Genomic DNA, 57,671 nt, shown 5'->3' with positions numbered 1-57,671 from the left:
CTGGCTGCCGCCGGCCGGGGCGATCGGCGAGGCGACGACGTGTTCGATGCCGTACCCGGTGCAGACGCCGCAGTCGTAGCAGGGCGTCCAGCGACAGTCTTCGACGCCCGCCTCGGCGAGCGCGTCCTGCCAGTCGCCCCACAGGAAGTCCTTGTGCAGGCCGGCGGTGAGGTGTTCCCACGGCAGGATCTCGGACTCTTCGCGATGCCGGTACACGTACCAGTCGACGGTGAGACCCTCGGCCTCCATCGCGTCGGACCACAGGTCGAGGTCGAAGTGCTCGCCCCACTCCTGGAACAGACCGCCGTTGCGCCACACGCGCTCGATGACGGCGCCGATGCGACGGTCGCCGCGGCTCGTGATGCCCTCGGCGGTGCTCGCCGCGGCATCGTGCCACTTCACCTGGACGCCCTTGGCCTTCTTGGCGGCGTCCTTGGCGAGGCCGATCTTACGGCGCAGTTCTTCGTGGGTGTTCTGCCCGAACCATTGGAAGGGCGTGTGCGGCTTGGGCACGAAGCCGCCGAGGCTGACCGTGACCGACGCCCGGTTGGTGTACTGCTTGCCGATCTTGACGCAGTTGGCGGCGAGTTCGACGATGCCAAGGGTGTCCTCGTCGGTCTCGGTGGGAAGGCCGGTGAGGAAGTAGAGCTTCATCCGGGTCCAGCCCTGGCTGAACGCCGACTCGACGGCGCCGTACAGATCCTCTTCGGTGATCAGCTTGTTGATCACCTTGCGGAGCCGCCACGAGCCACCCTCGGGGGCGAACGTGAGGCCGCTGCGGCGCCCGGTCTGCACCTCGCCGGCGAGCCCGACGGTGAACGCGTCGACGCGCAGCGACGGCAGGCTGATCGTGAGCGTGTCGCAGCTGTTCGCTGCGTCGCCGTTGTCGGCGATGATCCCCTTGACGACCGGCTCGATGTCGGAGAAGTCGGCGGTGCTGAGCGAGGTCAGGCTGACCTCGTCGTACCCGGCGCGGCGGAGGCCGTCGTTGACCATCGTGCGGACCTGCTCGGCCGGCCGTTCACGGACCGGGCGGGTGATCATGCCGGCCTGGCAGAAGCGGCACCCGCGGGTGCAGCCTCGGAAGACCTCGACGCTGAGCCGGTCGTGGACGACCTCGGTGAGGGGGACGAGGGGCGATTTCGGGTACGGCCACTCCCCCAGGTCGGCAACGGTGCGCTTGTCGACCGTGTCGGGCACGTCGGGGTATCGCGGCGTGACGGCCTCGATCGTGCCGATCGGATCGTCGTCGGTGGGCTCGTGGTACGTCACGTCGTACATCGACGGGACGTACACGCCCGGCACCTGGGAGAGGCGACGGAGCATGCCCTCGCGGTCGGCGCGTCCGGAGCGCTTCCACTCCCCCAGCACCTCGGTGATCTCGCTGACGACTTCTTCGCCTTCGCCGAGCACGGCTGCGTCGATGAAATCGGCGAGCGGTTCGGGGTTGAAGGCGGCGTGTCCGCCCACGATGACGACCAGGTCGTCGGCGCCGCGCTCGGCGGCGTGGATCGGAGAGCCTGCGAGGTCGATCATCTCGAGCACGTTCGTGTAGACGAGCTCGGACGACAGGTTGAACGCCAGCACGTCGAACTCGGTCGCTGCACGGTGGGTGTCGACGCTGAACAGCGGCACCTCGGCGGCCCGCATCTCGGTGAGGAGATCGGTCCAGGGCGCGTAGGTGCGTTCGGCGACGGCGTCGTCGCGTTCGTTCAGGATTTCGTAGAGGATCTGGAGCCCCTGGTTCGGCAGGCCGATCTCGTACGTGTCGGGATAGGCGAGCAACCATGCCACCGCGTCCCCGTCGTCGGTGTGCCGGGGGGTGGTGGCACCGTCTTCGCAGCCGATGTATCGAGCTGGCTTCTGCACCTTGGCCAGGAGCGGTTCGATCCGCGGCCAGAGCGTAGACATGTCGTGTCAAGCCTACCTGCCAGGAGATTCACTCCCAGCGATGCCCCCAGATGGGGTCAGGCACCTTCTGGCGTGCAGCCGGAACAGGGCCAGACCTGAAGTGCCAGAAGGTGCCTGACCCCATCTGGTCACCTGGCGCGCAGCCGGAACAGGGCCAGACCTGAAGTGCCAGAAGGTGCCTGACCCCATCTGGTCACCTGGCGTGCAGCCGGAACAGGGCCAGACCTGGAGTGCCAGAAGGTGCCTGACCCCATCTGGTCACCTCATCCTTCGCATGTGGACGGATTGAACGATGCCCATCATGGCGAAGTAGCTGAGGAGGCTCGATCCGCCGTACGAGATGAACGGCATGGGTAATCCGGTCACCGGCATGATGCCGAGCGTCATGCCGACGTTCTGGAACACCTGCCACAGGAGCATCGTGAACACGCCGGCGCACAGGTACGTGCCGAGCAGGTCTTTCGACAGGGTCGCGATGCGCCAGATCCGGGCCAGCATCACCATGAACAGGAACAGCAGCACCGCGCAACCGGCCAGGCCGAACTGCTCGCCGACCGCGGCGAACGGGAAGTCGGCCCACATGACGGGCACGCTGCCGTCGTTGGTGAGCTGCCCCTCGAGCCAGCCCTTGCCGAACACACCACCGGTGCCGAGCGCCCGGATGGCATTCCGCACCTGGTAGATCGAGTTCTCGTCGGTGTTCTGACCGAAGAACACCCGGAAGCGTTCCTTCTGGTACTCGTTGACGAACCCACCGACGAACGCACCGGCCACCGTCATCACCGACAGGAACGAGATCAGGGCGATGTAGCGAGGCTTGGCGCCGGCGACGAGGAGCACGCCCATCGCGATCGAGATGATCACCGACGCCGAGCCGAGGTCGGGCTGGAGGATGATCAGCGTGGCGGGCGTGCCGACCAGGATCAGTCCACCGAGGAAGCGCGGGTAACTGACCTCGTCGCTCCGTTCGTCGGCCAGGTAGGCCGCCAGCGCGATCAGGGTCGTGAACTTGGCGAGTTCGGCCGGCTGGAAGTTGAGCGGTCCGAGGTCGAAGGAGATCTCGCTCTGTGACGGCATGACGAACGCCATCACGAGCAGCAGCATCAGCAGCGCGATCGTGATCGAGTACAGGAGCGCCGCACGCTCTTTGAAGAACTGGTAGTCGAGCGACATCACGATGACCATGCCGACGCCGGCGGCGATCGCGAACACGACCTGACGGGTGACGAACGCGTACGGGTCGTCGTCGATGCGTGTCCACGACGCCGAGTAGACGACGAAGCACCCGATGACGGTCAGCAGACCCTGGGTGAACATCAGGACCCAGTCGATGTTGCGGTACGGGTCGGCCGGGCTGGACCGGATGTTCCCGAGCCCGCTGTCGGGCTTGCGGACGAAGAACTCGAGCGCCATCGCCCTATTCGACACCCTGTGGGTCGGTGAGCACGCCGTTGTCGAAGCGCGACTGCCAGCACGCCGGTCCGCCGGGACGGTTGGCGTCGGGCATCTGCTGCGGCTCGGCGGCCAGGTTGGACGTGACGTCGAGCGGCTCGGCGAGTTCGACCTGGTCCATCGGGGTCAACCCCGCCAGGGCGAGGAAGTTGCACTTCACGACGGGAGCGGCGGCCTGCGACCCGTAGCCGGCCTTCTCCATGTACGCCGTGACGACCCAGGGCCGTTCCTCGTCGGTGCTGAACGCACTGAACGCAGAGGAGTCGTTCCAGGGGTAGTTCCCGAAGCCCTGGGCGGTGCCGGTCTTGCCGGCCAATGGGATCGCCTCGGAGCCGCGCGGGTAGTCGGCGAAGAGCCACTCACCCGTGGTCTTGTGGTAGAAGTCGCTGTCGACGCCCGGGCCGTAGATCACGCGCCGCAGACCCTGGACGATCGGCAGTCGGATCTCGTCGGGCATCGGGATCTGGCGGATGAGTTCGGGTTCGCTGCGATCTTCGAACACGGTGCCGCGGGAGAAGTCGACGAAGCCGACGGTCTCGCTGTCGGGCAACCCGGGGTTCCAGATCGCCTTGACGATCGTCGGTTGCATCACGAATCCGCCGTTGGCGATCGCCGCGTACCCCGTCGTGAGCTGGAGCGGTGTGGCCGACAGCAGCCCCTGGCCGATGGACAGCTGGACGTTGTCGCCGACGTAGTAGTCCTGTCCCTCGGCCTCGGAGATCACGCCACGTTCGGCGTAGAGCTGCTTGAGTTCGGCGTCGGGCACGGTGCCGTCGAACTCGAACGGCAGCTCGATCCCGTTGTCGGCCCCGAACCCGAACAGGCGCACCTGGTTCTGCAGCACCGGCTGGAACTCGTTCTGCAGCATGATTTCTTCCCCGATGCGGTAGAAGAACGTGTCGGACGAGACGGCGAGCGCACTCTCGACGTTGACGCTGCCGTACCGGCACGGCAGGCCGTTGCCGCACGTGGCGTTCTTGTACTCGCACTTGACGAGGCCGGAGGTGCACTTGTCGGACGAGACCGACTCGTCGCTCAGGGTGTATCGGCCCTGGTCGAGGTAGAAGTCGCCGGCCGACAGCAGGTTGGTGTTGAGCGCTGCATACGCGGTGAACGGTTTGAAGGTCGAACCGAGGTTGTAGCGCCCCTGCACCGCCCGGTTGACCAGGATCGACTTGTCGGGGTCGTCGGTGACCGGGAACACCTCTTGGAACTTGTCGCCGGAGATGCCGGCCTCGAACCAGCGGTTGTCGAAACCGGGATAGCTCGCGATGGCGAGCACGTCACCGGTCGTGTAGTCCATGATGACGCCAGATGCGGCCGGCGCCTTGTAGCTCACCCGGTCCGGCTGGGTGAGGTCCATCTTCTCGCGGGTGCCGTCCGGTTTGGTGACGACCGGGTTGTCGGCGGTCTGCGAGCGTCGAGCGATCAAGGTCGTCTCGAGGGACTGTTCGAGATACTGCTGGGCCTCGAGATCGATCGTGAGTTGGACGTCGAACCCGTTGATCGGCGGCACTTCTTCGATCACCCGGACCGGACGGTTGGCCGCGTCGACCTCGATGATGCGGTAGCCCCACGAACCGTGCAGCACCGACTCCATGCTGCGTTCGACGCCGAACTGGCCGACCCGCTCGTCGAGCAGATAGCCGGCCTCCTCGAAATCGTCGACCTGTTCGGCGGTGATCGCGCCCATGTAGCCGACGACGTGGGCCGCGTGCTGTCCGTACGGGTAGGTGCGCTTCCAACTCGTCTCGATCGAGACACCGGGGAAGTCTTCGGCTCGTTCGAGGATCGCGATGGCCGTCGGTTCGTCGATGTCTTCACGCACGATGTACGGGAGGAAGGGGTTGACGGTCCGACCCGAGGGGTCGAAGTTCTCCTCCATCGTCTCGACCGGGACATCGACCCACCCCGACAGGCGGGTGAAGATGTCTTCGCGCTCCGACTTCCGACGGAGCACGTCCCAGTCGACGCCGACCGAGAGCACGCGCTCGTTGTCGGCGAGGATGCGACCCTCCACGTCGACGATCCGGCCCCGTTCGGGCGCCAGCTGCACGGTGCGGGTACGCGAGACCGTGATCGTTTCCTGGAGTTCGTCGGCCTTGACCGTCTGCAGGAACCACAGACGGACGCCGAGCAGCGAGAACAACGCCAGCCCGACGAACGCGAGGACGCCCAGGCGCGCGGCACGTCGATCAATCGCCATCCGACCATCCTCGCACCGTCGGCCACGGACCGGTCGTCGCGACCCTCGTCGGATCGGTTGTGACACTCATCGCGATCTCAGGCATCGACGGGCACCTTCCACTCGGGCCTGGCGAGGCCGAGCGACCATCGCGCCAACGGCACGAACGCGATGCTCATGATCGCCGACGACACGGCCACCACGGGCACGATCGTCCACATCTCGGGGACGAAGGCGTCTTCCTCGCCGGTGAAACGCCGGATCACCGGCACCGAGGTCTCGCCGACCGCGGCGCCGACTCCGACGAAGATCGCCGAGATCCACCAGGTGGCGTCGATCCGGATCAGGTGCACCATGCCGGCGACCCAGGCGGCGAGCCCCATTGCGATCGACGACGAGCCGAGCGGCGTGCCGATTGCGAGATCGAACATGATGCCGAGCACGAACCCGGCCAGCGCGCCCCGCTCGGAGCCGCCCGCGGCGCCGGCCGATGCGGCGAAGGCGAGCACGAGCTGCAGGATCACGCCGAAGGGTTGCAGTTCGACGAACAGTGTCTTCTGCAAGGCGAGCAGGATCATCCCGATCGGGATCAGCCGCGGCAGCGGACTGTGGAGCAGCGCTGCCAACATGTCAGAGCGACGAGCCCTGGGGCGGCAGGTAGAGCACGACCGTCAGGAAGTTCAGGCGGTCGAGGTCGGCGTTGAGTTCGACTTCGAGTTCGAGGCCCTGCGTTCCGGCGTTGTTGATCACGTTGGCGACGCGGCCGACCGGGATGTTCGGCGGCGCGAGGCTCTCGCTGCCGCCCGACGTCAGGACGGCGTCGCCTTCCTTGATGCGACCGAACTGCGGCGAATCGGCGATGAATCGAACACGCGGCAGGCGATCGCCGCCGTATCCGTCGAGCACGCCGGTCTCGCGCGTGATGATCACCGGAGGCAGGGTCGTCGTCGTGGTCGTCGACGTGCTCGTCGTGGTCGTGGTGTCGGTCGGCACGGCGAGTTCGTCGGGGACGCTGTCGCCCGTCTCGCCCGTCTCGCCCTCGTCGCCCGGCAGCGTCGTGGTGGTCGTCGTGGTCGTGGTGGTCGATGTCGTGGTCGATGTGGTCGACGTCGTGCTCTCCCCCGTCAGCTCGTCGACCGGAACGCCGCTCGGCGTCGTGGTCACGGGTTCGGCGATCTCGGGGTCGTCGGCGGCGACCTCGGCGACGACCTTGACCGGCACGTGGTACTGCGGGTCGGTGGCGAGCATCACGACGGCGGTCGTCGGGTTGACCTGCGTGATCCGCCCGACGAGGCCGGCGTTGTTCACGACCGGCATGCCGATCCGGATGCCGTCGGTCGAGCCGGCGCTGATCTCGACCCGCTGGTCGAAGTTGCTCGGTGACGAGCCGATGATCGACGCCTGGACGAGGTCGAAGTTGGCGACGGACTCGATCTCGAGGAGGTCGCGCAGCTCGCGGTTCTCGATCAGGGCGTTGTTGCCGGCGATCTCGAGCTGACGCTGCCGGTCGACCGTCTCCTGCAGTCGTTCGACCTCGGCTTCGAGCTCGTCGACCTGGGTGATGCCCTTCCACACTCGCTCGACGGGTCGGGTCACGACCTCGCCGGCGATCTCGAAGGGACGGAACGCGTACTCGAACCCGGATCGAACGCCGTTGAACACGGCGTTGCCGCGCAGGTCGAGCGTGATGAGGAGGACCGAGGTCAGCAACAGGACGAGGATCGTGCGTCGCCGCCCCGCGGTGTAGATCGCCATGAGGCCGTCCGGGTCAGTCGTCGCCGCCGAGCGACATCAGCCCCCGCATGGCGTCGATGTTCTCCAGCGCCCGTCCGGAACCGATCACGACGCTGTACAGCGGCTCCTCGGCGGAGCGGATCGGCATGCCGGTCTCGTGGGACAGGCGTTCGTTCAGCCCGCCGAGCAGTGCGCCGCCTCCGGTGAGCATGATGCCGTCTTCCATGATGTCGGCTGCCAACTCGGGCGGGGTCTTGTCGAGCGTCGTCTTCACGGCGTCGATGATCGCGCCGACGGGCTCGGCAAGGGCTTCGCGCACGTGCTCGGTGGTGAGCTGGATCGTGCGCGGCAGGCCCGAGACGAGGTCGCGGCCGCGGATGTCGGCGGTGAGTTCTTCTTCCATGGGCCACGCAGAACCCATCTGGATCTTGATTTCCTCGGCGGTACGGTCGCCGATCGCGAGGGAGTATTCCTTCTTCACGTACTGCGTGATCGCGTCATCGAGTTCGTCGCCCGCCACGCGCACCGACTGTGCCGTGACGATGCCGCCGAGGGAGATGACGGCGACCTCGGTGGTGCCGCCGCCGATGTCGACGACCATGTTGCCGCTCGGCTCGTGCACCGGCAGATCGGCGCCGATCGCAGCGGCCATCGGCTCCTCGATGATGTGCACCGGCTTGCGCGCACCGGCGTACTCGGCGGCGTCCTGGACGGCGCGCTGCTCGACACCGGTGATGCCCGACGGCACGCAGATCACCATGCGCGGCTTCGACCACTTGCTGCCGTGGACCTTCTGGATGAAGTACCGCAGCATCTTCTCGCACACCTCGAAGTCGGCGATCACGCCGTCCTTCAGCGGCCGGATGGCCTTGATGTGGTTGGGCGTGCGGCCCATCATCCGCTTGGCCTCGAGGCCGACCGCGACGGGTCGACCGTCGTTGACGTTGATGGCGACGACGGAGGGCTCGTCGAGGACGATGCCCTGCCCGCGCGCGTAGATCAATGTGTTGGCGGTGCCGAGGTCGATCGCGAGGTCGCGACCCAACCCGAGCGGGTTCCCACGTGCCATTTCGACGACCTCCTCTCCTTCAACTCTGCGACGCCGACGTCCGAACGGCCTGGTTGTGACGGCGCGAGTTCAGTCTCGCGCGACCACACGAGGTTACAAGTTCGGGAAGAAGATGCCGATTTCGCGCTCGGCGCTGGCGAGGCTGTCGGAACCGTGGACGAGGTTCTCGGTGAACAGGATGCCGAGATCACCGCGGATCGTGCCGGGCTCGGCCGTGCGCGGGTTGGTGGCGCCCATCATCTTCCGGACGACCTCCCAGGTGTCCTCGGGGCCCTCGACGACCATGGCGACGACCGGGCCGCGTGACATGAAGGCGACCAGATCGTCGTAGAAGCCCTTGCCGACGTGCTCTTCGTAGTGACGAGCCAGGGTGTCGGCGTCGAGCTGACGGAGCTCCATCGCGACGATGTCGAGGTTCTTGGCCTCGAAACGCGAGACGACCTCGCCGACGAGCTTGCGCTCGACCGCGTCAGGCTTGAGCAGGACCAGGGTGCGATCTGACATATGGCCCGAGGTTATCCGGCTCGGACGCCGCGCCGGTCGGCCAACAACCCCGTTATCGTCGAGCCGTCGGCGTCCGGTTCCTCAGGTGCGATTCAGCCCCTTGGTACCGTCGTGGGATGGCGGAGGGTCCGGGCGAACGCGACGGCATGCGCGAACCGGTCCCCCGCGACCAACACGTCCCCGACCGGATGATCGCGCCGCCGCGGTGGCGCTACCGGGTGTCGGCCGAGCGGCGTCATCGTCGGGCCGCGATCACGTTCGGCATCATCGTCGTCGTCGGGCTGGCCGTCATGGCCGGACTCTGGTGGCTCGCCGCTGCGGTCGGCTTGTCGGGATTCGTGCAGATGCAGATCTGGCTCGTGCCGACGATCGCCGCCCTGGTCTGGACCATCGTCGGTCCGAGCGTGGCCGAGTCGACCGATCGCAACGACACCCAGACGTGGCCCGGCTTCGCGATCCGCTACGGGCTCGTCGGCGAGGACGAACCTCGCCCGCTCCCCGCTCGCATCGTGATCGCCGTCGTGTTCGGTGCGCCGGTCGCGTGGGCTCTCGTCGTGATCACGATCCTCGGCATCATCGGCCTGATGGAGTAGCCCGCCCCGACCGCGCCCGGTGTGACAACCTCGGCCGGATGGGCGACGTGATGTTCGTGAACGGTGTGATCGAGACGGTGACCGGCGGGGCCGTCGAAGCGGTCGCCGTCGAGAACGGGCGAATCACGGCGCTCGGAAGCACGGAGGACGTCACCCGCGGTGCTCGTCGCACCGTCGATGTCGTCGATCTCGCCGGTCGGGCGTTGCTCCCGGGGCTGATCGAACCACACACCCACCCCGACCTGGCGGCCCAGATGTACGCATGGGTCGACGTGTCGGGGTTCACCCACTCCCACATTTCCGGCGTCGAGGCGGCGCTGCGGAGCGCGGACGAGACGACCCCTGCCGACCGGTGGATCTTCGCCTTCGGGCTCGATCCGATCCTCACGAGCGATGTCGGAGCGTGGGATCGCCACCGCCTCGACGCGCTGGTGCCCGATCGTCCGGTCGCCGTCATGGTGCAGTCGATGCACACGCTCTACGTCAACAGCCGGGCGATCGAGGCAGCCGGCCTCACCGACGACACGCCCGACCCGGGCCAGGGCGGCCACTACGGACGCGACGCAGCGGGTCATCTCACGGGCCGGGTCGAGGAACAGGCGGCGATGCTGCCGTTCGTCATCCACGGTCTCCCGACGCCCGAGGCGGTCGACAGCATGATCGCCGAGCAACTCGACCGGTACGCCGCGGTCGGCATCACGACGCTCGGGATGGCGGGATCGTTCGGCGGCGACGAGCCACTCCGTCGGCTCGCGTCGTCCGGAGCTTCACCGGTCCGTGTGGTCTCGTACCTCCGCCACGAGGCGGCGCTGGCGACCGGCCCACTCCCCCGCCACGACGCCGACGACTCGAGCCGGTTCCGGATCGCCGGTGCCAAGCTCTGGTACGACGGTTCGCCCTACACCGGCACGATGTTGCTCGACGAGCCCTACCTCGAGACCGACCTGTGCTGTTGCACGCTCGGCATCGAACGAGGCACCCGCGGACGGGCCAACTTCGAGCCCGGCGAGGTCGCCGAGATGCTCTCGACACTGCACGCCGAGGGCTGGCAGGTGCTGACCCACGCCCAGGGCGACCGTGCGTGCCGCGAGATCGTCGACCTGTACGCGGGCGTCGTCGGCGACGACCGGTCACACCGGTGGAGAGTCGAACACTGCGCATTGTTCGGCCGCGACGACCTGCACCGGGCGGCGGCGATCGGGGCGTCGCCGAGCTTCCACGTCGACCACGTCCGGTTTTACGGCCCGGAGCTCGCCGCCGACCTGATCGGACCCGAGCGCGCCGCCGGTCTGATGCCGATCCGATCGGCGATCGATGCCGGGCATCGCGTCAGCTTGCACGCCGACTCGCCGATGTACCCGCCCGGCCCGCTCCGCCTGGCAGCGACCGCCGTCACCCGCCGGACCCGCCTCGGAACCACGATCGCGGACGACGAGGCCATCACGGCCGAGCAGGCGATGCGTGCCGTCACGATCGACGCCGCCTGGCAGCTCGGCCTCGACCGCGAGGTCGGCTCGATCGAAGTCGGGAAGCGAGCCGACTTCACGATCGTCGACCGCTCACCGCTGCGGGTCGACGCCTCCGACATCGACGGCATCCATGTCGAGTCGACGTGGGTCGACGGCGCACTGGTGTCGTCAGTCGACTGACACGCCTCGTTCACGTCGGCGAGCCGTCACGGAGAACAACACGAGGCCGAGCACGAGCAGGAGGGTCGCGAGATTCCTCAGCGGTGCGGCGTCGCCGCCGGTGCTCGGCAGCTCCGCCGACGGCCCGTCGGTCACCGAGACGACCTCGACCGACCCCGATGACACCTCGAACACCACGACCGAGGTGGTGACGTCGGAGGATGCGTCGATCAGGGTGAAGCTGTGCTGCCCGTCGGACCAGTCGGACGGCAGCGTCACATCGGTGAACGTGACGGTGCCGTCACTCGTCGCGAGCGCCGGCCCGACCTCGACGGGCGTCGACCGCAGGACACCCCGGTAGCGACGACCCTGATCGATCGACGGCGACGTCACGACGATGTCGACGACGGCATCCGGTACTGCGTTGCCGACGAACCGGAACGGCGCGGAGCCGGGCACCGAATCGGTCGGCGCACTCGTGGTGCTGCCGCCGATCATCGTCGTGCTGGTCGTGCTGGTTGCGATGCCGCCCGGTGTCGTGCTCGTGGTGGTCGTGGGGTCCGACGGCGTCGTCGATGTCGTCGATGTCGTCGACGTCGTGGTCGAGGTCGAGGTCGGCGACGGTTCGGGTTCCGTCGTCGTGGTCGGCGCAGGGTCCGTCGTCGTGGTGGTCGTCGTGGTGGTCGTCGAGGGCGGCACACCGTTGGTGACGCCGAACGAGAGCGCTCTGGTCGTGAAGTTGTTCCGGTCGTCGTGGACACGGATCTCGAACGAGTGACTGCCGTTGTCGAGTGACGACAGATCGAACACGTCGCCACCGGGCGTCGCACACTCGGCGTAGGGTGCGCCGTCGAGTTCGCACACGACATCGGTGAGGGCGATGCCGGCGTCGCTCGGCGATGCGGCGTAGGTCAGCTCCGACGCGGCGTCGTTCCACGCCAACACGTCGACCGTCGGCGGCTCGTTCGGAACCCGGAACAGCACGTCGTACGACAGCCCGGATGCGACTCGTGATCCGTCGTCGATCAGGCGGATCTCGGCTCGGTGGTTGCTGCCGGCGCGTACGCCGCCCGGCACCAGCTCCCACGCCGGGAAGACCAGACCGTCGCCGTCAGCGGTAAAGAAGTCCGTGGACGGTCCGCACCGTTCGGGTCCCGGTGGGAGTGCGGTCCGATACAGATTGACGCACACGTCGCCCGTGAACGTTGCGCCGGCCGCTCCCCCGATCAGGAACGGCGTGAGCGGCGGCACCGACTCCGTCTCGCCGCCTGTCGCAGGGAGGTCGTGCTCGACGAGACCTCGGAACTGGTCGTCGGGTGCAGCGACGACGTCGAGCTGCAGGAGCCGGACCGTTCGACCGAGACCCGACGGGTCGTTCTGCTGCACGACGATCGGGACGGTGACGGTGCCGATCTGATCGAACTCGGCGATCCCTCCGACGCTGAGCACCCACTCGTCGTCGACATCCTGGGTGAGCGAGACCCGGGGGCCCGGGAAACCGAGTGGATCGAACGACGTGACGCTGTTGCCGGCCTCGGTGTCGTAGAGGCCGAGAGCAACCGGTTGTCCGTCGATCAGGTCCCCGGGCTCGACGATCGCGATCTGCGTCGGTGTACCGACGCCAACGACGCGCTGCACGTGAATCTCGCCGCTCGTGAATTCGACCAGGTCGTCGACCGGGTCCGTGGCTCGCAGGGTCGGCCGTTCGGAACTCTCGAACGCGACCGCTCGGGTCACGGTGCCACCCGCCTGGTTGGTGATCGTGACCGTGACGTCCCGACTCAGATCGGTCAGCGGCGTGATCGCGAGCGACAGCGGTCCGCCGACCTCGCCGTCGGCGGCTCCGTTGCAGAGGTGAGGCCCGGGGATTCCCTGACACGGCACGCTCGCCTGGGTGACCGGCCCGGGCCCCCCATCGAAGCCCCCCGGCCATTCGACGTCGATGGTGAACTGATCGCTCGGCACGGCCTCACCCAGACGGACATCGAGGTAGGCCGTGTCGAACCCGTTGTCGACCAGCACGATCGAGTCGACCTCGATCGTCGGCGCAGCGATCGCGAATGCGACCTCGCCGGTGACCGCCGGCGCCGGCGATCCGACCGCCTCCTGCATGGTGACCGTCGCTCGGTATCGGCCGACGATCATCGGGACGAAGGCGGTCGAGTACGACGTGTCGCCGTGCACGCCGACCCACGCCCCGGCCGTCTCGTCGTAGCGCTCGACCGTCCATACGAAGTCATAGCCGGTCGTGAACGCCTCGGGATCGAACGCTCCGCCGTCGTCGACCGGATTGGGCCGGAGCCCGACGGATGTTCCCGTCACGAGCGAGCCGACCGCTGCCGGGTAGACGGCGCCCGGTTCGAGGGTGCCCGGCGGCGCCAGCGCCACCGTGATCTCGTCGGCGCCGTCGAAGAAGGTCAGCGTCTCGCTGAACGCGCCATCGGCGGTCATGCCGTCGTCGTCGATCGGCGACAGGACGAACCCACCGTTCGGGTAGTCATCGCTCGAGGGAGAGCGGATGACGCTCCATCGCTGACCCGACGGGTCGTCGTAGCGGAACGACAGCGAGGGCACCGTCGCCGACCCCTCCGGGCTGACGATCATCCAGCCCTGATCGAACCGGAGGTCGAAGTCGTCGTCGTCCTGCTCGATGTGGATCGAGTCGACGATCGACCCGGCGTCGGGCCCGGAGACGAGTCGGAAGCGATGGTCGTCGGTGCCCGTCGCGTTCGGCGCCCACAACCCGGACGGGATCTCGGTGAGCGAGCCGTCGTTGCGAAGCGTCGCTCCCTCGACGACGAACTCGAGGAGCAGCGCCGAGAACTGCTCGTCGTGGTGATACGGGATGTCGTCCCCGTAGTCGAGGAAGTCACGGTCGCCGTAGGTCGATCGAATGTCGGCGATCCCGAGCGGGTCGAGCCGATCTTTCGCCGCTTCCTTGTCGGCCGACAACGTCTTGCCGACCTGCGCACGCTCGATCGCCTGTGCGAGCAGCAGCCCGAGGACGACCAGGGCGAAGATGACGATACCGACCACGCTCGCCGCAGCAGCGATCCCGATCGGGCCGAGCAGGGCGCCGGCGGCAATGCCCGACGCACCCCACAGCGCCGTCTTGCTCCCGATCAGGAGCACGGCGGTCGTGGCAACCGTCGCCGATGAAGCAGCCACCAGCGCGGCCGCTCCGGCTGCGACACCGACTGCGGCAAGACCGGCGAAGACGAACCCTGCCGCCGCCGCGGCCTCCATCCGGGCGATCAGTTCGAGTTCCGAGTTGGCGGGCAGCGCCCGCTCCTCCGAGATCGCGTAGCTCCCCCACGCCCGGAACGCCTCGACCGGTGGGATCGGCGGAACCGGGGTGAACAGCTCCGCGAGCATCGACGCTGTGGCCCGGTTGCACTGGGTCCGGACCGACTCCGGCACGACGATCGGTTCGGTGACGTAGGCGGGGGCCGCCGGCGGTCGATAGGTGCACGGCGAGTTCTCGAAGCGGACGTACTCGTTCCACGCGGCTCGAGCCCGACGAGTCTCGTCGTCGATCAACGAATCCTGCAGGTACGCGAGCGCTCGTTGCTCGTCGACCGTCAACGGCTGCTCCCACGCCGCCTTGTCGATGATCTGTCGGAGCCGGGCGTGCACGTACGCGTGCACGTCGGCCTGGGCGTACGCCGCGATGCGACCGTCGTCGGGGACGTCGTACAAGGGCGCGAGGACGTCCTCGGCCTCGTCGACGAGCCAGCCGATCGCACCGTCCCACCCGGCGTTGGGTGAGCGGTCGATCCCGGACACCTGGATCGGCGGCCCCTGATTCTCGGTGCCGATGCAGAAGCGGATGTCGAGCTCCAGGCACTGCGACTGGATGATGCCGGCGTCGGTGCCGGCCACGATGTCGCCGGCATCGGAGATCACGATCTGCTCACCGCTGTAGAGCGGGAGAATGGTGGTCGTGTCGTCGGCCGCCGAGGCCGGATCGTCGGCCTCGATGACCATCGTCGCTGCCACCCCGACGGCGCACGCCACGAGACAGGCCGTGATGACGATGAGCGACCGCCGACGGGCCGGTTCGTTGTGGTTCGGCGCGTGGGCCATCGTGTTCGCTCCTCGGAGTGGGCAGACCCATCCATGCGAACACGCTGCACCAGGTCGGCGCATCGGTCATCTGACCGATACGACGGCAGGGAGCGTCAGTTGGCGAACCGGCGAAGGGGCTCGCGAGCGGCGCCTGCGACGTAGATGCTGCCGCAGGCCAGGATCGCGTCGTCGGAGTCGGCGTACTTCATCGCCGCTTTACACGCCGCCTCGACGTCGTCGTGGACGTAGACCTCGTCGCACCCCAGCGAACGTGCCGCCTTGGCGATGTCGGCGCCGGGCACACCGCGAGGCGACGGTGCGGTGCAGGCGTGCACCACGTCGAACTCGTCGGCACGGAGCGCCGCCAGCATCTCGCCGGGGTCGCGCAGCGTTCCGACGATCAGGATACGGCGCCCCTCGGGCTGGAAATCGTCGAAGAAGACGCTCGCGCAGACGTCGGCACCGGGCGGGTTGTGGGCACCATCGATGATCGTCAGCGGTTGCACGCCGAGCACCTCGAAACGGCCGGGCATCTCGACGTTGGCGAACCCTTCGTGCACCACGTCTTCGGCCAGCGGCGCCGCGAAGAACGTCTCGACGGCCGTCAGCGCCACCGCGGCGTTGTCGCCCTGGTGGGCGCCGTGGAGCGGCAGGAACACGTCGGAGTAGATCGTGGTCGGCGTCCGCAGGTCGAGCGCTCGCCCGCCGATCGCGAGCGAGTTGTCGACCGTCTCGAAGTCGTCGCCACGCACCATCGTCGTGGCGCCGCCTTCGTCGCGGAAGATCTGGACCAGGTCGGGCTCGGTCTCGCCGATGATCGCTGCGCTCCCCGGCTTGATGATGCCCGCCTTCTCACGAGCGATGTCGACGGTGGTCGGTCCGGCGAACTCGGTGTGGTCGAGCGCGATGTTCGTGACCACCGCCACCTGGGCGTCGACGATGTTCGTGGCGTCCCAGCGGCCGAGCATCCCGACCTCGATCACGGCGACGTCGACGGCGACGTCGGCGAACCAGCGGAATGCGGCGGCGGTGACGGCCTCGAAGTACGTCGGGCGCACCCCGGTGATCGCCTCCATGTCGGCGATGCCGGCGATCACTTCACCGAACTCCTCGTCGCTGATCGACTCGCCATTGCGCTTGATGCGCTCGTTGACCCGTTCGAGGTGGGGGCTGGTGTAGGTGCCGACCGTGAGGCCCTGGGCCATCAGCAGGCGGCTGATGATCTGCACCGTCGATCCCTTGCCGTTGGTGCCGGTGACGTGGATCACCGGCTGAGCGAGGTGGGGGTCGCCCATCGCCGAGGCGAGGCGCGAGATCGGTTCGACCGACGGGCTGTCGACCCGACCGGTCTTGTCGTACGACGCGTGTTCGTCGAGGTACGCGAGAGCGGACTCGTAGTCCATGGGTGGCGCTCCGAGGGTGGTGTCAGCTGGCGGCGCGGCGCGGGCGGCTCGACGAGCTCTTGCGCGGCACCAGCGTCGGGTTGGTCTTGTCGCGCACGGTCTCGGCGTCGATGACGACCTTGCTGACGTCGTCGCGGCCCGGCAACTCGTACATCGTGTTGAGCAGCACCTCTTCGAGGATCGCCCGGAGACCACGCGCACCCGTCCCCCGGAGGATCGCGAGATCGGCGACGGCCTCGAGACCGTCGGCGCTGAACTCGAGCTCGACGTCTTCGAACCCGAACACCTTCTGGTACTGCTTGACCAGGGCGTTCTTCGGTTCGGTGAGGATCTGCATGAGTGCCTCACGGTCGAGCGACCGGACGACGCCGACCATCGGCAGACGACCGATGAACTCGGGGATCATGCCGAACTTGACGAGGTCTTCGGGCAGGACCTGGGCGAACAGTTCGCCCGGATCGCTGTCGGTCTTCGACTTGACGGTGGCGTTGAAGCCGACGCCTTGTTTGCCGATGCGCTGCTCGATGATCTGCTCGAGACCGGCGAACGCACCACCGAGGATGAACAGCACGTTCGTGGTGTCGATCGTGATGAACTCTTGGTGCGGATGCTTGCGGCCACCCTGGGGCGGCACCGACGCCTGGGTGCCTTCGAGGATCTTCAGCAGCGCCTGCTGCACTCCCTCGCCCGACACGTCGCGGGTGATCGACGGGTTCTCGCTCTTGCGCGCCACCTTGTCGATCTCGTCGATGTAGACGATGCCGGTCTCGGCACGCTTGGTGTCGAAGTCGGCGGCCTGGATCAGCTTGAGCAGGATGTTCTCGACGTCTTCGCCGACGTACCCGGCTTCGGTGAGCGCCGTTGCGTCGGCGACGGCGAACGGGACGTTGAGCATGCGAGCCAGCGTCTGGGCCAGGTGCGTCTTGCCGCAGCCGGTCGGGCCGAGCATGAGGATGTTCGACTTCTGGAGTTCGACGTCGTCACGACGGCCGATGCCGCTCTGCTGCTGGTACTGGATGCGTCGGTAGTGGTTGTAGACCGACACGGCGAGGATCTTCTTGGCGTCGTCCTGACCGACCACGTAGTCGTCGAGGAACGCCCGGATCTCGCGGGGATTGGGCAGCTGATCGAACGAGAGCTCATCGGTGTCGGTGAGCTCCTCTTCGATGATCTCGTTGCAGAGATCGATGCATTCGTCACAGATGTAGACGCCGGGACCGGCGATCAGCTTCTTGACCTGCTTCTGCGACTTGCCACAGAACGAGCACTTGAGCAGCTCGCCGGTGTCACCGAATTTCGCCATCCGTGCCGCTCCTTTCCGACTGGTTTTCGTTCACGGAGCCGTCGGCGCCTCGCACCGACGTCTGAACCGTCGACCTTAGCGACCCGGACCGGCCGGTGTCGGCAATCAACGGATGGCCGAGTTCACGTCGACCGCTTCGCGCGACGTGATGACCGAGTCGATGATGCCATATTCGAGCGCCGCGTCGGCCTCGAGCACGAAGTCACGGTCGGTGTCGGTGTGGATCTTCTCGATCGGCTGTCCTGTGTGGTCGGCGAGGATCTGCTCGAGCAGCTCGCGCATCCGCAGGATCTCGTTGGCCGCCAACTCGAGGTCGGTGACCTGGCCGTAGCCGACCTGCCCGTACGGCTGGTGCAGCAGGACACGGCTGTGGGGCAGCGCCAGGCGCTTGCCCTTGGTGCCGGCCGCCAGCAGCACCGCAGCCGCCGAGGCGGCCTGGCCGAGGCAGATCGTCGCGATGTCGTTCCGGATGAACTGCATCGTGTCGTAGATCGCGAACAGCGCCGTGATGTCGCCACCCGGGCTGTTGATGTAGATGTTGATGTCCTTCTCGGGGTTCTCGGACTCGAGATGGACCAACTGGGCGCAGAGCAGCGAAGCGATCTGGTCGTCGATCGGGGTCTGCAGGAAGATGATGTTGTCCTTCAGCAGGCGGCTGTACAGGTCGTATGCCCGCTCGCCTCGGCTCGTCGTCTCGACGACGTTCGGCACCAGGTAGTTCTGGGCCGTGAGCGTGTCGCGGAGTTCCATGGTCACTCGCTTTCGGTGTCGTCGACCTGATCCGACTCGGCGTGATCGTGGTCGTGATCGTCGTGATCGTCTTCGTCCTCGTCATGAGTATGGCCGAGCACGAGATCACGATCGATCTCGTTGCCCTCGTGGTCGACCATCTCGACGTGGTGCAGCAGCCAGTCCATCGCCTTCGACTTGCGGATCTGGGCGACCAGCTCGGGGACGGCGTCGTTCTGCTCGTAGGCCCGGCGGATCTCCTTCGCCTTCTGACCGAACTGCATCGCCATCCGGGCGTATTCCATCTCGATGTCGGCGTCGGTGGCGTCGAGGTTCTCGGCCACGGCGACCGCACGGAGCGCGAGGTCGGATTTGACGGCCTGCTCGGCCTGGGGCCGGGTGCCTTCGAGCATCTGCTCGATGCCCTGGCCGGTGGCCGACAGCCACGCCTCGGGATCGATGCCGTTCATCTGGAGCTGGCGGAACATGTTCTGCAGCTGGCTCTGCATCTCGCTCTGCACCATCGACTCGGGTGCGTCGACGTCGACGAGCTTGACGAGCGCTTCGGTGAGCTGACCCATGACCTGGCCGCGCACCGCGCCGAGCTGGCTCTCGACGAGTCGCTCGCGGATCGAGTTCTCCCACTCCTCGACCGTGTCGAACTCGCCGGTGTTCTCCGACACCCACTCGTCGGTCGGCTCGGGGAGTTCGAGCGCCTGGATCGCCTTGACGGTGACGGTGAAGTCGGCCGACTCCTCGGTGCCCTTGGGCGTGGTCGTGAAGGTGAGCGTGTCGCCCACCGACGCGCCCTCGATATGGCTGTCGAAGTCGTCGGCGACCCAACCCTGACCGAGCTCGTACGACCAGTCTTCGGTGTTGAGGCCCATGACCTCTTCGCCGTCGCGGGTCGCCGCGAGGTCGAGGGTGAGGTAGTCACCCGACTGTGCGGGACGGTCGACGTCGGCGAGCGCGCCGTGCGCCTTCAGCTCGTCCTGCTTGGCCGACTCGATGTCGTCGTCGCTCGGCTGCGGCGAGTCGAGCTCGATGCGCAGTCCGGCGTATCCGGGCACTTCGATGACCGGGCGGATCTCGCACTCGGCCTCGAACTCGACGACGCCCTCTTCCTGGCCGCCGGTGATCGCGACGTCGGGGGTCGCCACCAGGTCGACATCGTGCTCGCGAACCGCCTTGCCGAGGTACTGCGGGATCGCGTCGCGCAGGGCCTGCTCACGGGCCGGACCGAGGCCGATGCGAGCCTCGAGCACTCGGCGCGGCACCTTGCCGTTCCGGAAGCCGGGCAGCTTCACCTCGTGGGCGATCGTCTTGAACGCCGCGTCGATGTCCTTGTCGAATTCGGCCTCATCGACCTCGACGTAGACCTTGACCTTGTTCCCCTCGAGGGTTTCAACCGAAGATTTCACAGGTCGAAAACCCTATCGGCGCCCACCCCACCCCGGCTCGCCCGGCCACGAGGTGTCGCCGGAACGGCCCGATCACGGCCCGAGAAGTGCATCGTGGGGCTCCGATCCGGCAGAATGGTGCCGTGCAGTTCTGGAAGCCACACTCCCTCGCCAAGCCTCACGACGGCCAGCTCGACCTGAAGCTGGGCGACAAGGTGCGTGCGACGTCCGACCTGCCGTCCGCCGAGCGACCGCTCGTCCCCGCCGGCACCACCGGCAAGGTGATCCTCGCCAACGGGTTCAACTGGATGCGGTACCGGGTGTTGTTCGACAACGGCGGCGAGCTCGGCGATCTCGATCATCGCCACCTCGAGCCGATCGGGCGCACCGCGAAGCGCCTCGAGAAGAACGCCAAGAAGGCCGCCCGCAGCGCCTGATCCCCGGCCGGCGGCGATCATGGACCTCGACGAGTTCCTCGCCGCCGAAGCCGCCGTCGCCGAGTGCGAACGAGCCCGGTCCCGGGCGACGGTGCTCCACGGCGAGCTGGCCGCCGAACAGGAAACCTGCCAGGACCTCCGTCGCCGCCTCGACGACGCCCGCCGCCGCAGCACACGCTCGACCGGTTCGTTCATCGGCCGGATCTTCGGACGTCGCCCCGATCCTGCGGCACCGCCGTCGCCGGAGGTGGCGGCACTCACCGCCGAACTGTCGGCGCACGAACGGGCGATGCAGCGGTTGTCGGGCGAGTTCGCCTCGGCACGCGACACCGCCGCCGTCCTCGACGAGTCGCGCGACCGGCTCGACGCGGCGACGACGGCCCGTGCTGCTGCGATCGCCGGGAGCGGCGACGACCGTGCTCGCCGGTTGGCCGCCCTCGACGACGAGTTGGCGGCCGCCCGGCGGGTTCGCGACGACCTGCGGGCGGTGATCTCGTCGGCGCTCCGAGCCGTCGGTGCGCTCGACACCGCCACCGATCGGCTCGGCACTGCCGCGGGATGGTCGATCGTCGATGTCGCGTCGGAGGGCAGCGGCGGCTTCCGTCACGGACCGGGGCGCTTCGGCGGCGACGTCGCCGGTCGGGCGAAGTACGACGCCCTCGACGGAGCGGTCGTGCCGATCGCCGAGGCACACGCCTCACTGCTGTCGTTGCGGTCGGAACTGGCCGACCTGGGCGGGCCCGGCGACCTGCACCACCCGAACGTGCGCATGCCGTCGAGCGCACTCGGCACCTGGGACGTGTGGTTCGACAACACCTTCAGCGACCTCATGGTGCACGACCGCATCACCTCGTCGTCGGCCGAGCTCCGCCGTGCCGCCTCGAGCGTCGACGAACTGATCGCCGAAGTCACCCCGAGCGCCGAGGCCGCCGGCGCCCACGTCGACAGCCTCGAACACCAACGCTCCGCCCTCCTCCGCCGCTGACACCCGACACCCCGGACTTCGCACCCCGCACCCCGGACACCGACACCCCGGACACCCAGGCGATTAAATCCACCAGGCGTCCACCGTCGGACACCCAGGCGATTAAATCCACCAGGCGTCCGGACCCGAGGTCCGGTGCCGGGGCCAGGTGCCGGGGTGCTGGTTCAGCGGATGAGGGCGAGGAGCTGGTCGCTCGACATGGTGTTGGCGCCGTTGGCGCGCACGTCGCGGATGATCTCCTGGTCGTTCGTGACCACCACCACCTGGCGCGTCGGCGGGAGCCGGCCCACTTCGTCACGGATCACGTCGTCGGCGATCACCTCGGCCGGCGAGTACACGACTCGTGCGACCCGGCGTTGATCGGCGACCGCACCCACGACGTCGGCACCGTCGAACACGACCGTGATGTCACTGCCGTACCGACGAGCCAGGTTCTCCACTGCGTCGAGCAGCACGACACGCTGCCCCTCGAGATCGAGCTTCGGCCACGCCAGCTTGGCGACGTTGTACCCGTCGATCAGCACCGAGGCCCCGGAGCGGAGGAGGTACTCGGCGGCGGCCTCGGAATCACCCATGACACCGCCCGGCATCGGCAGCGGTTTGCGAGCGACCGCTGTCGGCTTGCCGGCAGTCGGCGGCGCGGCGAGCGCAGCGAGCTGCGCCGCGAGCGACTCGGCGTGGGCAGCGAGGCGAGCGAGTTCCGACCGCTCGGCAGCGAGCGCCGCCCGGTCGGCCAACACCTCGTCACGGACGATCTCGGCCGACCCCTTCGCCTCGACCGCAGCGCTGCGCGCCGCCTCGGCGTCGGCGAGTTTCGCGACCGCCGCCGCCTCCCGGTCGCGGGCATGGCGCGCCTCGTTGCGGGTGTCGATCAGCTCGGCACGGATCTCGTCGATCTCGTCGCGCAGCTTGACGACGTCGGAGCGCAAGCCCTCGATCACCTCGTCGCGCTCCGCGACTGACCCCTCGAGGGCGACCAGTTCGGCCCGACTGCGAGCAGCGACCTGTTCGGCGGCTGCACGGCGCTTCTCGGCTCGCTTCAGCGCCTTGGCCGCGGTTGCCTCCTCGGTAGCGGCGTCGGCCTCGGCGGCGAGGCGGGTGACGTCGTCGACCCAACCGGACGGCCGTTTCAGCCAGGCACGACCGAGCTCGTCGACGAGTTCTGGAACGGCGCCCCGTGCGATCTTCTTGCGGAACGCCTCGTCGCCCTCGATGGCACGGGCGAGCGTCGCGAGAACGGACGAGGGGATGCGATCGGTGGTGAAGTAGCGCTTCAGCGGCGCCGGGTACGCGAGCGGGGGCTTGAACTTCTGCCCTTCCTGCGCCATCAGCACCGCGTACTCGATGGCGGAGCGCAGGTGGCGTGGTTCGACATCAGGGCGCTCCATCCGTTCACTGTACCGCTGCACGCCCGACCGGCCCGGGACGGGAAACGCCCGCTGGCGCCGGCATCGAACAAGCGTTCTTGACGCGAACACGCGTTCGTGCTTTGATCACCCGCCATGATCGTGTTGGGAGATCGATGATGCCGGCGCCCCGGGCCGTCGTCGGGCAGCGGAGCTTCGACGACCTCGGCACGCCGTTGCACGAGGTCACGTTCTGCGTGCTCGACCTCGAGACGACCGGCGGCAGCCGCACCGACGACATGATCACCGAGATCGGCGCCGTCAAGGTGCGCGGCGGCGAGTGCCTCGGCACGTTCCACACCCTCGTCAACCCGGGCCGGGCGATCCCGCCCCAGATCACCGTCCTGACCGGCCTCACCGACGCCGTCGTCCGGACCGCTCCGCGAATCGAGACGGTGCTCGGCACCTTGCGCGACTTCCTCGGCGACTCGGTGTTCGTCGCACACAACGCATCGTTCGATCTCGGTTTCGTACGCGCGGCGTTCGAGCGCGACGGTCGCAGCGAGTACAAGCCGACCGTCGTCGACACGGCGGCCCTGGCACGACGTATGCTGCGCGACGAGGTGCCGAACTGCAAGCTGTCGACGCTCGCGTCCCGGCTCCGACTCGACCACACCCCGACGCACCGCGCACTCGACGACGCCCTGGCGACCACCGACCTGCTCCACCTCCTGCTCGAACGAGCTGCCGGGCTCGGGGTCCTCGGGCTCGACGACCTCACGTCGATCGCGAAGCTGGCGGGGCACCCGCAGGCGCGCAAGCTGACGATGACGTCGTCGCTCCCCCGCACCCCCGGCGTGTACATGTTCTGCGGCAACCGCGACGAGGTGCTCTACGTCGGCAAGGCCACCAATCTCCGCCAGCGGGTCCGCAGCTACTTCGGACGCGACGACCGGCGTCGCATCGGGCCGATGTTGCGCGAGATGCAGACGATCCGCCATCTCGAACTGCCCGATCCGGTCACGGCGGAGGTCATCGAGTCGCGACTGATCGCCCGCATGCTCCCCCGCTACAACCGAGCCGGAACCCGGGTCGACAAGTACTGCTACGTCCGGCTCGACGTCGAGTCACCGTGGCCACGCCTGTCGGTGGTGAAGGACCCGAGCGCCAAGGGCGTCCATCTCGGGCCGCTCCCGTCGCGCAAGATGGCGGCGTTGGTCGTGGAGGCGATCCAGTCGGTGCTGCCGCTCCGTCGCTGCTCGACCCGACTGTCGGCTCGGCACACCCCGGCGCCCGACGCGGTCTCGTGCAGCTCCGCGCAGCTCGGGGTGGCGATGTGCCCCTGCGCCGGCGAGGCCGATCGGCTCAGGTACGACGCTGCCGTCGCCGCGGCCCGAAGCCTGTTCGAGGGCAATGCCGACCCGGTCGTCGAGCACCTGAGCGTGCGCATGACCGAGCTCGCGGCGGCGCAACGGTTCGAGGAGGCGGCGATGGTCCGCGACCGGGTGTCGGCGTTGCTCGGAGCCGTGCGCCGCCAGCGACTCACCGACGCGCTTCGTGCCGCCGACCGGTGCACGGTCCGCCACGGCGACCGGGCGTGGGTCGTCGAGCACGGACGTCTCGTCGACGTCGTCGTCACCGGTACCGCCGGACGCGCCCTGCCGGTCGACCCACCCGACCCGGTCGACGTCACGCTCCCGCTCCCCCGCCGCCACGTCGACGAGGTGCTGGTGTTGGCCAAGTACTTCGACAAGCACGCCGATCGGCTCGAGATCGTCTCGTGCACCGGCGAGTGGCGCTTCCCCCTCGAGGCCCCACCCGACCTCCGCCTCGCCGCCTGACCAGCCACCGCGACGAATGGGGTCCCATTGCGCGGTCCGGTCAGGGCTGGTGGGTGACGCCTCGGTGATCGATGGCGAGGTGTTTGGTGTGGCCGGTGTCGGGGAGGGCGGCGGCGATGCGGGCGGCGTCGGCGGGGTCGCACATCGCTGCCATGGTCGGGCCGCTGCCCGACAGCCAGGCCGCCCAGGCGCCGGCGTCGAGGGCCGCCTCGAGCGCGCCGGCCGTTTCGGGCACCTCGACGAGCCGGGTCGGCTGGTGGAGGCGGTCCTCGGTGGCGAGCCGCAGGGCATCGACGTCGCCGGCGGCGCAGGCCGCCACGAAGGTCGCCACCCGTCCCAGGTTGAACACGGCGTCGGCTCGGGTGACCTCGGCGGCGAGCGTCGAGCGGGACCGGTCGGTCGACGTGGTCGTGCCGTCGGGCACCCACACCACGATGGCCGGGTCGAGACCGAGCGGCACCGGCTGGACGTGGTCGTCGGCACAGACGACCACGCCGCCGTACACCGACGGCGCCACATTGTCGGCGTGCCCCTCCAGTTCGGCCGCCACACCACACACCTCGGCCAGCACGACCTGGTCGTCGAGTGCCTCGGCGCCGAGACGTTGCACGGCGGCTGCGGCGGCACCACCGACCCGGACCGCTCCGGAGAAGCCCATGCCGCGTCCGATCGGGATCGGTGAGCGGACCCACACGTCGCCGTCGCCGCCGGCCTGCCGGAATGCGATGGTGGCGGGATGTGTCGGTTCGGCGGTTCGGCCGCCGGCGGGCGGCTCTCCGATACCGACCTCGGCGTGGAGGGTCAGGGCCAGGCCGAGCACGTCGAACCCGGCGCCGATGTTCGCCGACGACGCGGGCACCCGCACCGACCACCCGGTCATGGCGTCACCCGGCAGCCTCCTGCGACGCCTCGACCAGGCGGTCGAGTGTCGCGGCGGCGGCGCCCGAGTCGATCGCCACCTGAGCCCGTTCGATGCCGTCGGCGAGATCGTCGGCCACCCCGCCGACCACGAGGCCGGCACCGGCGTTCAGGACGACGATGTCTCGGTGCGGTCCGGGTTGCCCGCCGAGGACGGCTCGGACGACGGCGGCGTTCTCGGCCGGGTCGCCGCCGACCAGGTCGCTCGCCCGCGCCGGGGACAGACCGAGCGTCTCGGAGTCGACCTGGAAGTGACGGAGTTCGCCGTCGATCAGTTCGGTCACCTGGCTCGGGCCGGTCGTGGTCAGCTCGTCGAGCCCGCCGCCGTGCACGACCCACGAGTGGATCGAGCCGTGCGACCGGAGCGTCTCGACCATCCGCTCGGCGAACGAACCGTTGGCGACACCGATCACCTGTCGTCGGACACGGCCCGGGTTGGCCATCGGGCCGAGCAGGTTGAACACGGTCGGGATGCCGATCTCACGTCGGGACGGGCCGGCGAACCGGAACGCCGGATGGAACGCCGGGGCGAAGCAGAAGCCCATCCCGGAGCGGTCGAGACAGTGTGCGACTCCTTCCGGTGGCAACTCGATGACGACCCCGAGCGCTTCGAGGACGTCGGCGGTGCCGCACTTCGACGAGGCGCTGCGGGCGCCGTGCTTGCACACCGGGACACCCGCTCCGGCCGTGACGATCGCCGCCATCGTCGACACGTTGATGGAGTGCGACTGGTCGCCACCAGTTCCGACGATGTCGACACAGCTCGCTCGTTGCTCGGGGGTGAGCGGGACGAGGGTGGCGTGGGCCAGGACGGCATCGAGCAGCCCCGACAGTTCGGCGGCGCTCTCCCCTTTGGCACGCAGCGCGACCACGAACGCGATCAGCTGGGCCGGCGTCGCGTCCCCGGCGAGGATCGTCGTCATGGCGGCGCGCGCTTGGTCTTCGGTCAAGTGGCTGCGGTCGAGCAGGGCGCTCAACAGCGCCGGCCACCCGCCGACCTCGTCGATCGTGGTCGTCATGACCCGGCAGGCTAATCCGCGACCGTCGGCCGCTCCCGATGCGTTCGGGTGTCAGGCGGTGCGACGACGTTGGCGCAGGATGCGGCGCCGATCGCGTTCGGTCGCGCCACCCCACACCCCCGCCTTCTCGCGCTGGGTCAGCGCATAGTCGAGGCAGGTCTGTTGCACCGAGCACTCGGCGCACACCTGCTTCGCGACGTCGGCTTCGTCGTCGCGGTCGGGATAGAAGATCGTCGGGTCGAGACCTCGGCACGCGCCGAGCATCCGCCATTCGAGTTCATGGGCTGACACGGTTCCCCCGGTTCGTCTCGTCCTGCTCGCCTTGTTGGGCTCGGGTGTCATCGATGGGGACACTAGAACGCGTCGGCGGCCATTTCCAGAGGTATCTGTGAACGCTCGGTTATCGCTGAGTGTCGTTCTGACCAGGTTCGATGTGCAGGCGGCCGCCAGGAGGCGATGTCATCACCCGAGCAGGTCGTGCAGGAGTTCGTCGTGGGTGGCCGATCCGAGCGCGACCGCCTCGAGATAGGCGGGATGATCGATCTCGAGCACCACGTCGCCGGCGGCGAACGCGTCGACCTGTTCAGCCGTGAGGTCCCACCGCAGGTAGTGCACGGCGGCGGTCACCGCCTCACGAGTGAGGCCCTGCTCGTGCTGTTCGTCGATCGTTCCCCTGATCCGTGACCCATCCGACAACACGAGGAGCACCGACCGCTCGACGTTCGCCAGTTTCGGGAGCCACTCGCGGACCTGGTCGTCGGTGGTGAGTTCGAGGAACATCGTGGCGCACACCTGACCGGCGTCGGGGATCATCGGGTTGTAGATGTCGAGTTCGATCTGGATCTCAGCGTCGGTGGTCAGCTTCTCGACCCGTGCCATCTCCTGGATCTGGAATCGGATGGTGTCGCGGTTCTCGAACAGGAACGTGATGATCGTGCCGACGTGGACGCGCCGGCGGCGCTTCAGGTCGATCACCTGCGACCGGAAGTCGGCGCGCTCGCGCTCGTAGGCACGCACGTCGGCGATGTCGTCGAGGGTCAGCTTGCGGGACATGAGGCTCCGTGGTCGCCGGGCTGCGGCTGGTGATCAGTCGGTGTCGATGCCGTAGGCGCGGGCGACGAGGCTGATCGGATGGGCGGGTCGGTTGCCGGTCTGCTCGGCGATCGCCGTGTTCGCGAGGCTGCAGTCGCCGGTGACGGCGACGTCGCCCTCGGCCTTGGCGTTGGCCTTGTCGATCTGGTCGGCCAGCTTCTTCGCGATCGGGACGGCGATCTCCTCGTTGCCGTCGCGGAAGCCCCACATCCCGTCGATGCCGGAGCACTGCTGCACCAGCTTGACCTTGGCGCCGGTCAGTTTCATCAGGTCACGGCTCTTGAAGCCGATGTTCTGGGCGCGCAGGTGGCAGGCGACGTGGTACGTGATGTCGTCGGGAACGTCGCCGTCGAAGTCGGTGTCGAGTTCGGTGTCGTCGGCCTTGTGCACCTTCACGAGGTACTCCGCGGCGTCGAACGTGTGCTCGGCGACGAGTCGGGCATCGTCGCGACGAGCCGGGTCGCAGTAGTCGACGTAGTCCTTCTTCAGGACGTAGCCACACGTCGGCTGTGGAACCACGACGTCGCGGCCGCCCGAGCGGATCTCGTCGGCGAGCGTCTGCACGTTCTTGTCGGCGATCTTGCCGAACTGCTTCACGTCACCGGAGTGGAGCCACGGTGCGCCACAGCAGCCGGCAGCCGTGGTCTCGCACTCGATGCCGTTGCGCTCGTAGACCTGGACCAGGTCCTTGCCGACCTGGACGTCCTGGTATTCGACGAGGCAGGTCGGGAACACGGTGACAGCGCCCTGGCGTGGGCGGCCGAGCTTCGCGACATGCTGCTTGAACCAGGTCGAGAAGCGCTGCTTCGCGTACGGCGGGAGCAGGCGCGTGGCGGACACGCCCGTGGTCTTGGCCATCACCTTGCGGACGAGCGATCCCTCGCGTGACTCGATCGCCTTGTTGGCGAGCGGCGCCGCCATCGAGCCGATGGCGCCGAGCGCGTCGGTGCGGGCCATGACCCGGGTGGCAGCCTGCTGCTTGGTCGGCTGGTGCCCGTTGGCGTGACGCATTGCATCCGCACGCAGCATCAACCGTGGGAAATCGAGCGCCCATTCGTGCAGCTCGGGGATGTACGGGCAGTTGACGTAGCACAGCTTGCACTGGAAGCACTCGGCCACGACCTGGTCTTGTTCGGCGGGCGTGAGGCGGCCGGCGTCCTGGTCGTCGAAGCGGTCGATGTAGTCGAACAGCGTCGGGAACGAGGTGCAGAACTTGAAGCAGAGCCGACACCCGTGACACAGGTCGTAGACGCGGGTCAACTCGTCTCGCACGTCGGCCTCGTCGAGATACAGCGGGTGGTGTGGGTCGTACGTCGTGGTCATGAGCAGAACCTCCGGTGGCGACGCTCGCCAGTCCCGTTCATGTCGCGCTGCGTCCTGGTGAGCGGGCGCAGCGCGACACGAAGGGAGGGTTGGATCAGAGGTCGTCGAGGCCCTGGGTGAAGCGGCCGGCGTGCGACTTCTCGGCGCGGGCCAGCGTCTCGAACCACTCGGCGATCTCGTCGAAGCCCTCGTCGCGGGCGGTCTTGGCGAAGCCCGGGTACATCTGGGTGTACTCGTAGGTCTCGCCGGCGATGGCGGCCTTCAGGTTCTCCTCGGTGTCACCGATCGGCTCGCCGGAAGCGGGGTCGCCGACCTCGGCGAGGTACTCGAGGTGGCCGTGTGCATGGCCGGTCTCGCCTTCGGCGACCGAACGGAACAGGGCGGCCGTGTCGGGGTATCCCTCGATGTCGGCCTTCTGCGCGAACCACAGGTAGCGGCGGTTCGCCTGGCTCTCGCCGGCGAAGGCCTCCTTGAGGTTCTCGTGTGTCTTGGTTCCGTCGAGGTCGGGCATGAGGGACTCCTTGGCTGGAGGGTGTGTTGGGTCCGGGCGACTGCGCAGCTCGCCCGGATGCCGTTGAACAGGCGGAACGATCGCGCATTGCGTGCTCGTTCGCAAACGGTGCGAACGAGCACGAGTTGTGCGCTCCCGGTCGCCGCCCGACCCGGGCCGCATAGGCTCGTGGACGTGAGGACGAGCCGATGACCACCGACGATCACAGCGCGGATCACGGCGCGACATCCGGACGATGGGACCCGATGGCGCTCAAGGCCGGCGCGTCGGTTGCGCTGGTGTTCGCCGTGCCGTTCTCGATCGCAGCGCGTTGGGCCGCAGACAGCCAGGACGACTCGGCGCTCGCGATCTGGTTGTCGCTGGGCGCCGTCGTCGGCTTCGTCCTCGGCGCCGGCTGTGCCGCCTGGGTGCAGCGCCTGAACCTCCCGTACTCGCACGCCCTGGCGACGGCGACCGGCACCTACCTGGCCGCACAGGCGGTGTTCATCCTGTTCCGCCTGCTCCGGGGTGCCGACGTGAGCTGGTTCGCCGCGTTCTTCAACCTGTCGGTCGTCGTCGGTGCGGGTGTGCTCGGCGGCGCCCTCGGTCAGCGTCTCCGGAGCAAGGGATTCCGCCCGACCGGTCTGGGCTGAGCGGTTTCGACGCCACAGAAGTCACCCGCACCGGAATCGCGACCGAACGACCTCGCCCGCTTAGAATGGCGTCGCCGCGTCCCGAACCTGCATGATGGGTGCGCGCCAGCAGCTGAACGCTTCGAAAGGACCTCACGTGACCAACCCCGCCCCTGCGGACTCCACCGCATCTGACCAGGGCCGCACCACGCGCCGGGCCATGCTCGGGCTGGGCGCGTTCGGCACCGTCCTGGCCACGGCTCGCACCGCATCGGCGGCTGCGGGGTCCGAGGCGTCGTCGATCGCCGGCTTCGCCATGCGGGCCGAGCTCACCGCTCAGGCGCTGTACGAGCTCGCCGACGGCGACTTGTGGTCGGTCATGGCACAGCACCACGCTGCGTACGCGCAGCGGATCGCCGGCATCGCCGGCCTGTCGGCCACTGGCCGACTCGACGCGGTGTACGACGAGTTGTCGGGCGCTTTCTCGTCCGGCGATCCGTCCGAGGCCGCACTCCAGCTCGAGAACACGCTGGCGGCGACGCACACCGAGCTGCTCGGCATGACCGACGACGGCCCGTCCATCTCGGCGATCGCGTCGATCGCCATCACCGAGTCGCGCCACGCCGCCACCATCGCGGCCCTGTCGGGCGCCGACCTCGAGACCCAGCTCGTCAACTCCGCCGCTGCGCTGGCCCCGGAGGCCTGATCCCATGACCTCGAAACAGCCCACCCCGCTCAACCGCCGCGAGCTGATCCGCAACGGCGGCATCGTTCTGTCGCTCGGCGCTGTCCTCGCTGCGTGCGGTTCCGAACGCTCCGGCCCCACCAACCCGGGCAAGATCGGCGTCGAACTGCTCCCCGAGGAGGAGTCGCTCGACACGACCGTCGACGACGCCGTCATCTTGCGCACGCTGCAGTCGCTCGAGTACACGACCGTGGCGATGCACCGGATTCTCACCGGTTCGCTGTCGGGCGACGCGCTCGCGCTGGCCGAGGATCTGATCGAGTCGCACGAGCGCCACGCCGACGAGGTCGGCGAGCTCGTGACCCAGGTCGGCGGCACGCCGTTCGAGTGTTCGAACCCGTTCATGATGGAGCGGATCGTGACGCCGCTGTCGAACGCGCTGGCCGGCTCCGACGACCCGACCCGCGACGCGCTCGAGATCGCCAACGGTTTCGAAACGGTCGTGGCGGCCTCGTACCAGGCGATGGTCGAGCAGCTCAGCGACGGTTCGCTGCGGCCGGCGCTCATGACGATCGGCAACGAGTCGGCCCGGCAGTCGTCGGTCGTGGCGCTGGCCACGAACCCCGACGCGATCGCACCCGAGCTCGGCACCGCCGACGAGAGCGAGTTCCCGATCTTCTACGCCATCCCGGCGCCGTTCGGCCAGCTCACCGGCATCACGCTCGTGGTGGGTGCGCCCGACGCAGAGGGTGCCCGTGCCTCGGTCACGCTGCAGACGCCGGCCGAGAACACCTTCGTCTACAGCGGCCTGTCCTGCTGACCCGCCCGGCTCGAGCCGTTCGGTTCGCTCAGGCGACCCGGACGGCTTCGAACAGGTTGTAGACGAACGAGGCTCCGAGCACGGCGCCGAGCATCAGCATGATGCGGCTGGCGAGCGCCATGCTCGTCCGCCAGATGAACAGTGCGGCGACGCAGGCGACGATCACGACGATCAGGAAGCCGCTGTCGCCGGCGAGCGCCACGTCCCACAGCTTCGTCGCGTCGATGTCGCCGGGGAACAGCGGGTTGTTCTGGCCCGTCATCGTGTTCCAGCCGAGCCAGCCGGCCCAGAAGGCCCCGACGGCGACCGGTGCGATGATCCACTTCGGCGCCTTGATGTTGAGCATGGCGACGACGGCGACGGTCGTGACGACGATGGCGACGCCGGTCTGATAGCCGTTCTCGCCGAGGTTGTCGATCGTGCCCCGTATGACGTCGCCGACCGAGCCGATCAACCCCTGGCTGCCGTCGGCGGCAGCACCGGGCGCGGCCGTCGTGGGGACGGTCGTGTCGGTGACGGTGGAGGGGAACGTCGTCATCGCGTTCCAGCTTGCCATCGGGTCGCCCCGATTTGACGGACCCTCGGCGCGGCTGCCCGAGCCTCGAGACCTCCCGTCGACCGGCAGCACGCACCTGAACGTCGGGATGACTCGGCTGTACCTACTGGCCCGTCCGGCTCAGGTCTCGGAGGAAGGCGAACAGGTGCCCGCCGTCGACCGCCGAGTGCATCAGCTCGATTCGGATCGGGAAGGTCGACCCGTCGGCTCGGCGCGCCTCGGTCTCGATCTCCATGTGCCCACGCTCGGGGAGCGAGGCGAGGATCGCCCTCGTGGCTTCGGGTGCGCGGGTCGCATTGAGTTCGGTGACCGAACGACCGATCAGGGCGCCCGGTTCCATCCCGAACATCTCGGTGAGCCGCTCGTTGGCCTCGAAGATGATGCCGTCGAGTGTCGCGCGGGCGAAGCCGTCACGGGTGTTGTCGACGAGCGTCTGGTATCGGTGCGCCGCCTGCTCGACCGCTGCGGTGGCCTGCAAGCGATCGGTGATGTCGCGGACGAAGCAGAAGAACTCCTCGGTCTCGTCGCCCGTCGCCGTCGCGGTGACCTCGACGGGCCAGAGCGAGCCGTCCTTGCGGCGATGCACCGACTCGGCAATGACCGTTCCCAGCTCGGCGGTGCGTGCGCGGAACGCTCCGAGCTGATGTTCGTCGAAGCGGGCGTCGAGGTCCGCGATACTCATCCCGAGCACGTCGTCACGTGCGAAACCGGAGAGCTGGAGATAGCGAGCGTTGACGTCGGTCAACCGGTTGTCGTGCCCGATGATGATGACGCCGTCGGACGATGCGTCGAGCAGCGCCCGGAATCGCCGTGCGCTCTGCTCGACTTCGGCGTTCAGGCGGAGTCGCTCCCGCTCGTCGCGGATGAAGGTGAAGAACTGGCCACCGTCACGCTCGGTGAACATCACGGACACCTCGACCGGTATGTCGGTGCCGTCGGCGTGCCGGACGACGCCCGGCACGACACCACCGCCGGCGCCGGCGAACGCGTCCATCCCTGCCACGAGTTCGTGAGTGTCGACGTATGGATTGAGATCGGCCATCGAGCGTCCGACGACCTCGTCGGGCTGCAGACCGCTCAGCCGGCAGAACGGTTCACTGGCCTCGACCACACGTCCCTCCCGGTCGACTCGAAGGAAGCCGTCGGTGCTGCCGCGGAGCAGCGTCGCCCAGTCATCAGCGGCTCGCTGCACGACGGCCCGCCGTTGACTCTCATCGGTGAGATCCCGCATGTAGGAGAAGAACCGCCCGCCCTCGATCGGCGAGTAGACCGTCGACACCTGGATCGGCCAGTGCGACCCGTTCTTGCGGACGTGGACGCTGTCGAATCGCTTGGCGACCGCGGCGCGCACCTCGTCGACGATGGTGGCGCTGCCGTCGGACAGCTCGGGAGCTCTGAGGTCGACGATGGGCCTGCCGACCAGCTCCTCTCGGGAGTATCCGGAGAGCTCGCAATAGACGTCGTTGATCTCGAGGATGGTCCCGGCTGTATCGAGCACGGCGAAGCCATCCATCGTCAGTTCCATGAGCGCTTCGTGTCGTGCCGCACCGGCCTGAATCACTGCCTCGGCGGCTCGGCGCTCGGTGAGGTCGCGCATGAAGACGAGCAGGCGACCATCTCCGCCTGCCGAGTAGCTCAGCGACACCTCGACCGGCCACGTCGTCCCGTCCTTGCGGAGCTGCTCGGTCTCGAAGATCTCACCGCCTGACTCGACCACCCTCGCAAGCCGTTCGTAGTCGGTCGACTCCTGAATGGCGTCGAACTCGACGATGCGATGTCCGACGAGCTCGTCAGGCGTGAACCCGTTGATCTCGCAGTAGACGTTGTTGACCTCGAGGATCACGGCGTCCATGTCGCACAGCGCGAAGGCGTCCTTGGTGCCATCGATCAGATCGGTCAGCTGCTGCGCGGCAACGGTGCGATCGGTGACGTCCTGGATCGTGCCGGTCACCCGGAGCAGGCGACCGTCGACGCCGAGCCGTGGGTACCCGCGCGACTCGACGTGCTTGAGGCGCCCGTCGACGATGGCGCGGTACCGCTGGGCGTACGGCTGCCCGTGTCGGCGGCCCTCCTCGGTGACGCGGACGACGGCCTCTCGATCGTCGGGGTGGACGAGGTCGATGATCACCTGCCGGTCGGGAAGGGTCGTTGCCGGGTCGAGTCCGAAGATGTCGAACACGCCACGCGTCCATCGGCTGGTACCGGCGACCACGTCCTCGTCCCAGCTGCCCGTGTTGGCGAGGCGCTCGGCCGCCTCGAAGCGTTGTGTCTCGTCGACCAACTGTCGGTACATCTCGTCGCGATCGGTGACGTCGAACGAGATCCCCAGTACACCGATCGCCGTCCCGTCGATGTCGCGAACCGTGGACTTGGTCGTTTCCCACAGCTTGCGACGGTCGTCGAGCCGATCGACGACCCACTGCTCGTGCGTCACCGGCTTGCCGATCGACAGGGCCAGCCGGTCCTGGCGACGGAAGACCTCGGCGGTCTCGGCGTCGACGAAGTCGGAGGACGGGCGACCGACGAGATCGGCCGCTTCCACGCCGAGGAGCTGCTCGAACCGGCGGTTGCACGCCAGATAGCGCCCCTCGAGATCCTTCAGCCACATGGCCACCGGGATCGCGTCGAGCGCTGCCCGAGCGAGTCGTCCATCGGTGAACGGGTCGTCGTCGAGCTGCTGGGTCGGGCGATCACCCGGCTGGTCCATCGCCTCAGCGTAGGACCGACCTCTGCACAGCGCCAGGATCGTCGTCGCAGCGGGTCGCTGCCGGGCTCACGCCCGTACACTCGGCGCTGCGATGGTGAGTCGGTCGGGTGGCCGCGGCACGACGTGTCGAGGAAAGTCGGGACTCCACCGGGCAGGGTGCTGGCGAGAGCCAGGTGGGGGTGACCTCACGAACCAGTGCAACAGAGAGCAGACCGCCGATGGACCCCCGGGTCACAGGTGAGGGTGAAACGGTGCGGTAAGAGCGCACCAGCGTGTCGGGCGACCGGCACGGCTCGGCAAACTCCACCCGGAGCAAGGTCAAGCAGGGGGACGAGCGGCCCGTTCCACTCCCCCGGGTAGGCCGCACAGATGGATGGCCACCGGGTGCCTCGGCACCCACAGAATCCCGCTTACAGACCGACTCACCATCGCACCGTCACGCGACCGACGCCGCTGCGCAGTCGTGCGTCGGCTCGTCAGTCGTCGGACTGCTCGGCGGCTTCCGACAGCAGATCGTCGACGGATCGACTGAACCGACCTGCTGCGTCGGTGAACTCACGCAGGTCGGACTCGCTCGGACAGCCCCCACCGGCCGATGCCAGGACGAGTTCGGCACCCAGTTCGTGCATCCGTTCGTGGTCACGGACGACGGCGCCGAATGCGGCGAGTTCGCCGTATCGGCCCTGCGCAGCGCCGTGATACCAATCGAGCAACGGACACTGGTCGAGGCTGGTGCGTGGTTGCTCTGCCGACGACGCACCTCGGGTGAACTCCAGCACCTGGTCGATCCACTGTCCGTGAACGTGCCGAGCCACATCGAGGTCGCGTAGCCGCGAGCACTCGGGCGGGCCGTCGGCGACGTCTCTCCACGACGAGCCGGCACGGAACTCGGTCACCCATCGCGGGATCGCTGCGGACTCCATCGGCAAGGCGATGCCGAACCCTTGCGCGTACTGGCAGTCGAGCTGACGCAGAAGCATGCCGATCTCGACCGACTCGACCCCCTCGGCGACGACGGGGCGCCCGAGTGCCTTCGCCAACTGGACGACACCTTCGACGATGTCGAGGTTGCGAGCGTCGTTCATCAGGCGACGCACGAAGCCTTGGTCGATCTTGAGGACGTTCACCGGCAGGCTGCTGAAGTGGGTCAGTGACGAATAGCCGGTGCCGAAGTCGTCGAGCGAGAACGTCACCCCCAAGGAAGCGCAGCGTTCCATGATCTCGGCGACGTCGTCGAGCTGGCCGACGGCAGCCGTCTCGACGATCTCGAGTTCGAGTCGTTCCGCCAATCCATGCCGATAGCGCCGGAGCTGTGAAGCGAGATACTCGGGGAACGATGGCTTGGCGATGTGTCGCGGCGACACGTTCACGCTGACGCCGAGGGTGAGTCCTGCCCGGTCCCACTCGGCGAGCTGGTCGAGTGCGGCACGCAGCACCCACTCGTCGAGTGCGAACTCCAACGGTGTCGCATCGATGACGGGAAGGAACTCGCCCGGCAGGAGCAATCCCCTGGTCGGATGCTGCCATCGCACGAGCGCTTCGACGGCGACGGGTTCGCCGGTCGCGAGGTCGATGCGCGGCTGGAAGTGGAGCACCAGTTCGTCTCGGTCGAGTGCCTGCTCGAACTCCTCGAGCTCGTCGCGGCGGTGCTGGAGCTCCGAGTCCACGACCGGGTCGAACAGCTCGTAGGTGTTCTTGCCCCGTGCCTTGGCTCGGTACATGGCCTGGTCGGCATGACGCAGCAGCACGTCCTCGTCGCCGTCGTCGGCGGGCGACACCGTGATGCCGACGCTCGCGGAGAGGTGGATGCGACGGCCGCCGACGGCGAGCGGCGTCTCGCAGGCGGCAACCAGCCGTCGGGCGTGTTCGTGAACCTGTTCGATCGAGTCGAGGTCCTCGATCAACACGACGAACTCGTCCCCGCCGAAACGGGCGACGGCATCGTTGGACCTGATCGTCGCACGGAGGCGGTCGGCGAACCGGACGAGGACGGCGTCGCCCATCTCGTGGCCGTAGCGATCGTTCACCGGCTTGAACCCGTCGAGATCGAGGTAGCAGACGGCGACGAAGGTGCCGGATCGATCGGCTCGGTCGACGGCGTCGGCGAGGAGATGCGAGAAACCGGCGCGGTTCGGCAACGAGGTCAACGGATCGTTGTACGCGAGGAATTCGATCCTGCGCTCGGCCTCCACGCGCTCGGTGACGTCGCGGACGAAGGCGAAGATCTCGCCACCGTCGGAGGTCGAGTAGCCGACGTCGATCTCGACCGGGAACTCCGAGCCGTCGGCGCGCCGGGCGTGTGCTGCGACGAACTCCCGGCTCACCGGACCGCCCTGCACGAGCTCGAGGATGTAGTCGGATGCGTCGCCGTCGACGTCGTGCTCATCGATCGATGTGCCGATCAGGTCCGCCTCGGACCGACCGAGCATGCGCGCGAGCCGCTGGTTCACCTCGCGAATCGTGCCGTCGAGCGCCACTCGGGCGAAACCGTCGTTCGAACCGGCGAGCAGAGCCCGGTAACGCTCCGCTGCGACGATCGCTTCCTGGTGGAGTTGCGCCCGTTCGCTGACGTCGCGGACGAATGCGAAGTATTGCCCACCTCCGCCGGCGTCGAAGGTGAGCGAGATCTCGACGGGGGTGCTCGATCCACCGACGGTGCCGATGTGCGTCGCGAACTCGATGGTGCGTTCGGTGCGGGCTCGGGTCAGCATCTGCTCGACACCGTCCGCGTCGAGACCTCGATCGAAGATCGCAACGGACCTGCCGACGACATCCGCTGCGGCGACACCAGCCGTGTGGCACACGTTCTGATTGACCTCGACGATCACACCGCGTCCGTCGAGGCGGACGAAGCCGTCATGGGTGCCTTCGAGCAGGGTGTTCCAGCGTTCTGCGCTCCGACGGAGTTCACGCTCGTTGCGGCGCCGTTCGGTCAGGTCTCGAAAGAAGGCGAAGAAGCGGCCCCCTGACATCGGCCCGTAGCTGACCGACACTTCGACCGGCCAGGTGGAACCGTCGGCCCGCCGGTGCACGGTCTGGAAGATCTGGCCGCCGGTCGCCTTGATGCGGTCGCGACGTGCGAGCGCGTCGGCGGGCGTGGTCAGTTCGTCGAGTTCGACGAACGACCGGCCGATCAGGTCGCTGCGGGCGAAGCCGGACTGCGCGCAGTATTCGCCGTTGACGTCGAGGATCTGTCCGTCGGCGTCGGTCATCGCGAAGCCGTCCTTGGCCGACCGGACGAGTGCCTCGAACTGCTGGGCCGACTCGCGAACCAGTCGTTCTCGCTCGACCCGGTCGCTGATGTCGCGTGCTGCGGCGACGATCACATCGCGACCGTCGTCGTCGAAGCGCTCCATCATCGCCTCGGTCGGGACGATGGTTTGGTCGAGCCGCCGGATGTTGCAGCGGAAGGGACGGTTGGAGTCGTTGACGGAGTCGGCGATGGCGGGCCAGAGCCAGTCGCTCACGTCCTCGACCAGGTCCCACGCATGGAGGGCGAGCACTTGTTCTCGTGTGCCGCCGAACTCGTCGCACGCTTTCTGGTTGCAGTCGATCAGGCGACCGGTCTCGACGTCGATCAATGCGACGGCGTCGGCGGCACGATCGACGAGGCGGGCGAACCGTTCGGCCCGCCGCGTCTCGCGAACTCGTTCGGTGATGTCTTGGAGCGTGCCGTGCTGCCGGACGACCACGCCGAACTCGTCGTGGTCGAACCGCCCGCGGTGCTCGACGTGCCTGACCTCGTCGCCGACGACGATCCGGTGTTCGACGGCGAAGGCGCGGCGCTCGCGCGCCGCTTCGGCGACGGCATGGTCGAACGCTTCGGCGTCGGCCGGATGGAGTACCGACCGGATCGAGTCCGCACTCGGCTCGAAGACGCCGGGCTGGACGCCCAGGATTCGGTACATCTCGGTCGACCACGTGGTGGTGCCGGCGACGATGTCGACCGACCAGCTCCCGATGTGGGCGAGTCGCTCCGCCTCGTCGAGCGCATCGCTTCGCTCCTCGAGCGCCTGGTGGTCCCGGGCACGCTCGGTGATGTCGAAGGCGACGCCCAGCACACCGATCGGGTTGCCGCGGTCATCGCGCAGCAGCCGTTTCGTGGTCTCCCACAACATGCGCGAACGGTCGGTCGCGGACACGACCCATTCCTCGTTCGAGACGGGACGATCGGACGACATCGCCAGGCGATCTTGTTGCCGGAACAGCGCGGCGGTCTGCTCGTCGACGAAGTCGACGTCGACTCGACCGACGATCTCGGACTCGGGCGCTCCGAAGTAGCGCCCGAACGCCTCGTTGCAGCCCAGATACCGACCATCGAGGTCTTTCAGCCAGACCGCGGCAGGCAAGTGCTCGAGGACGGCCAGGCCCAGCCACTGGCCCGCGAGCGGCCCCGAGCGATCCGGCCCCGCCAGGCTGGCCTCGTCCGGCATTGGCGAAGATGGTAGATGGGCCGCCAAGAGCTCGTCCAGCGGCGAGGTCGTCGGTCGGGTCGAGGGCCACATCGTCATCGTGCGACTCCGGTTCCTCGTCCGAGCTGACCGTTGCGACTGCGTTTCGACCGGTAGAGGGCCTGATCGGCCTCGTGGAGCGCCATGGCGGTCAGTGACCCCACCACGGTGGTGGTACCGATCGAGGCCGAGAACCCGACGCCGTCGACCTCGAAGTGGCAGCCCTCCGGCCAGACCTCACCGCCCGACCGCCGGGCTACGAACGCGAACTCGTCGCCGCCGAGACGACCGACGAGCCCGTCGTCGCCGCTGCGGTCGGCCAGCCACCGAGCGACCTCGACGAGGGCCCGGTCGCCGAACCCGTGGCCGTGCGTGTCGTTGATCGTCTTGAACCCGTCGATGTCGACCATGCCGATCACGGACGACGAATAGTCACCTGGCCAGTCGTCGTGGTCGAACGCGTCGAAGAACCCACGGCGGTTCGCAACGCCCGTGAGGGCATCGGTGACGGCCGCTTCGCGCAACAATCGACGGGCCGTGTCGAGCCGCTCGATGAGGCGGGCGCAGAAGGTGATGAGCGGCGGCGCGACGAGGGCCGGCACGATCGCGCTCAGGACCAGCGCCGTCGTCCACTCCCCGGGGTCGTCGAGTCCCTCGAGGAACAACCAGGCCAGACCGACGAGCATGACCGAGACGAGCACCGCGCAGCCCGAGAGCAGCATCACGAACCGGGCGATCCCGCGTCGATGGACGGAGTCCAGCGCCCAGGTTTCGAGGCCGCTGAGCCAGATCGGCGACGCGGGCTCGGCAACAGGAACGCCTGAGGACGGGGGGCGCGCTGGTGGTCGAACGGTGGGCACACACGAGTATCGGCACAGCTCGGTCCGGCCTCGATCGGGCCGAGATCTGGATCGGATCAAGACGAACCCGTCGACACCGCACGGGACGGCGATGACGAAGCAACGAGGGTCGACGTCACCCGTCCGGACGAATTCATCTCCATGACACCACGGTTACGAATATTTCATTTAAGTTACGACCCGTGCCTCGACCGAGGCACCAACCCACCCTCATCGGAGGTAATCCATGACACTCGATCGTTCACGCTGGGCCGCCGTCGGTGCGGCCGTTGCGGTCACCCTCGGCGCCGGGGGCATCGGCCTCGTCCGGGCCGCCACCCCGGAGAGCGACCCCTCGGTGTTCGTGCCGATCACGAACTGCCGGCTCGTCGACACCCGAGCCGAAGCCGAGTACAACGTCGGCCCGTTCGACACCCCGGTCGGTGCCGACAGCGAGATCACGTTGTCCGGCCACGGCGAGACCGGCGACTGCACCATTCCCGACACGGCGACGGCGCTGCAGCTCAACGTCACCGCCGTTCGCCAGACCGAGAACACGTTCCTGACGGTGTGGCCGGCCGACGCCGAGCGCCCGGACGCCTCGAACCTCAACCCGATCTTCGAGCCGGAACCGGCGTACAACCCGGCGTACAACGCCGTCACCACGCGCCTCTCACCGACCGGTGAGTTCAAGGTGTACAACCTGAACGGCCAGGTCGACGTCGTCGCCGACGTGACCGGCTACTTCGTCGCCGCCGACTCGATCTCGGGTCCGTCACCGGCAGCCGCCGCGACCGACGGCGACGACGTCGGGGCGATCGGCACGACCGATCTCGCCGTCGTGGACGCCACGATCAGCGTCGACGGCGCAGGCATCGTCCAGGCCAGTGCCGTCGGCACGGCGAACGGCGACGTCACCGCCGACGACCTGTGGTGCAGCCTGTCGGACACCACGGTGTTCGACGACGGTTCGGTCCAGAAGACGCAGCTCGCTGGGGCCGACTCGCCGAGCAGCATCTCGGCGATGCGGACGTTCGAAGTCACCGAAGCGGGCGACCTGACGGTCACCCTCGTGTGCAAGGTGTCCGGCGACGTCGGCGCCGCCACGGTGGAGAACCCGCAGCTCACCCTCACCTACCTGCCGGTCGATGCACCGGCGGACGACACGCCGGACGAACCCGTCAGTTCCTGACGACCGTCGTCTCCGACGTCGACCAACGACGTTCGACGTCACCACGAGGGCGTCCATCCTGCGGGGTGGGCGCCCTCGGCGCGCCCGGGGGCTGCGAGCCGGTTCGACCCCGGACAACCGCCGTTACCCTCGTCACGGTGGGCAGCAGGGCCGCCAGGGACACCGATGCGTGGAGCAACACGGTGATCACCGACGACGCGCTGCCCCGGCTCGCCGACGTCGACTTCGAACCGCTGACACCGGCCTACCTGCGACTCCGCACGATCACGGCGGCGATCACCGCCACAGTGGCAGCCATGATCGCCCTCGTCGTGATCGCCCTGGCGCCGTCGACGCTCACGGTCGTCATCGCCGCCGGCGTCACCGTGCTCGTCTGGGCCGGGTGCCTCCTGCAACGGCTCGAGGTGCGCCGCATGGGTTACGCCGTGCGCGAGCACGACCTGTCGTTCCGGCGCGGCGTCCTGACGAGATCGGTGGCGACGGTGCCGTTCGCACGGGTCCAACACGTCAGCATCGGGCACGGCCCGCTCGACCGGCGCTTCGGGCTCGCGTCGCTCGATGTTCGAACTGCGGGTGGCGCCATCGGCATCCCGGGGCTCCCCCAGGACACCGCCGAACGACTGAAGCGCCTGGTGACCGAACGCGCCGCCGAACTGGCGCAGGACGAGACCGACACGACCGACAACGACACGACCGAGATCGAACCGGACGGGCCGGCACGGCAGCTGGACGGCTTCGAACCGCCCGCCGCGTACCCGCCCCCGGACACACCCCACGATGGGCGCTGACGAGCCACCGCCGGTCGACGCCGACCGGGCGATGCTCGCCGAACCGGCCCGACAATCGCCGATCGCCTTCGTCTTCATCGCCTGGCGGTTCGTCCGCCGCCTCGGCGTCTCGGCGATCGCGGCGGCGGTGCTGTTCGTCGTCAACGGCGGGCTCGCCGCCGGCCTCGGGCTGCTGGCAGTGGGTGCCTCGGGGGCGTTGCTCGTGTTCTCGGCGCTGAGCTGGTGGCGCATGACGTTCTGCGTCGTCGGCGACGAACTCGTCCTGACGCGAGGCATCGCGTCGGTCGAGCGTCTCGTCATCCCACTGGAGCGGGTGCAGAGCGTGAACATCGATCAGCGTCTCTTCCACCGACCCTTCGGGCTGGTGCGGGCGGCGGTCGACACCGCCGGGTCGACGGAGGTCGAGTTCGAGATCGACGCGATCGACCTGGCACGCGCCGAGGCTCTGCGCCGCATCGCGAACGACGCCCGAAGCGCGGCGAGGAACGTGTCGGGCACGCACGAGGCGTCGACGGACGCCGGGCGCACTGTCGACGCCGACGTGATCCTGCTGCAGCGGTCGCCGCGCGACCTGTTGCGAGTCGGCGTGACCAAGTTCCCGTGGGCGGGTTTCGTCGTGTTCGCACCGCTGATCGCCATCGGCGGCGAGTTCGGCGCCCTCGACCCCTTCCTCGACAGCGCCGGCGACCTCGCCGACGACGCCGTCACGATCGGCAGTGGTTCGGTGCTCGCCGCCGTGCTGGTAGTCGGCGGCATCGTCGTCGCGGCGACCGTGCTCGGTGCCGCCTTCCAGGTCATCCGCGAGATCGTCACCAACTGGGATCTGACGTTGTCGCGAACGCCGTCGGGCCTGCGCCGCACAGCCGGACTCCTCAACACCACGAGTCGTTCCTCGACCGCTCGTCGCGTGCAGATCGTCACCACCGACGACACCACGCCCCAGCGGCGACTCGGGTTCACGCGGCTGACGCTGCACACCTTCGGCACGGGCAACCTCGACCTACCCGGTTCGACGAGGACCGAGGTCGAGACGGTGCGACGACTCGTGGTCGGCGAGACACCTCCGCCGCCGCTCGACCGGCGGATCTCCCGGTGGTCCGTGTTCGTCGCCGCCCGCGCCACCGCCGTCGTCGCCCTCGTCGCCGCGGCGCTGCTCTGGTTCGTGATCGGCTGGTGGTCGCTCGCCGTGTTCGCGCTGGTCCCGATCAACGCCGTGGTGGAGGACCGCCGCTGGCGACGGCGACGGTGGGGGCTCCATGCCGACGGCGTGGGCGAGTCGTACGGGCTGGTCTGGCGCCACACGGGCGAGCTCCCGCTGCGCAAGGCGCAGGTCGTCACGGTTCGACAGAGCTTCTTCGAACGGCGGCGTGGGCTCGCCACACTGCACATCTCGACCGCCGGTGGCTCGTTCCGTGTTCCGTTCATCGATCTCGCCGACGCCGACGCCGCCCGCGATCGGGTGCTGCACCGGGCCGAGATCGATCGCCGCCCGGTGCTCTGACCTTCAGCTCCGAGGCTCGTCGCCGGGATCGCCGAGTTCTGCGGCGATGAGCGACCGCACGTGTTCGGTCAGCGCATCGATCGACAGGTGGGCGAACTCCTCGTACGGGATCGGGTCGAGCACGCGGATGCGGATCGGGTGTCGTCCCTGGAGCACGAATCCTCGCTTCGGGAGTGCCTCGGACGTCCCGGTGATGACGATCGGCAGGATGGGGGTCTGCGTCGCCAGGGCGAGTTCGAACGCGCCCGGCTTGAACGGCCGCAGTTCGCCCGTCGACGAGCGGGTACCCTCCGGGAACATCATGATCGAGCTGCCCTCGCCGAGGGTCCGCTCGCACGCTGCCATCATCTCGATCACGCTCTCGCGGTCACCGCGCCGCAGCGGGATGTAGCGGTTGAGCCGCATGTTCCAGCCGATGAAGGGCACCCTGAAGTTCTCGATCTTCGACACCCACTTGAAGTGCCGGAAGAGCCGGAACATCACGAGGATGTCCAGCAGCGAGAGATGGTTGGCCACCATCACGTAGGTGGTTCCACGCCGGATCTTGTCGCGACCGTCGACCGTGACGGACCACACCGGGTTGAGCCAGGTGTAGAGCGACGCCCAGAAACACGTGAACCGGTGGAGGAGGACCAGCCGGCGATCGAACAGAACCGTGGTCGCCCAGATGACGACGGCGATCGGGAAGAGCAGGATCGACGACACGGTGACGAATGCCCAGAACGACGCCGAGCCCGCTCGCTTGATCATCGGGTCTCCCCACGGCGCATGCCCCGGGAGGCTAGGCCCTCGCTCGACGGTCGCATCGCTCGCGACGAACGGCGGCGCGCTCCGTCCCCGCGTGGCAGCGTCTGCTGCCCGCGCTCAGTCGAGCCGAGCCTGCTCGTTGAAGCTGTGCAGCAGCGGCCCGAACCGACCGACGTCGATCCGGCACAAGCTCGCCTGGCTGAGGTGGCAGTGGAACATGATGTCCATCGTCACACCGAGCGACCAGGCGACCGCCGCCTTGATCGGCGACACGTGGCTGACGACGACGACGTCCTCGTCGCCGATCCGCTCGATGAGGTCGACACACGCCGAGCGGACCCGACGGTCGAGGTCGCCGAAGCTCTCACCGCCGAGGGTGCGGAACTCGGCGTTCGTCCGCCATGCCTGCCAGACCTCGGGCGGCACCTCCCCGACCGGCACGCCTTCGTACTCGCCGTAGGCGATCTCGATCCATCGATCGTCGATCACCGGATCGTCGCTGAAATACGCAGCGGTCTGGCGCGCCCGCTGCAACGACGACGAGATGACCGCATCCACGTCGCCGACCACCTCGGCGATCGCCGCCGCCTGGCGATGGCCGATCTCGTCGAGATCGGGGTCGAGCCGCCCTTGGAGGCGACCCTCCTTGTTGTGGCTCGTTCGACCGTGTCGCACCAGGTACAGCACGCCCTCAGTGAACCACACCCGAGGAGCAGTGCAGCGGAGCGGACGCTGCGCCGACGGTCAGCGTTGGATCGGAAGGTCGAGCTGACCGGTGCGCCGGAACCAGTTGCGACGTTCGGCGTCGGCGAGGTGAGCGGTTCGGTACACCCACGTGCACAACGCGAGACCGATCAGTTCGAGCGGCACGTTCCACCAGCCCCGATCGAGCACCGGGTGCGGCGCGTCGTCGAACCCGGTCCCGAGGAACGGCCACCAGAACACCTGCGCATTCGTCCACGCCCCGGTGAACACGAGGTGGAGCAAGGTGCCGATCGGCAGGCCGAGCAGGGTCTTCCGGATCGGCTTGCGGCCTCGGGTGAGCAGCATGAAGACCGCCATCAGCACGATGCTGAACGTGACCGAGTGGAGGATCTTGGCGCCGCCGAGGGCGATCTCCCCGAGCGGGAGGACCGAGCCGACGATCAGGAGCCGGTAGTCGAACGCCGGGTCGCGGAAGACCCACCAGACGGTGACGATCGCGGTACCGATGAACCAGAAGAACACTGCGGGCGTGTCAGACGATCAGCAGGCGCCCGCACTGCGGGCACTCTGCGACACCGTCGTTCTTGGCCCCGGTTTCACGAACGTCGTCGATCTCGGCGGCGCTGAGATCGAGGTGACACCCCTCGCACCGCGAGCCCGACAGGGGCGCGGCGGCGATCACGTAGTTCTTGCGCAGCCGGTCGTACTTGCGCAGCACCGGCTTGTCGACGTCGGCCCGCAGCCCCTTGAGCCGTTCGGCGATGCGCTCGAGCTCCCCGTCGATGTCGGACTCCGCCTCGGCCAGTGCCGACTCGGCGCCGAGGTACTCGTTGGTGAGCGACTCTTCCTGGCCGAGCAACTCTTCCAGCTGCGTCTCGAGTCGGCTGTGCTCTTCGAGCGCTTCGAGTTCGGCGTCGTCCGACGCGCTGCGCTGCTCGGTCAGCGTCGCGATCTCGTGCTGGAGCGCCTCGGCCTCCCGCGGCGCGATCACCGTCTTGAGCTGGGCGTGCAGCTTGTCGCGCTGCTTGTCGAGCTTGGTGTTGTCGTCTTCGATCTTCTGGATCTCGGCCGCCAGCTCGTCGAGCCGGCGGCGCACGACGGTGCGCGCCTCGTTCCAGCGCAACAGTGCGTTCTTCGCCGCCTGCACCTGCTCGCGCTCGGCCAACACCTCGCGACGGTGGCGCAGCTGGTCCGACATCGTGTCGGCCGCCTGCAGTTCGAGGACCGACCCACTCATGCGCCGATCACCTCAGGGCCGCGGGCCGACGTTGCAGGGCGAGACCACTCTGTCGAGCGGGACCGAGGGCAGCGGGGCGTTCGGGTCGAGCACATCAGGGGGGATGGTAGTGCCGCTCTCGACCTGGCCGTAGATCGGCCGCGGCGGCAGCGTCGTCGTGGTGGTCGTTTCGGCGGGAGGTGGGGCCGTCGTGGTGGTGACCGGCGTGGGCGCCGGGGTGGCCGGCGGCGGGGCCGGTTCGGTGGGCGGCGGCGCGGGCGGCTCGGTCGCCGGCGGGGCGAGCGGGCTCCGGAATCCTTGGACGGTCGCGCCTTCCTCGGCGGGCGGCGCCGTCTCGGCGGGCGGCGGCGTCGGTGCCGGCTCGTACCCGATGATCTCGTACACGCACTCGTTGCCGGGCAGGTACAGGCGGGCCGGCCCGCGCAGGGTGCGGCCCGGCTCGTCCCAGTCCGCGAGGTCGAACTGTTCGAGGCCGACGTTCTCCATGTACGCGCCCCAGATCCGGGCCGGGAAGGTGCCGCCCTGGACGCGAGGCACGCCGACGGCCGAGAACTCGGGGATGTTCCGCATGCTCGTGTAGCGATCCGGGTCGCGGACCAGCACGGCGGTCGACAACTCTCGGGTCGCCCCGACGAAGAACGCCGTGAAGTTGCTGTCCTGGGTGCCGGTCTTGCCGAACGCCGGTCGACGGCTCGCGAAGTCGGCCAACTCGCCGCGGGCGGTCCCGCTCGTCAACACGCCCTTCATGACGTCGACCGCTCGCAACGCGGCCGTGCGACTCAGCACCTCGGTGCCGGGGTCGAAGTGTGTGTACACCCGCTCCCCCGCCGCATCGTCGATGTACTCGACGAAGTACGGCTCGAGATGGACGCCTTCGTTGGCGATCGACTGGATGCCCGACGCCATGTCGAGGGTGCTCATCTCGTTGGCGCCCGTGGCGAACGAGCCGAACGGCTGGATGGGTTCGCGCTCGACCGCCGGTTGCCCCTCGTAGAGATACGGGTTCTCCGACATCCGGTAGACGGTGTCGACCATCCGGTTGAGGCCGACCATCTGCGACATCCGGCCGTACGCACAGTTGATCGACCGAACGGTGTGCGACCGGACGGTGTCGACACCGCCGTCGACGGCGTCGGTGATCGTGAACGTCGGCTCGTTCGGGTCGCCCGGGTTCGGAAGGGTGCACGGCTTGCGGCCGTCGACGACGTCGGCCGGCTGGGCCCCCGCCTGGAGCGCAGCGGCGAGGATGAACAGCTTGATGCTCGAACCGGTCTGGCTCGGTGCCAGCGCGAGGTTGACCTCGTTCTGGCCGGGCACGAAGCCGGTGCCGCCGACCATGGCGCGGATGGCGCCGGAGTCGGTCTCGACCGAGGTGAGGGCCGCCTCGATGCCGGCCTCGTTGGCAGGGAGCTCGAGCACCGCACGTTCGGCCTGTGCCTGCAGGCTCGGGTCGAGCGTCGTGTGGATGAGCAATCCGCCGCGATGGAGCTGGGTGTACCGCTCCTCGTACGTGTCGCCGAGGATGTCGCTGCGGTTCAGGAGGTAGTCGCGCAGCGCCTCGGTGAAGTAGGTGCGCTCGGTTGCCGCCTCGGGTCGACGCCGGACACGTTCGGGGAGCACGAACGTCTCTTCGACCTCCATCCGCTCGTCCTCGGTGATCAGCTCGTCGTCCTCGAGCCGCTCGAGCACCTGCAGGAAACGGGTTCGACTCTGCTCCGGGTTGTTGATCGGGTCGTAGCTGCTCGGCGCCTGGACGAGCCCGGCGAGGAAGGCCGCCTCGATGAACGTGAGCTCCTGCACCGGCTTGCCGAAATACGTCTCGGCAGCGGCGCCGATGCCGTACGAGTTCTGACCGAAGAACACCGTGTTGAGGTAACGCTCCAGGATCTCCTCTTTCGACTTCTGCTTCTCGAGACGGACCGCGTAGGTCGCCTGCAGCGCCTTGTAGCGGCCGTCGCGGTCGAACCCCGCCATGTAGTCGTTCTTGACGACCTGCATCGTGATCGTCGACGCACCCTGGATCGGGCCCTCGGTCGCGAAGTTCGACAAGGTGGCACGGAACAGCGAACGCACGTTGACACCGTGGTGCACCCAGAACTCGTTGTCCTCCACCGCCAAGAAGGCGTCGACGACCTCGTCGGGTACGTCGGCCAGGGAGATCGGCTGACTGTTCTCGACCTCGAACGACGCGATCTCCCGCCCGGCGACGTCGTACACGTAGGTGCGTTGGGCGAGGTCGGCGAAATCGGGCAGCTCGACGGGGATCTCTTCGTGGGCGTTGGCGATCCTCCAGACCCGGGGTGCCACGGCGACGACGGTGGCGGTGAGCAGCAAGGCGCCGGCGCCGATCACGAGCACCATCCGGGCGACCCAGCTCAACTTCCACACAGTGATCGAACTGTACCGACGCCTCGGGCCGCGTTGGTGGCAGCCGGTACGGTGCGACCCATGACGATGCCTCATCGCCCCTTCCGCTTCGGTGTCCAGGTCAACGGCACCGGCACCCGCACCGAGTGGGCCGAGCAGGCCCGCCGCGTCGAGGCGCTCGGCTACTCCACGCTGACGATGCCCGACCACTTCACCGACCAGCTGGCACCCGTTCCGGCGCTCCAGTGCGCCGCCGACGCGACGTCGACGCTCCGCCTCGGCGCGCTCGTGTACGACAACGACTACAAGCACCCCGTCGTCCTGGCGAAGGAACTCGCCACGATGGACGTGCTCTCCGATGGCCGCGTCGAGATCGGACTCGGCGCCGGCTGGATGGTGTCCGACTACGAGCAGTCGGGGATCGCCTACGACTCGCCGGGCGTCCGCGTCAGCCGCTTCATCGAAGGCCTGCACGTGATCAAGTCGGCACTCGGACCCGACCGCTTCTCGTTCGAGGGCGAGCACTACACGATCACCGACTACGAGGGTTTCCCGAAACCGGTCCAGTCGCTCCCGCCGGTGCTGATCGGCGGTGGCGGCCCGCGGGTGCTGAAGTTCGCTGCTCGCGAGGCCGACATCGTCGGGATCAACGCCACGCTCACGTCGGGCGCCGTCGACGAGTCGACGTTCGCCACGATGACCGCCGACGCGGTCGACGACAAGGTCGAGACGGTCCGGTCGACGGCCGAGGCCGAGGGGCGACTCGATGCGATCGAGATGAACATCCGGGCGTTCATGGTCTTCATCACCGACGACGTCGATCAGGCGATCGGCACGTTGTCGGAGTTCACCGGCGCGCCGGCCGACGTGATCGCCGATTCGCCGTTCGCCCTCGTCGGCCCCACCGACAAGATCATCGACGACCTCCGGGAGCGCCGCGAGCGGTGGGGCTTCAGCTACGTCATCGTCGGTCAGAACGACATCGAGCCGTTCGCCCCGGTCGTGGCAGCGCTCGCCGGCACCTGATGCGACGACGCGCCGTCGCCCTGTTCGGTGTCGTCGTGGTCGCTGCGACCGGTTGCGGTGGCGGGGACGATACGGCTGACGGTCGCGTCGCCGACACGACCATCACGCTCGAGGGCACGACGGACGCAACGACGTCGACGAGTTCGGCCACGACGGCCGGAGCCGCGCCCGACTCCGGCGAACAGCGCTACCCCGACGTGCTGGGTGTCGAGGCGACACCGTCCGACGACGGCACCTGGAGCTTCGCGGTCACCATCTCGAGCCCCTACGACACCCCGGAGCGATACGCCGACGGATGGCGGGTGCTCGGCCCCGACGGCGAGGTCTACGGCGAGCACATGCTCATGCACGATCACGCAGGCGAGCAACCGTTCACCCGCACCCAACGGGGCGTCACGATCCCGACCGGCGTCGACGAGGTGACGGTCGAGGGCCGCGACCAGGAGTACGGGTACGGGGGTGCGACGGTAACGATTACGCTCGGCGGGTAGCGCCATGAACGACTCGACTCCACCCCCCGCCGAGACGACCCCCGACACGACCGACGCCAGCGCCGACATCCGCCTCTTGGGGCGCCTGATCGGCGACGTGTTGCGTGAGCAGTCGGGCGACGATCTGTTCGACCTCGTCGAACGGGTGCGCCGGTCGGCCGTCGACGCCCGCCGCGACGGCGAGACGCCGATCGCCGAGCTGACCGACATGTTGGCCGCCGCCGACCTCGACGACCAGGTCCACCTCATCCGGGCGTTCGGTTGGCTGTCGCTGCTCGCCAACACCGCCGAAGACATCCACAGCGAACGTCGCCGCCGGTACCACCAAGACCGCGGTGCCGGGGCGCGCGACGGCACGCTCGAGGCCACGTTCGACCGGCTCGTCGGCAGCGATCTCGACAGTGACGCGATCGCGCACGCCGTCGACGAGGTGCATGTCACCCCGGTCATCACGGCCCACCCGACCGAGGTACGCCGCCAGACCGTGCTCGGCGTGGTCGAGCGCGTCGCTGCGCTGCTCGAGCGTCGAGCGCGAGCCGGCGGCAGCCCGACCGAGCTGGCCGAGATCGACGACGCGCTCCGCCTCGCCGTCCTCACCTTGTGGGACACGGCCATGCTCCGGCTGTCGAAACTCCGGGTTCGCGACGAGATCAACGAGGCCTTGCGCTACTACCGGTCGAGCATCTTCGCGACGGTGCCGCGGCTCCAGCGCGACCTCGAGACCCTCGCCGCCGACCGCCTCGGTCACCGACTCGACAACGCGACGCCCATCACGATGGGATCGTGGATCGGCGGCGACCGCGACGGCAACCCGTTCGTCACCGCGCCCGTGCTGCGACTGGCCGTCGAGTCGCAGGCGAATCTCGCATACGAACACCACCTCGTCGAGCTGCACCGCCTGTCGCGTGAACTCTCGATGTCGTTGCGTCTGATCACGCCGACACCGGCGCTGATGACCCTCGCCGACCGGTCGGCCGACGACTCGCCGTTCCGAGCCGACGAGCCGTACCGGCGGGCGATGCGCGGCATGCACGCCCGCATGTGGGCGATGGCCGCGACCGTGCTCGACGAGGTTCCCGGGCCGCTCCCCCATGCCGAGCTCGAACCGTACGGGTCGGCCGACGAACTCGTCGCCGACCTCCACGTCGTCACCGAGTCGCTGCGATCGCACGGCGCCGGCCTCCTGGCCGACGAGCGCGTCGACCCGCTCCGGCGCAGTGTCGAGATCTTCGGCACGCACCTCTGCGGACTCGACATGCGCCAGAACTCGGCGATCCACGAAGAGGTCGTCGCCGAGCTGTTCCGCGTCGGAGGCGTCGCAGCCGACTACGCATCGCTCGACGAGAGCGAGCGCGTCGAGCTCCTGACGGCCGAACTGTCGAACGCCCGACCGCTCGTGTCACCGCACGCGAGCTACAGCGACCTGACCGCCGGCGAGATCGCCGTCCTCCGAGAGGCGGCGTCGGCCCATCAGCGTTTCGGCGCACGAACGATCCCGCACTACGTCATCTCGATGGCCCAGTCGGTCTCCGACGTCCTCGAGGTCGCCGTCCTCCTCAAGGAGGTGGGGCTGGTCTCGGTCGACGTCGACTCGGGCGCCATCACCTCGGCGCTCGACATCGCTCCCCTGTTCGAGACGATCGCCGACCTCCGTGCCGCCGACACGACACTCACGGCGCTCCTCGAGCACCCGCGCTACGCGCAGATCGTCGAGAGTCGCGATGGCTGGCACGAGGTGATGATCGGCTACTCCGACTCGAACAAGGACGGCGGCTACGTCACGTCGCAGTGGGAGCTCTACCGAGCCCAGCGCGCGCTGGTGGCGGCGGCGGAGCGAGCCGGCATCCGGATCCGCCTCTTCCACGGGCGTGGTGGCACCGTAGGTCGCGGCGGCGGCCCCGCCTACCAGGCGATCCTCGCCCAACCGCCCGGCTCGGTGCACGGCGAACTGCGCATCACCGAACAGGGCGAGATGGTCGCCGCCAAGTACGCACAGGCCACCTCGGCCCGCCGCAACCTGGAGACGTTGTTGTCGGCGACGTTGGAGGCGAGCTGCCTCGACGGTGAGCGTCTCGGCGCCGACGGCGACCGCTATCGCGAGACGATGGGTGAGATCGCCCAGCTCGCCTACGAGACGTATCGGGGCCTCATCGAAGGGACCGCCGTCGGACGTCCCGGCGAGTTCGTCGACTTCTTCCGGCAGATCACCCCGATCGCCGAGATCGCGAGCCTCAACGTCGGCAGTCGTCCTGCGAGCCGCAAGAAGTCGGACCGTATCGAAGACCTCCGGGCGATCCCGTGGGTGTTCGGCTGGAGCCAAGCCCGCCTGAACATCCCGGGTTGGTTCGGCGCCGGCTCGGCGTTCGATGCCTTCGCCACCACCGACGAACGTCGAGCCCTGCTGGTCGAGATGCACGACCGCTGGCCGTTCTTCAAGGCGATGCTCAACAACATGGGCATGGTGCTCGCCAAGACCGATCTCGACATCGGACGTCGCTACGCCGACGTGCTCGTGACCGATGACGGGCTGCGCGACGCCGTCTTCGGTGCGATCGCCGACGAGCATGCCCGCACTCGCCGCTGGCACGCCGAGCTGACCGGCTCCGAGGTGCCCCTCGTCGACAACCCGGCGCTGGCGCGGAGCATCCGCAACCGGTTCCCCTACCTCGACCCGCTCCACGTGATGCAGGTCGAGCTGCTCCGGCGATACCGCGACGGCGACCGCGACGAGCTCGTCGAGCGCGGCATCCAGCTCACGTTGAACACGATCGCGACGGGCCTCCGCAACTCCGGCTGATCCGGTCCGGCGCGCGGCGGGCACGGGACCTTGGTCCGTTCGGCCCACCCGTTCGCGGCCACTAGCGTCGGGCGCATGACCTCCCCCATCAAGCGCATCGCGCTGAGCACCGGCGGCGGCGACGCCCCCGGCCTGAACGCCGTCATCCGAGCCGCCACGCTCGCTGCCCGCAACCGGGGTTGGGATGTGGTCGGCATCCGAGACGGCTTCAACGGCCTGATGGCACCGGAGGAGTATCCGCGGGGCGACGGCGTGATCGAGCTGTCGCGCGAATCGGTCCGCGGCATCGTCCACACGGGCGGCACCATCCTCGGCACCACAAACCGGGGCAACCCGACCGCCTACCCGGTCCAGCAGCCCGACGGATCGTGGGTCGAAGAAGACCGCTCCGACGAGCTGATCGCCAAGTTCCGAGAGCGCGAGATCGATGCGCTCGTGACGATCGGCGGCGACGGGTCACTGACGATCGGCAACCACCTCCACGAGCGCGGGCTGCGCGTGATCGGTGTCCCGAAGACGATCGACAACGATCTCGAGAACACCCAGTCGACGTTCGGGTTCCACACCGCCGTCGACTTCGCGGCCCAGTGCATCGACCGCCTCTTCTCGACGGCGACGTCGCACGGTCGCGTGATCGTGGTCGAGGTGATGGGCCGCTACGCCGGCTGGATCGCGCTCCACTCGGGGGTCGCCTGCGGGGCGCATGCGGTGCTGATCCCCGAGATCGAGTTCGACCTCGAACCGGTCGCCGAGACGATCCGCCAGCGCGAAGAGCGAGGTGCCAAGTTCTCGATCGTCGTCGTCGCCGAGGGCGCCCGGCCGCAGGGCGGCGAGGTCTCGGTGCTGGGCAAGGCGGTCGGTCAGGCCGAGAAGCTCGGCGGTGTCGGCCAGAAGGTCGCCGACGGCCTCACCGCACTGACCGGGAAGGAGTCACGCGTCGTCGTCCTCGGTCACCTGATCCGCGGCGGCTCCCCGACGGCGTACGACCGCCTCCTCGGGCTCCGGTTCGGCGCTGCCGCCATCCGTGCGCTCGAGGAGGGCAAGGACGGCATCATGGTGGCACTCAACCCGCCGACGGTCGACTACGTGCCGTTGGCGTCGGTGACCAAGCGCCAGAAGCACGTGCCGATCGATTGCGACACGATGCTCACCGCACGCGACATGGGCATCAACTTCGGTGACGAGATGCCCCACGACCTCGACGAGGTCTGGACGCCGAACACCGTGCTCTGACGGGATCGTCCGACGGGCGCGTCGAGGTTCGGGGAGGTTCGGGGAGGTTCGGACCGCAGCGCCGCCGGGTACCGTGACGACATGGCCGGACACGTCATCAGCATCGAGTACTGCGTCCCTTGAGACTATTCCGAGCGCGCCGTGAGCGCCGCACGTGATCTCCTCCACGACTACCAGCACGTCATCGAGCAGTTGACGCTGGTGACCGGCGGCAAGGGTGTCTTCGACGTCGTCGTCGACGGCGAGACGCTCTACTCGAAGCACCAGACGGGCCGCCACGCCGAACCGGGCGAAGTGCTCGCACTGTTCCGGACGCGCCACGCCGACGGCGTCCCGGTCTACGAACGCTGAGTAACCCCCAGCTCGGTTGAGCCTCGCTCAGGCGAGCCAGTGGGTCTCGCCGTCGAGCACCTCGATCTCGGGGCGGCTCCACAGGAATCGATCGATCGCATCGAGCTGTTCGTCGACGAGGCGGGCCTCGCTCGCCACCACGGCGAACCCCAACGTTGCGGACTGCCACGTGTCCTGACCGCCGACTTCGGCGGCGGACACCCCGAATCGATGACGGGCGCCGTCGAGCAGCGACCGCACGACCTGGCGGCGGTCCTTCAGGGACTGGGCGTCGGGTATCCGGATCTCGATCTCGACCGCGGCCGCATGCATGCCGCGGACGCTAACCGCGACGAGCGACGACCGGCAGGTGTCAGCCGACGAGGGCTGGTTCGCGCCGGCCCGTGCGCGAGAGCGCCATCGTGACGCGAAGGAACGCGCGCTCGCGGACGACGGTCTTTTCGTCGTGGTCGAGCAGCACGTCGACCGCCACCGGGGCGATGTCGAGTGCACGTGCGCGTCCGGCCAGCATCTCGGCATCGCGCTCGTGGGCGACGATGCCGTCGCGGTCGATGCCATGGGCGAGCCGGTCGAGGTCGAGGAGGGTGAGGCGTTCGTCCATGTCATCGACGATACGGACGGTTGTCGATTCCGTCCATCGATGATTCACGATCATGTCCATTAGCTATCCTGATGATCATGCTGATGGGTCAGATCGAGCTCCGGCACCTCTTCACCTTCCTCGCGGTCGCCGACGAGCGGTCGTTCGGACGCGCCGCCGCCCGCCTCGGCTACACCCAGTCGGCGGTCAGCCAGCAGATCGCCGCTCTCGAGCGGGCGGCAGGTATCCCGCTGTTCATCCGACCGGGCGGCCCGCGCCCCGTCGAGCTCACCGACGCCGGCTCGGCGCTGCGCGAGTACGCCAACGCCATCGCCGCCGAGATGCGCGCCGCCGACGACCGGCTGGCTGCGCTCCGATCAGGCGAGCGCGGACGGTTGCGGGTCGGCTCGTTCCAGAGCGTGTCGGTCAAGGTGCTGCCCCTCGTGGCGCGCGCCCTCGCCACCGAACTCCCCGACGTCGAGCTCGACCTGATCGAAACCGACGACCCGAGCAAGATCGTCGAGCTGATCGAGCGGCGCGAGCTCGATGCCGGCTTCCTGGTCGGCGACCACCTCGATCACCACTTCCGCGAACAACTCCTTTTCCACGACCCGTACGTCGTCGTGGCGCCGGCGGGCACCTTCCCCGACGGCCCCGTCTCGTCCGCCGATGTCGTCCGGCACGACGTGATCGCCCAGCCCCTGAACGATGTGTGCCAGATCGACATCGAACGAGGTCTTCGCAGCGTCGGTCACGAACCGAACGTGGTGTTCCGGTCGATCGACAACGCGACCGTCCAGGCCATGGCGCGGGCCGGGCGCGGCGTGGCCGTCATGCCTCGCCTGTCGGTCGACCTGCACGACCCGAACATCGGCGTCCACGAACTCGCGGACGCCGTCGAGCCGCGCACGATCGTGGTGGTCTGGCGCGAGGGCCCGGCGGTTCCACCGGCCGTCCGACGCTTCGTCGACCTCGCGATCGACGTCACACGTCCGCTCGAGGACGAGCTCACACACCCTGTCTGAGCTGGGAATTCGTCGATACCCGACAAATCCGACCGATCTTGTCGACAAAAGGCGTTCGACGCAGCTACGCTGACCGCCGACCCGCACACCCCTGCCCCGCTGGAGTGCCCCATGAGTGACATCGTGGCGACTCGGCCGACGCCGATCGAACCCCGTTTCTGGACCGGAACACCCGCCCTCGACCGCGCGTCGTACGAGGTCGACGCCCGGCACTTCGATCCGACCACGCTGACCGACCCCGCAAGCGACTTCGCAGCGACGATGCGAGCCACCTATGAGCGCGTCGGACTCGTCCACGCCGTGGGCACCGGCATCACCGATCACGTCGCGATGCGACTCGTCGCGAAGCACGTGCTCGACGCCGAGATGCCGTACCGGGCCGGAGCGAACCCGCGCGGATCGATCGCCCCGAACGTCTACGAGATCGGCGCGCCGCTCTCGGCCTGGCTGCACTACCACCACGAGATGGCATACGTCGGCACGAGCACCAGCGCGATCGCCTTCACCTGCCGAGCGGCGCTGCCCGGTCGCGGCGCCACCTTCGTCGCCGACAACGTGCGAGCGACCGAGGCGATCCTCGAGACCGAGCTCGGCCGCAAGCTCGCCGAGCTGGGCGTCTGCTATCGACGCGACCTCACCGACCGGGAGGCATTCACCGGCCGGGAGCCGATCGGCGTGTACAACCACTGGCAGCAGTCGCTCGAGACCGACGACCCCGAGGAGGCGGCCCAGCGGGCGCACGACCAGGGCCTGTCGACCGACTGGGGCCCCGACCGGCTCCTGCGCACGCGGTACTACACATCGGCGTTCGAGTACACGCCGTCGGTCGACCGCAACCTGCTCTACTGCAGCGTCGCCGACCACTACCTGTGGTTCGACGCCTGGCCGCTCGTCGAGCAGCTCCCGCCCGGACAGCGTCCTCTGTGGATGACGTTCGGCGACGACTCCGACTTCACGGCCGACGAACTCCGCACCTTCGTCGACGTCTACGACCGGTTCGGCACGCCGATCGACTGGCGGGTCGGCGACGTCGCCGTCATCGACAACTACCGCTTCGCGCACGGTCGACCGGCGATCCATCTGGGTCCTGGTGAAGAACGCGAGCTCGGCGTCGTGCTCGGCGGGTCGTTCGACCGGGTCGGCGCCGTTCCCGGCAAGTGGTGAGCGGGGCGGGTTCGCCCGGGCCGACCCGTCTGCCAAACTGACCCGTGATGCAACTCGACAAGCGCACCCTCAACCTCGCCGCCGCCTCCCTGTCGACCCTCGCTGCGGTGATCGGCCTCGGCTCGGCGCTGTTCGGCAAGAACAAGGGCTCCGGTGCCGTCCTCCCGTCGCTGATCGGCCTGGCCGGCTCGGCCGCGTGGCTCGGCTCCGCCCTCGACGAGTACCAAGGCGACGACCTCGACGTCGCCTGACTCCCGTTCCTGGGGGTCAGCGGTTGCGTTTGCGGCTGGCGCGCTGGGCGCGCCGGCGGGCTGCCCGGTTCGCTGCGGTGTCGGGCGCCGGTCGGG

At 68.4% G+C, this 57,671-nt stretch carries 49 protein-coding genes, 1 other RNA gene and 1 pseudogene (2 of these 51 cut by a window edge); 20 read left to right on the top strand and 31 right to left on the bottom strand.

Going from position 1 to position 57,671, the window contains the following annotated elements; all coding sequences use genetic code 11:
- The 7 genes from BDK89_RS07765 to ndk all read right to left on the bottom strand — a co-directional run.
- A protein-coding gene (locus tag BDK89_RS07765) for a TIGR03960 family B12-binding radical SAM protein (RefSeq protein WP_133868399.1) crosses the window boundary here: on the bottom strand, positions 1–1,911 show its 5' portion. Its footprint begins 84 nt before the window's first position; the window shows 1,911 of its 1,995 coding nt (coding positions 1–1,911); the start codon lies at positions 1,909–1,911; the stop codon falls past the left edge of the window.
- Positions 1,912–2,169: 258 nt separating this feature from the next.
- Positions 2,170–3,324: an FtsW/RodA/SpoVE family cell cycle protein gene (locus BDK89_RS07760; RefSeq protein ID WP_133868398.1), complete on the bottom strand. Its 1,155-nt coding sequence runs from the start codon at positions 3,322–3,324 to the stop codon at positions 2,170–2,172.
- A gap of 4 nt (positions 3,325–3,328) precedes the next feature.
- On the bottom strand, positions 3,329–5,569 hold the full coding sequence (locus BDK89_RS07755) for a penicillin-binding transpeptidase domain-containing protein (RefSeq protein ID WP_133868397.1): 2,241 nt from the start codon (positions 5,567–5,569) through the stop codon (positions 3,329–3,331).
- Positions 5,570–5,646: 77 nt separating this feature from the next.
- A complete protein-coding gene (locus tag BDK89_RS07750; protein WP_133868396.1) occupies positions 5,647–6,177 on the bottom strand; it encodes a hypothetical protein in 531 nt (176 codons plus the stop codon).
- 1 nt (position 6,178) lies between these two features.
- Positions 6,179–7,303, bottom strand: coding sequence for a rod shape-determining protein MreC (gene mreC, locus BDK89_RS07745; protein ID WP_133868395.1), 1,125 nt, complete (start codon positions 7,301–7,303; stop codon positions 6,179–6,181).
- A 13-nt stretch (positions 7,304–7,316) separates the two neighbouring features.
- Positions 7,317–8,351, bottom strand: a complete 1,035-nt coding sequence (locus tag BDK89_RS07740; protein ID WP_133868394.1) for a rod shape-determining protein — start codon at positions 8,349–8,351, stop codon at positions 7,317–7,319.
- Positions 8,352–8,444: 93 nt separating this feature from the next.
- Positions 8,445–8,855: a nucleoside-diphosphate kinase gene (gene ndk / locus BDK89_RS07735; RefSeq protein ID WP_133868393.1), complete on the bottom strand. Its 411-nt coding sequence runs from the start codon at positions 8,853–8,855 to the stop codon at positions 8,445–8,447.
- 116 nt (positions 8,856–8,971) lie between these two features.
- Between ndk and BDK89_RS21730 the strand changes: the two genes are divergently transcribed.
- Positions 8,972–9,448 (top strand): hypothetical protein, encoded by a 477-nt coding sequence (locus BDK89_RS21730; protein WP_166657449.1) that lies wholly within the window; start codon positions 8,972–8,974, stop codon positions 9,446–9,448.
- A gap of 38 nt (positions 9,449–9,486) precedes the next feature.
- Positions 9,487–11,097, top strand: coding sequence for an amidohydrolase (locus BDK89_RS07730; protein ID WP_166657448.1), 1,611 nt, complete (start codon positions 9,487–9,489; stop codon positions 11,095–11,097).
- Here BDK89_RS07730 and BDK89_RS07725 read toward each other — a convergent pair.
- The 5 genes from BDK89_RS07725 to tig form a co-directional block, all read right to left on the bottom strand.
- Positions 11,086–15,162 (bottom strand): hypothetical protein, encoded by a 4,077-nt coding sequence (locus BDK89_RS07725; RefSeq protein WP_133868391.1) that lies wholly within the window; start codon positions 15,160–15,162, stop codon positions 11,086–11,088. The two genes, BDK89_RS07730 and BDK89_RS07725, sit on opposite strands and share 12 nt — an antisense overlap.
- A 95-nt stretch (positions 15,163–15,257) precedes the next feature.
- Positions 15,258–16,547 (bottom strand): bifunctional folylpolyglutamate synthase/dihydrofolate synthase, encoded by a 1,290-nt coding sequence (locus BDK89_RS07720; RefSeq protein WP_133868390.1) that lies wholly within the window; start codon positions 16,545–16,547, stop codon positions 15,258–15,260.
- Positions 16,548–16,569: 22 nt separating this feature from the next.
- Entirely contained in the window at positions 16,570–17,850 is a 1,281-nt protein-coding gene (gene clpX / locus BDK89_RS07715) for an ATP-dependent Clp protease ATP-binding subunit ClpX (RefSeq protein WP_133868389.1), read from the bottom strand.
- A gap of 105 nt (positions 17,851–17,955) precedes the next feature.
- Positions 17,956–18,600, bottom strand: coding sequence for an ATP-dependent Clp protease proteolytic subunit (locus tag BDK89_RS07710; protein WP_133868388.1), 645 nt, complete (start codon positions 18,598–18,600; stop codon positions 17,956–17,958).
- A 2-nt stretch (positions 18,601–18,602) separates the two neighbouring features.
- Positions 18,603–20,000 (bottom strand): trigger factor, encoded by a 1,398-nt coding sequence (gene tig / locus BDK89_RS07705; protein ID WP_133868387.1) that lies wholly within the window; start codon positions 19,998–20,000, stop codon positions 18,603–18,605.
- A 122-nt stretch (positions 20,001–20,122) separates the two neighbouring features.
- Here tig and BDK89_RS07700 point away from each other — a divergent pair, with 122 nt between their 5' ends.
- Together BDK89_RS07700 and BDK89_RS07695 are read left to right on the top strand one after the other, a co-directional pair.
- Positions 20,123–20,416, top strand: a complete 294-nt coding sequence (locus BDK89_RS07700; protein ID WP_133868386.1) for a hypothetical protein — start codon at positions 20,123–20,125, stop codon at positions 20,414–20,416.
- 19 nt (positions 20,417–20,435) lie between these two features.
- Positions 20,436–21,401 carry a hypothetical protein gene (locus tag BDK89_RS07695; RefSeq protein ID WP_133868385.1) on the top strand — a complete coding sequence of 322 codons (966 nt, stop codon included), beginning with the start codon at positions 20,436–20,438 and terminating at the stop codon, positions 21,399–21,401.
- A gap of 164 nt (positions 21,402–21,565) precedes the next feature.
- Here BDK89_RS07695 and BDK89_RS07690 read toward each other — a convergent pair whose 3' ends face one another.
- Complete coding sequence (locus BDK89_RS07690) at positions 21,566–22,789, bottom strand: NYN domain-containing protein (protein ID WP_133868384.1); 1,224 nt, start codon at positions 22,787–22,789, stop codon at positions 21,566–21,568.
- Between the two features lie 134 nt (positions 22,790–22,923).
- Between BDK89_RS07690 and BDK89_RS07685 the strand changes: the two genes are divergently transcribed.
- On the top strand, positions 22,924–24,588 hold the full coding sequence (locus BDK89_RS07685) for a DEDD exonuclease domain-containing protein (RefSeq protein ID WP_133868383.1): 1,665 nt from the start codon (positions 22,924–22,926) through the stop codon (positions 24,586–24,588).
- 40 nt (positions 24,589–24,628) lie between these two features.
- On the opposite strand, the gene BDK89_RS07680 is transcribed toward BDK89_RS07685, so the two are convergent.
- From BDK89_RS07680 to BDK89_RS07655, 6 genes are all read right to left on the bottom strand, one after another.
- Positions 24,629–25,468 carry a homoserine kinase gene (locus BDK89_RS07680; RefSeq protein ID WP_133868382.1) on the bottom strand — a complete coding sequence of 280 codons (840 nt, stop codon included), beginning with the start codon at positions 25,466–25,468 and terminating at the stop codon, positions 24,629–24,631.
- A gap of 4 nt (positions 25,469–25,472) precedes the next feature.
- Complete coding sequence (gene trpD / locus BDK89_RS07675) at positions 25,473–26,525, bottom strand: anthranilate phosphoribosyltransferase (protein WP_133868381.1); 1,053 nt, start codon at positions 26,523–26,525, stop codon at positions 25,473–25,475.
- 51 nt (positions 26,526–26,576) lie between these two features.
- Positions 26,577–26,816: a WhiB family transcriptional regulator gene (locus BDK89_RS07670; protein ID WP_243839119.1), complete on the bottom strand. Its 240-nt coding sequence runs from the start codon at positions 26,814–26,816 to the stop codon at positions 26,577–26,579.
- A 171-nt stretch (positions 26,817–26,987) separates the two neighbouring features.
- Positions 26,988–27,578: a DUF3501 family protein gene (locus tag BDK89_RS07665; protein ID WP_133868380.1), complete on the bottom strand. Its 591-nt coding sequence runs from the start codon at positions 27,576–27,578 to the stop codon at positions 26,988–26,990.
- Positions 27,579–27,611: 33 nt separating this feature from the next.
- Positions 27,612–28,940 (bottom strand): heterodisulfide reductase-related iron-sulfur binding cluster, encoded by a 1,329-nt coding sequence (locus BDK89_RS07660; protein WP_133868379.1) that lies wholly within the window; start codon positions 28,938–28,940, stop codon positions 27,612–27,614.
- A 94-nt stretch (positions 28,941–29,034) separates the two neighbouring features.
- Complete coding sequence (locus tag BDK89_RS07655) at positions 29,035–29,451, bottom strand: rubrerythrin family protein (protein ID WP_133868378.1); 417 nt, start codon at positions 29,449–29,451, stop codon at positions 29,035–29,037.
- A 188-nt stretch (positions 29,452–29,639) separates the two neighbouring features.
- Here BDK89_RS07655 and BDK89_RS07650 point away from each other — a divergent pair, with 188 nt between their 5' ends.
- The 3 genes from BDK89_RS07650 to BDK89_RS07640 all read left to right on the top strand — a co-directional run bounded on the left by BDK89_RS07650 (position 29,640) and on the right by BDK89_RS07640 (position 31,567).
- Positions 29,640–30,083 (top strand): hypothetical protein, encoded by a 444-nt coding sequence (locus BDK89_RS07650; protein ID WP_133868377.1) that lies wholly within the window; start codon positions 29,640–29,642, stop codon positions 30,081–30,083.
- Positions 30,084–30,282: 199 nt separating this feature from the next.
- Positions 30,283–30,768 (top strand): hypothetical protein, encoded by a 486-nt coding sequence (locus BDK89_RS07645; protein ID WP_133868376.1) that lies wholly within the window; start codon positions 30,283–30,285, stop codon positions 30,766–30,768.
- 4 nt (positions 30,769–30,772) lie between these two features.
- Positions 30,773–31,567 (top strand): ferritin-like domain-containing protein, encoded by a 795-nt coding sequence (locus tag BDK89_RS07640; RefSeq protein WP_133868375.1) that lies wholly within the window; start codon positions 30,773–30,775, stop codon positions 31,565–31,567.
- Positions 31,568–31,595: 28 nt separating this feature from the next.
- On the opposite strand, the gene BDK89_RS07635 is transcribed toward BDK89_RS07640, so the two are convergent.
- Both BDK89_RS07635 and BDK89_RS07630 read right to left on the bottom strand, forming a co-directional pair.
- The gene (locus BDK89_RS07635; protein WP_133868374.1) at positions 31,596–32,123 is read right to left on the bottom strand and encodes a hypothetical protein; all 528 of its coding nucleotides are present in this window, start codon (positions 32,121–32,123) and stop codon (positions 31,596–31,598) included.
- A gap of 103 nt (positions 32,124–32,226) precedes the next feature.
- On the bottom strand, positions 32,227–34,830 hold the full coding sequence (locus BDK89_RS07630; RefSeq protein WP_133868373.1) for a PAS domain-containing protein: 2,604 nt from the start codon (positions 34,828–34,830) through the stop codon (positions 32,227–32,229).
- A gap of 95 nt (positions 34,831–34,925) precedes the next feature.
- Between BDK89_RS07630 and rnpB the strand changes: the two genes are divergently transcribed.
- Positions 34,926–35,259, top strand: an RNA gene (rnpB, locus tag BDK89_RS07625) — RNase P RNA component class A.
- A 47-nt stretch (positions 35,260–35,306) separates the two neighbouring features.
- On the opposite strand, the gene BDK89_RS07620 is transcribed toward rnpB, so the two are convergent.
- Entirely contained in the window at positions 35,307–39,263 is a 3,957-nt protein-coding gene (locus BDK89_RS07620) for a PAS domain S-box protein (RefSeq protein ID WP_166657447.1), read from the bottom strand.
- Positions 39,264–39,337: 74 nt separating this feature from the next.
- Entirely contained in the window at positions 39,338–40,003 is a 666-nt protein-coding gene (locus BDK89_RS07615; protein ID WP_243839243.1) for a GGDEF domain-containing protein, read from the bottom strand.
- Between the two features lie 364 nt (positions 40,004–40,367).
- On the opposite strand from BDK89_RS07615, the gene BDK89_RS07610 reads away from it, so the two are divergent.
- The 3 genes from BDK89_RS07610 to BDK89_RS07600 all read left to right on the top strand — a co-directional run bounded on the left by BDK89_RS07610 (position 40,368) and on the right by BDK89_RS07600 (position 43,601).
- Positions 40,368–41,312 (top strand): hypothetical protein, encoded by a 945-nt coding sequence (locus BDK89_RS07610; protein ID WP_133868370.1) that lies wholly within the window; start codon positions 40,368–40,370, stop codon positions 41,310–41,312.
- A 137-nt stretch (positions 41,313–41,449) separates the two neighbouring features.
- Positions 41,450–42,100 carry a PH domain-containing protein gene (locus tag BDK89_RS07605; protein WP_208294003.1) on the top strand — a complete coding sequence of 217 codons (651 nt, stop codon included), beginning with the start codon at positions 41,450–41,452 and terminating at the stop codon, positions 42,098–42,100.
- Entirely contained in the window at positions 42,090–43,601 is a 1,512-nt protein-coding gene (locus BDK89_RS07600) for a PH domain-containing protein (RefSeq protein WP_133868369.1), read from the top strand. The genes BDK89_RS07605 and BDK89_RS07600 overlap by 11 nt, the downstream gene beginning before the upstream one ends.
- Before the next feature lie 3 nt (positions 43,602–43,604).
- On the opposite strand, the gene BDK89_RS07595 is transcribed toward BDK89_RS07600, so the two are convergent.
- From BDK89_RS07595 to BDK89_RS07575, 5 genes are all read right to left on the bottom strand, one after another.
- On the bottom strand, positions 43,605–44,351 hold the full coding sequence (locus BDK89_RS07595; protein WP_133868368.1) for a lysophospholipid acyltransferase family protein: 747 nt from the start codon (positions 44,349–44,351) through the stop codon (positions 43,605–43,607).
- 114 nt (positions 44,352–44,465) lie between these two features.
- Positions 44,466–45,035, bottom strand: coding sequence for a histidine phosphatase family protein (locus tag BDK89_RS07590; protein ID WP_166657446.1), 570 nt, complete (start codon positions 45,033–45,035; stop codon positions 44,466–44,468).
- A 57-nt stretch (positions 45,036–45,092) separates the two neighbouring features.
- A complete protein-coding gene (locus tag BDK89_RS07585; protein WP_133868366.1) occupies positions 45,093–45,575 on the bottom strand; it encodes a hypothetical protein in 483 nt (160 codons plus the stop codon).
- A 10-nt stretch (positions 45,576–45,585) separates the two neighbouring features.
- Positions 45,586–46,290 (bottom strand): zinc ribbon domain-containing protein, encoded by a 705-nt coding sequence (locus BDK89_RS07580; RefSeq protein ID WP_133868365.1) that lies wholly within the window; start codon positions 46,288–46,290, stop codon positions 45,586–45,588.
- Between the two features lie 12 nt (positions 46,291–46,302).
- Positions 46,303–48,678, bottom strand: coding sequence for a transglycosylase domain-containing protein (locus BDK89_RS07575; protein ID WP_166657445.1), 2,376 nt, complete (start codon positions 48,676–48,678; stop codon positions 46,303–46,305).
- Between the two features lie 60 nt (positions 48,679–48,738).
- Between BDK89_RS07575 and BDK89_RS07570 the strand changes: the two genes are divergently transcribed.
- The 5 genes and pseudogenes from BDK89_RS07570 to BDK89_RS07550 form a co-directional block, all read left to right on the top strand.
- On the top strand, positions 48,739–49,683 hold the full coding sequence (locus tag BDK89_RS07570) for a TIGR03621 family F420-dependent LLM class oxidoreductase (protein ID WP_133868363.1): 945 nt from the start codon (positions 48,739–48,741) through the stop codon (positions 49,681–49,683).
- Positions 49,683–50,174 carry a hypothetical protein gene (locus tag BDK89_RS22095; protein ID WP_208294002.1) on the top strand — a complete coding sequence of 164 codons (492 nt, stop codon included), beginning with the start codon at positions 49,683–49,685 and terminating at the stop codon, positions 50,172–50,174. The genes BDK89_RS07570 and BDK89_RS22095 overlap by 1 nt, the downstream gene beginning before the upstream one ends.
- Before the next feature lie 4 nt (positions 50,175–50,178).
- Positions 50,179–52,971 (top strand): phosphoenolpyruvate carboxylase, encoded by a 2,793-nt coding sequence (ppc, locus tag BDK89_RS07560; protein WP_133868362.1) that lies wholly within the window; start codon positions 50,179–50,181, stop codon positions 52,969–52,971.
- A 75-nt stretch (positions 52,972–53,046) separates the two neighbouring features.
- Positions 53,047–54,204, top strand: a complete 1,158-nt coding sequence (locus BDK89_RS07555; RefSeq protein ID WP_133868361.1) for a 6-phosphofructokinase — start codon at positions 53,047–53,049, stop codon at positions 54,202–54,204.
- A gap of 138 nt (positions 54,205–54,342) precedes the next feature.
- A pseudogene (locus tag BDK89_RS07550) lies at positions 54,343–54,555 on the top strand (Rdx family protein); the annotation flags it as partial.
- Positions 54,556–54,582: 27 nt separating this feature from the next.
- Here the strand turns inward: BDK89_RS07550 and BDK89_RS21725 are convergent.
- Both BDK89_RS21725 and BDK89_RS21720 read right to left on the bottom strand, forming a co-directional pair.
- Positions 54,583–54,867, bottom strand: coding sequence for a DUF503 domain-containing protein (locus BDK89_RS21725; protein ID WP_166657444.1), 285 nt, complete (start codon positions 54,865–54,867; stop codon positions 54,583–54,585).
- Between the two features lie 40 nt (positions 54,868–54,907).
- Entirely contained in the window at positions 54,908–55,156 is a 249-nt protein-coding gene (locus BDK89_RS21720; RefSeq protein ID WP_166657443.1) for a hypothetical protein, read from the bottom strand.
- A 77-nt stretch (positions 55,157–55,233) separates the two neighbouring features.
- Here BDK89_RS21720 and BDK89_RS07540 point away from each other — a divergent pair, with 77 nt between their 5' ends.
- From BDK89_RS07540 to BDK89_RS07530, 3 genes are all read left to right on the top strand, one after another.
- A complete protein-coding gene (locus BDK89_RS07540) occupies positions 55,234–56,160 on the top strand; it encodes a LysR family transcriptional regulator (protein WP_166657442.1) in 927 nt (308 codons plus the stop codon).
- 111 nt (positions 56,161–56,271) lie between these two features.
- Positions 56,272–57,324 (top strand): TauD/TfdA family dioxygenase, encoded by a 1,053-nt coding sequence (locus BDK89_RS07535; RefSeq protein ID WP_133868357.1) that lies wholly within the window; start codon positions 56,272–56,274, stop codon positions 57,322–57,324.
- A 47-nt stretch (positions 57,325–57,371) separates the two neighbouring features.
- Positions 57,372–57,575, top strand: coding sequence for a hypothetical protein (locus BDK89_RS07530; protein ID WP_133868356.1), 204 nt, complete (start codon positions 57,372–57,374; stop codon positions 57,573–57,575).
- A gap of 16 nt (positions 57,576–57,591) precedes the next feature.
- Here the strand turns inward: BDK89_RS07530 and BDK89_RS07525 are convergent, their stop codons facing one another.
- A protein-coding gene (locus tag BDK89_RS07525; protein ID WP_166657441.1) for a prolyl hydroxylase family protein crosses the window boundary here: on the bottom strand, positions 57,592–57,671 show its 3' portion. The gene runs 661 nt beyond the window's last position; the window shows 80 of its 741 coding nt (coding positions 662–741); the start codon falls outside the window, past its right edge; the stop codon is at positions 57,592–57,594.

It is taken from the genome of Ilumatobacter fluminis, assembly GCF_004364865.1.
Taxonomy (GTDB): domain Bacteria; phylum Actinomycetota; class Acidimicrobiia; order Acidimicrobiales; family Ilumatobacteraceae; genus Ilumatobacter; species Ilumatobacter fluminis.
This window is presented reverse-complemented; position numbering and strand designations above follow the sequence as displayed.

What these genes read in the sequence shown, in the direction of transcription:
- BDK89_RS07760 (WP_133868398.1), bottom strand. Translation starts at nt 3,324, where the DNA reads ATGGCGCTCGAGTTCTTCGTCCGCAAGCCCGACAGCGGGCTCGGGAAC.
- BDK89_RS07755 (WP_133868397.1), bottom strand. Translation starts at nt 5,569, where the DNA reads ATGGCGATTGATCGACGTGCCGCGCGCCTGGGCGTCCTCGCGTTCGTC.
- BDK89_RS07750 (WP_133868396.1), bottom strand. Translation starts at nt 6,177, where the DNA reads ATGTTGGCAGCGCTGCTCCACAGTCCGCTGCCGCGGCTGATCCCGATC.
- mreC (WP_133868395.1), bottom strand. Translation starts at nt 7,303, where the DNA reads ATGGCGATCTACACCGCGGGGCGGCGACGCACGATCCTCGTCCTGTTG.
- BDK89_RS07740 (WP_133868394.1), bottom strand. Translation starts at nt 8,351, where the DNA reads ATGGCACGTGGGAACCCGCTCGGGTTGGGTCGCGACCTCGCGATCGAC.
- ndk (WP_133868393.1), bottom strand. Translation starts at nt 8,855, where the DNA reads ATGTCAGATCGCACCCTGGTCCTGCTCAAGCCTGACGCGGTCGAGCGC.
- BDK89_RS21730 (WP_166657449.1), top strand. Translation starts at nt 8,972, where the DNA reads ATGGCGGAGGGTCCGGGCGAACGCGACGGCATGCGCGAACCGGTCCCC.
- BDK89_RS07730 (WP_166657448.1), top strand. Translation starts at nt 9,487, where the DNA reads ATGGGCGACGTGATGTTCGTGAACGGTGTGATCGAGACGGTGACCGGC.
- BDK89_RS07725 (WP_133868391.1), bottom strand. Translation starts at nt 15,162, where the DNA reads ATGGCCCACGCGCCGAACCACAACGAACCGGCCCGTCGGCGGTCGCTC.
- BDK89_RS07720 (WP_133868390.1), bottom strand. Translation starts at nt 16,547, where the DNA reads ATGGACTACGAGTCCGCTCTCGCGTACCTCGACGAACACGCGTCGTAC.
- clpX (WP_133868389.1), bottom strand. Translation starts at nt 17,850, where the DNA reads ATGGCGAAATTCGGTGACACCGGCGAGCTGCTCAAGTGCTCGTTCTGT.
- BDK89_RS07710 (WP_133868388.1), bottom strand. Translation starts at nt 18,600, where the DNA reads ATGGAACTCCGCGACACGCTCACGGCCCAGAACTACCTGGTGCCGAAC.
- BDK89_RS07695 (WP_133868385.1), top strand. Translation starts at nt 20,436, where the DNA reads ATGGACCTCGACGAGTTCCTCGCCGCCGAAGCCGCCGTCGCCGAGTGC.
- BDK89_RS07690 (WP_133868384.1), bottom strand. Translation starts at nt 22,789, where the DNA reads ATGGAGCGCCCTGATGTCGAACCACGCCACCTGCGCTCCGCCATCGAG.
- BDK89_RS07685 (WP_133868383.1), top strand. Translation starts at nt 22,924, where the DNA reads ATGATGCCGGCGCCCCGGGCCGTCGTCGGGCAGCGGAGCTTCGACGAC.
- BDK89_RS07680 (WP_133868382.1), bottom strand. Translation starts at nt 25,468, where the DNA reads ATGACCGGGTGGTCGGTGCGGGTGCCCGCGTCGTCGGCGAACATCGGC.
- trpD (WP_133868381.1), bottom strand. Translation starts at nt 26,525, where the DNA reads ATGACGACCACGATCGACGAGGTCGGCGGGTGGCCGGCGCTGTTGAGC.
- BDK89_RS07665 (WP_133868380.1), bottom strand. Translation starts at nt 27,578, where the DNA reads ATGTCCCGCAAGCTGACCCTCGACGACATCGCCGACGTGCGTGCCTAC.
- BDK89_RS07660 (WP_133868379.1), bottom strand. Translation starts at nt 28,940, where the DNA reads ATGACCACGACGTACGACCCACACCACCCGCTGTATCTCGACGAGGCC.
- BDK89_RS07655 (WP_133868378.1), bottom strand. Translation starts at nt 29,451, where the DNA reads ATGCCCGACCTCGACGGAACCAAGACACACGAGAACCTCAAGGAGGCC.
- BDK89_RS07650 (WP_133868377.1), top strand. Translation starts at nt 29,640, where the DNA reads ATGACCACCGACGATCACAGCGCGGATCACGGCGCGACATCCGGACGA.
- BDK89_RS07645 (WP_133868376.1), top strand. Translation starts at nt 30,283, where the DNA reads ATGCTCGGGCTGGGCGCGTTCGGCACCGTCCTGGCCACGGCTCGCACC.
- BDK89_RS07640 (WP_133868375.1), top strand. Translation starts at nt 30,773, where the DNA reads ATGACCTCGAAACAGCCCACCCCGCTCAACCGCCGCGAGCTGATCCGC.
- BDK89_RS07635 (WP_133868374.1), bottom strand. Translation starts at nt 32,123, where the DNA reads ATGGCAAGCTGGAACGCGATGACGACGTTCCCCTCCACCGTCACCGAC.
- BDK89_RS07630 (WP_133868373.1), bottom strand. Translation starts at nt 34,830, where the DNA reads ATGGACCAGCCGGGTGATCGCCCGACCCAGCAGCTCGACGACGACCCG.
- BDK89_RS07620 (WP_166657447.1), bottom strand. Translation starts at nt 39,263, where the DNA reads ATGCCGGACGAGGCCAGCCTGGCGGGGCCGGATCGCTCGGGGCCGCTC.
- BDK89_RS07615 (WP_243839243.1), bottom strand. Translation starts at nt 40,003, where the DNA reads ATGCTGCTCTCGGGCTGCGCGGTGCTCGTCTCGGTCATGCTCGTCGGT.
- BDK89_RS07610 (WP_133868370.1), top strand. Translation starts at nt 40,368, where the DNA reads ATGACACTCGATCGTTCACGCTGGGCCGCCGTCGGTGCGGCCGTTGCG.
- BDK89_RS07600 (WP_133868369.1), top strand. Translation starts at nt 42,090, where the DNA reads ATGGGCGCTGACGAGCCACCGCCGGTCGACGCCGACCGGGCGATGCTC.
- BDK89_RS07595 (WP_133868368.1), bottom strand. Translation starts at nt 44,351, where the DNA reads ATGATCAAGCGAGCGGGCTCGGCGTCGTTCTGGGCATTCGTCACCGTG.
- BDK89_RS07580 (WP_133868365.1), bottom strand. Translation starts at nt 46,290, where the DNA reads ATGAGTGGGTCGGTCCTCGAACTGCAGGCGGCCGACACGATGTCGGAC.
- BDK89_RS07570 (WP_133868363.1), top strand. Translation starts at nt 48,739, where the DNA reads ATGACGATGCCTCATCGCCCCTTCCGCTTCGGTGTCCAGGTCAACGGC.
- BDK89_RS22095 (WP_208294002.1), top strand. Translation starts at nt 49,683, where the DNA reads ATGCGACGACGCGCCGTCGCCCTGTTCGGTGTCGTCGTGGTCGCTGCG.
- ppc (WP_133868362.1), top strand. Translation starts at nt 50,179, where the DNA reads ATGAACGACTCGACTCCACCCCCCGCCGAGACGACCCCCGACACGACC.
- BDK89_RS07555 (WP_133868361.1), top strand. Translation starts at nt 53,047, where the DNA reads ATGACCTCCCCCATCAAGCGCATCGCGCTGAGCACCGGCGGCGGCGAC.
- BDK89_RS21725 (WP_166657444.1), bottom strand. Translation starts at nt 54,867, where the DNA reads ATGCATGCGGCCGCGGTCGAGATCGAGATCCGGATACCCGACGCCCAG.
- BDK89_RS21720 (WP_166657443.1), bottom strand. Translation starts at nt 55,156, where the DNA reads ATGGACGAACGCCTCACCCTCCTCGACCTCGACCGGCTCGCCCATGGC.
- BDK89_RS07540 (WP_166657442.1), top strand. Translation starts at nt 55,234, where the DNA reads ATGCTGATGGGTCAGATCGAGCTCCGGCACCTCTTCACCTTCCTCGCG.
- BDK89_RS07535 (WP_133868357.1), top strand. Translation starts at nt 56,272, where the DNA reads ATGAGTGACATCGTGGCGACTCGGCCGACGCCGATCGAACCCCGTTTC.
- BDK89_RS07530 (WP_133868356.1), top strand. Translation starts at nt 57,372, where the DNA reads ATGCAACTCGACAAGCGCACCCTCAACCTCGCCGCCGCCTCCCTGTCG.